Annotated in this window: 44 protein-coding genes, 9 tRNA genes and 1 riboswitch (1 of these 54 running past the window's edge); of the genes, 28 read left to right on the forward strand and 25 right to left on the reverse strand. The window is 72.4% G+C overall.

Translation table 11 applies throughout. From position 1 onward, the window contains the following. Positions 1-502 precede the first annotated feature (502 nt). Complete coding sequence (locus AB0F03_RS11495; protein WP_361989171.1) at positions 503-1,051, reverse strand: MarR family transcriptional regulator; 549 nt, start codon at positions 1,049-1,051, stop codon at positions 503-505. 97 nt (positions 1,052-1,148) lie between these two features. Here AB0F03_RS11495 and AB0F03_RS11500 point away from each other — a divergent pair, with 97 nt between their 5' ends. Continuing rightward, entirely contained in the window at positions 1,149-2,438 is a 1,290-nt protein-coding gene (locus tag AB0F03_RS11500) for an MFS transporter (RefSeq protein ID WP_361989174.1), read from the forward strand. 67 nt (positions 2,439-2,505) lie between these two features. On the opposite strand, the gene AB0F03_RS11505 is transcribed toward AB0F03_RS11500, so the two are convergent. Both AB0F03_RS11505 and AB0F03_RS11510 read right to left on the reverse strand, forming a co-directional pair. Further along, entirely contained in the window at positions 2,506-4,152 is a 1,647-nt protein-coding gene (locus AB0F03_RS11505; protein WP_361989177.1) for a SpoIIE family protein phosphatase, read from the reverse strand. A gap of 133 nt (positions 4,153-4,285) precedes the next feature. Then, positions 4,286-5,662, reverse strand: a complete 1,377-nt coding sequence (locus tag AB0F03_RS11510; protein WP_361989180.1) for an NAD(P)/FAD-dependent oxidoreductase — start codon at positions 5,660-5,662, stop codon at positions 4,286-4,288. A 379-nt stretch (positions 5,663-6,041) separates the two neighbouring features. Between AB0F03_RS11510 and AB0F03_RS11515 the strand changes: the two genes are divergently transcribed. Next, a complete protein-coding gene (locus AB0F03_RS11515) occupies positions 6,042-6,887 on the forward strand; it encodes a TetR family transcriptional regulator (protein WP_361989183.1) in 846 nt (281 codons plus the stop codon). A gap of 260 nt (positions 6,888-7,147) precedes the next feature. Next, complete coding sequence (locus AB0F03_RS11520) at positions 7,148-9,106, forward strand: sigma-70 family RNA polymerase sigma factor (protein ID WP_361989966.1); 1,959 nt, start codon at positions 7,148-7,150, stop codon at positions 9,104-9,106. A gap of 27 nt (positions 9,107-9,133) precedes the next feature. Here AB0F03_RS11520 and AB0F03_RS11525 read toward each other — a convergent pair whose 3' ends face one another. Together AB0F03_RS11525 and AB0F03_RS11530 are read right to left on the reverse strand one after the other, a co-directional pair. Further along, complete coding sequence (locus tag AB0F03_RS11525; protein ID WP_361989186.1) at positions 9,134-12,412, reverse strand: BTAD domain-containing putative transcriptional regulator; 3,279 nt, start codon at positions 12,410-12,412, stop codon at positions 9,134-9,136. A gap of 301 nt (positions 12,413-12,713) precedes the next feature. Then, on the reverse strand, positions 12,714-14,789 hold the full coding sequence (locus AB0F03_RS11530; protein WP_361989189.1) for an asparagine synthase-related protein: 2,076 nt from the start codon (positions 14,787-14,789) through the stop codon (positions 12,714-12,716). Between the two features lie 726 nt (positions 14,790-15,515). Between AB0F03_RS11530 and AB0F03_RS11535 the strand changes: the two genes are divergently transcribed. The 4 genes from AB0F03_RS11535 (at position 15,516) to AB0F03_RS11550 (ending at position 20,488) form a co-directional block, all read left to right on the forward strand. Next, a complete protein-coding gene (locus AB0F03_RS11535) occupies positions 15,516-16,940 on the forward strand; it encodes an MFS transporter (protein ID WP_361989192.1) in 1,425 nt (474 codons plus the stop codon). Positions 16,941-17,039: 99 nt separating this feature from the next. Beyond that, positions 17,040-18,251 (forward strand): L-2-hydroxyglutarate oxidase, encoded by a 1,212-nt coding sequence (gene lhgO / locus AB0F03_RS11540; RefSeq protein ID WP_361989195.1) that lies wholly within the window; start codon positions 17,040-17,042, stop codon positions 18,249-18,251. Between the two features lie 39 nt (positions 18,252-18,290). Further along, positions 18,291-19,115, forward strand: a complete 825-nt coding sequence (gene trmB / locus AB0F03_RS11545; RefSeq protein WP_361989198.1) for a tRNA (guanosine(46)-N7)-methyltransferase TrmB — start codon at positions 18,291-18,293, stop codon at positions 19,113-19,115. Positions 19,116-19,183: 68 nt separating this feature from the next. Then, positions 19,184-20,488: a PrsW family intramembrane metalloprotease gene (locus AB0F03_RS11550; protein WP_361989201.1), complete on the forward strand. Its 1,305-nt coding sequence runs from the start codon at positions 19,184-19,186 to the stop codon at positions 20,486-20,488. 43 nt (positions 20,489-20,531) lie between these two features. Here the strand turns inward: AB0F03_RS11550 and AB0F03_RS11555 are convergent, their stop codons facing one another. Together AB0F03_RS11555 and AB0F03_RS11560 are read right to left on the reverse strand one after the other, a co-directional pair. After that, entirely contained in the window at positions 20,532-21,476 is a 945-nt protein-coding gene (locus AB0F03_RS11555; protein WP_361989969.1) for an aldo/keto reductase, read from the reverse strand. Positions 21,477-21,560: 84 nt separating this feature from the next. After that, positions 21,561-22,625: a M23 family metallopeptidase gene (locus AB0F03_RS11560; protein ID WP_361989204.1), complete on the reverse strand. Its 1,065-nt coding sequence runs from the start codon at positions 22,623-22,625 to the stop codon at positions 21,561-21,563. A 9-nt stretch (positions 22,626-22,634) separates the two neighbouring features. Continuing rightward, a riboswitch (cyclic di-AMP (ydaO/yuaA leader) is annotated at positions 22,635-22,802 on the reverse strand. Between the two features lie 298 nt (positions 22,803-23,100). Here AB0F03_RS11560 and AB0F03_RS11565 point away from each other — a divergent pair. Further along, positions 23,101-23,174, forward strand: a tRNA-Met gene (locus AB0F03_RS11565). A 44-nt stretch (positions 23,175-23,218) separates the two neighbouring features. Here the strand turns inward: AB0F03_RS11565 and AB0F03_RS11570 are convergent. Beyond that, positions 23,219-24,355 (reverse strand): dihydrofolate reductase family protein, encoded by a 1,137-nt coding sequence (locus tag AB0F03_RS11570; RefSeq protein WP_361989207.1) that lies wholly within the window; start codon positions 24,353-24,355, stop codon positions 23,219-23,221. 77 nt (positions 24,356-24,432) lie between these two features. Here AB0F03_RS11570 and AB0F03_RS11575 point away from each other — a divergent pair, with 77 nt between their 5' ends. After that, on the forward strand, positions 24,433-24,954 hold the full coding sequence (locus AB0F03_RS11575) for a MarR family transcriptional regulator (RefSeq protein ID WP_361989210.1): 522 nt from the start codon (positions 24,433-24,435) through the stop codon (positions 24,952-24,954). 101 nt (positions 24,955-25,055) lie between these two features. Next, the gene (gene ribA, locus AB0F03_RS11580; protein WP_361989213.1) at positions 25,056-25,718 is read left to right on the forward strand and encodes a GTP cyclohydrolase II; all 663 of its coding nucleotides are present in this window, start codon (positions 25,056-25,058) and stop codon (positions 25,716-25,718) included. A gap of 115 nt (positions 25,719-25,833) precedes the next feature. Here ribA and AB0F03_RS11585 read toward each other — a convergent pair. The 5 genes from AB0F03_RS11585 to AB0F03_RS11605 all read right to left on the reverse strand — a co-directional run bounded on the left by AB0F03_RS11585 (position 25,834) and on the right by AB0F03_RS11605 (position 31,162). Then, positions 25,834-25,906: transfer RNA gene (locus AB0F03_RS11585), tRNA-Lys, on the reverse strand. Positions 25,907-26,005: 99 nt separating this feature from the next. After that, positions 26,006-27,619 (reverse strand): amino acid permease, encoded by a 1,614-nt coding sequence (locus AB0F03_RS11590; protein WP_361989216.1) that lies wholly within the window; start codon positions 27,617-27,619, stop codon positions 26,006-26,008. Between the two features lie 195 nt (positions 27,620-27,814). Next, complete coding sequence (locus AB0F03_RS11595) at positions 27,815-29,992, reverse strand: DEAD/DEAH box helicase (protein WP_361989219.1); 2,178 nt, start codon at positions 29,990-29,992, stop codon at positions 27,815-27,817. A gap of 212 nt (positions 29,993-30,204) precedes the next feature. After that, complete coding sequence (locus AB0F03_RS11600) at positions 30,205-30,723, reverse strand: hypothetical protein (RefSeq protein WP_361989222.1); 519 nt, start codon at positions 30,721-30,723, stop codon at positions 30,205-30,207. Positions 30,724-30,811: 88 nt separating this feature from the next. Beyond that, positions 30,812-31,162 (reverse strand): metallopeptidase family protein, encoded by a 351-nt coding sequence (locus AB0F03_RS11605; RefSeq protein ID WP_356819330.1) that lies wholly within the window; start codon positions 31,160-31,162, stop codon positions 30,812-30,814. A gap of 83 nt (positions 31,163-31,245) precedes the next feature. On the opposite strand from AB0F03_RS11605, the gene AB0F03_RS11610 reads away from it, so the two are divergent. The 5 genes from AB0F03_RS11610 (at position 31,246) to AB0F03_RS11630 (ending at position 33,632) form a co-directional block, all read left to right on the forward strand. Continuing rightward, positions 31,246-32,799 (forward strand): metallophosphoesterase, encoded by a 1,554-nt coding sequence (locus AB0F03_RS11610; RefSeq protein WP_361989225.1) that lies wholly within the window; start codon positions 31,246-31,248, stop codon positions 32,797-32,799. 80 nt (positions 32,800-32,879) lie between these two features. After that, positions 32,880-32,952 (forward strand) — tRNA-Glu (locus AB0F03_RS11615). A gap of 36 nt (positions 32,953-32,988) precedes the next feature. Next, positions 32,989-33,063: transfer RNA gene (locus AB0F03_RS11620), tRNA-Asp, on the forward strand. A gap of 24 nt (positions 33,064-33,087) precedes the next feature. Next, a tRNA-Phe gene (locus tag AB0F03_RS11625) sits at positions 33,088-33,164 on the forward strand. Positions 33,165-33,311: 147 nt separating this feature from the next. Next, a complete protein-coding gene (locus tag AB0F03_RS11630) occupies positions 33,312-33,632 on the forward strand; it encodes a hypothetical protein (RefSeq protein WP_361989228.1) in 321 nt (106 codons plus the stop codon). On the opposite strand, the gene AB0F03_RS11635 is transcribed toward AB0F03_RS11630, so the two are convergent. After that, positions 33,629-34,687: an ABC transporter permease gene (locus AB0F03_RS11635; protein ID WP_361989230.1), complete on the reverse strand. Its 1,059-nt coding sequence runs from the start codon at positions 34,685-34,687 to the stop codon at positions 33,629-33,631. The two genes, AB0F03_RS11630 and AB0F03_RS11635, sit on opposite strands and share 4 nt — an antisense overlap. Before the next feature lie 290 nt (positions 34,688-34,977). Between AB0F03_RS11635 and hrpA the strand changes: the two genes are divergently transcribed. The 3 genes from hrpA (at position 34,978) to AB0F03_RS11650 (ending at position 39,503) form a co-directional block, all read left to right on the forward strand. Then, positions 34,978-38,922, forward strand: a complete 3,945-nt coding sequence (hrpA, locus tag AB0F03_RS11640) for an ATP-dependent RNA helicase HrpA (protein ID WP_361989233.1) — start codon at positions 34,978-34,980, stop codon at positions 38,920-38,922. Positions 38,923-39,016: 94 nt separating this feature from the next. Continuing rightward, a tRNA-Asp gene (locus AB0F03_RS11645) sits at positions 39,017-39,091 on the forward strand. A 196-nt stretch (positions 39,092-39,287) separates the two neighbouring features. Continuing rightward, positions 39,288-39,503 (forward strand): DUF6274 family protein, encoded by a 216-nt coding sequence (locus AB0F03_RS11650; RefSeq protein ID WP_361989236.1) that lies wholly within the window; start codon positions 39,288-39,290, stop codon positions 39,501-39,503. A 460-nt stretch (positions 39,504-39,963) separates the two neighbouring features. On the opposite strand, the gene bldC is transcribed toward AB0F03_RS11650, so the two are convergent. Together bldC and AB0F03_RS11660 are read right to left on the reverse strand one after the other, a co-directional pair. Further along, positions 39,964-40,170, reverse strand: coding sequence for a developmental transcriptional regulator BldC (bldC, locus tag AB0F03_RS11655; protein ID WP_003949541.1), 207 nt, complete (start codon positions 40,168-40,170; stop codon positions 39,964-39,966). Positions 40,171-40,712: 542 nt separating this feature from the next. After that, positions 40,713-41,555, reverse strand: a complete 843-nt coding sequence (locus tag AB0F03_RS11660) for a hypothetical protein (RefSeq protein WP_361989239.1) — start codon at positions 41,553-41,555, stop codon at positions 40,713-40,715. 199 nt (positions 41,556-41,754) lie between these two features. On the opposite strand from AB0F03_RS11660, the gene AB0F03_RS11665 reads away from it, so the two are divergent. Both AB0F03_RS11665 and AB0F03_RS11670 read left to right on the forward strand, forming a co-directional pair. Then, positions 41,755-42,861 (forward strand): Glu/Leu/Phe/Val dehydrogenase dimerization domain-containing protein, encoded by a 1,107-nt coding sequence (locus AB0F03_RS11665; RefSeq protein WP_361989242.1) that lies wholly within the window; start codon positions 41,755-41,757, stop codon positions 42,859-42,861. 290 nt (positions 42,862-43,151) lie between these two features. After that, positions 43,152-43,400, forward strand: coding sequence for a DUF3073 domain-containing protein (locus AB0F03_RS11670; protein WP_361989245.1), 249 nt, complete (start codon positions 43,152-43,154; stop codon positions 43,398-43,400). Between the two features lie 63 nt (positions 43,401-43,463). On the opposite strand, the gene purM is transcribed toward AB0F03_RS11670, so the two are convergent. From purM to purS, 7 genes are all read right to left on the reverse strand, one after another. Further along, positions 43,464-44,573, reverse strand: coding sequence for a phosphoribosylformylglycinamidine cyclo-ligase (purM, locus tag AB0F03_RS11675; RefSeq protein ID WP_361989248.1), 1,110 nt, complete (start codon positions 44,571-44,573; stop codon positions 43,464-43,466). A gap of 42 nt (positions 44,574-44,615) precedes the next feature. Continuing rightward, the gene (purF, locus tag AB0F03_RS11680) at positions 44,616-46,145 is read right to left on the reverse strand and encodes an amidophosphoribosyltransferase (protein WP_356819309.1); all 1,530 of its coding nucleotides are present in this window, start codon (positions 46,143-46,145) and stop codon (positions 44,616-44,618) included. Between the two features lie 200 nt (positions 46,146-46,345). Further along, positions 46,346-46,780, reverse strand: coding sequence for an META domain-containing protein (locus AB0F03_RS11685; RefSeq protein ID WP_361989251.1), 435 nt, complete (start codon positions 46,778-46,780; stop codon positions 46,346-46,348). A 152-nt stretch (positions 46,781-46,932) separates the two neighbouring features. Further along, positions 46,933-47,730: a sterol carrier family protein gene (locus AB0F03_RS11690; protein WP_361989254.1), complete on the reverse strand. Its 798-nt coding sequence runs from the start codon at positions 47,728-47,730 to the stop codon at positions 46,933-46,935. A 205-nt stretch (positions 47,731-47,935) separates the two neighbouring features. Then, positions 47,936-50,194: a phosphoribosylformylglycinamidine synthase subunit PurL gene (gene purL, locus AB0F03_RS11695; protein ID WP_361989257.1), complete on the reverse strand. Its 2,259-nt coding sequence runs from the start codon at positions 50,192-50,194 to the stop codon at positions 47,936-47,938. Beyond that, positions 50,191-50,871, reverse strand: a complete 681-nt coding sequence (gene purQ / locus AB0F03_RS11700; RefSeq protein WP_356819301.1) for a phosphoribosylformylglycinamidine synthase subunit PurQ — start codon at positions 50,869-50,871, stop codon at positions 50,191-50,193. The genes purL and purQ overlap by 4 nt, the downstream gene beginning before the upstream one ends. Continuing rightward, positions 50,868-51,131 carry a phosphoribosylformylglycinamidine synthase subunit PurS gene (purS, locus tag AB0F03_RS11705; RefSeq protein ID WP_121788014.1) on the reverse strand — a complete coding sequence of 88 codons (264 nt, stop codon included), beginning with the start codon at positions 51,129-51,131 and terminating at the stop codon, positions 50,868-50,870. The genes purQ and purS overlap by 4 nt, the downstream gene beginning before the upstream one ends. A 333-nt stretch (positions 51,132-51,464) precedes the next feature. On the opposite strand from purS, the gene AB0F03_RS11710 reads away from it, so the two are divergent. From AB0F03_RS11710 to AB0F03_RS11745, 8 genes are all read left to right on the forward strand, one after another. Beyond that, positions 51,465-51,782 (forward strand): Lsr2 family protein, encoded by a 318-nt coding sequence (locus AB0F03_RS11710; protein ID WP_020940956.1) that lies wholly within the window; start codon positions 51,465-51,467, stop codon positions 51,780-51,782. 168 nt (positions 51,783-51,950) lie between these two features. Beyond that, a tRNA-Gly gene (locus tag AB0F03_RS11715) sits at positions 51,951-52,022 on the forward strand. Between the two features lie 79 nt (positions 52,023-52,101). After that, a tRNA-Gly gene (locus AB0F03_RS11720) sits at positions 52,102-52,174 on the forward strand. A gap of 170 nt (positions 52,175-52,344) precedes the next feature. Next, positions 52,345-53,280, forward strand: coding sequence for an ABC transporter ATP-binding protein (locus AB0F03_RS11725; RefSeq protein WP_361989262.1), 936 nt, complete (start codon positions 52,345-52,347; stop codon positions 53,278-53,280). Between the two features lie 77 nt (positions 53,281-53,357). Continuing rightward, the gene (locus AB0F03_RS11730; RefSeq protein ID WP_361989972.1) at positions 53,358-54,101 is read left to right on the forward strand and encodes an ABC transporter permease; all 744 of its coding nucleotides are present in this window, start codon (positions 53,358-53,360) and stop codon (positions 54,099-54,101) included. 15 nt (positions 54,102-54,116) lie between these two features. After that, on the forward strand, positions 54,117-55,364 hold the full coding sequence (locus AB0F03_RS11735; protein ID WP_361989265.1) for a histidine kinase: 1,248 nt from the start codon (positions 54,117-54,119) through the stop codon (positions 55,362-55,364). Then, the gene (locus AB0F03_RS11740; protein WP_361989268.1) at positions 55,361-55,975 is read left to right on the forward strand and encodes a response regulator transcription factor; all 615 of its coding nucleotides are present in this window, start codon (positions 55,361-55,363) and stop codon (positions 55,973-55,975) included. Before AB0F03_RS11735 ends, AB0F03_RS11740 begins: the two co-directional genes overlap by 4 nt. A 23-nt stretch (positions 55,976-55,998) precedes the next feature. Further along, positions 55,999-56,071: transfer RNA gene (locus AB0F03_RS11745), tRNA-Gly, on the forward strand. Between the two features lie 44 nt (positions 56,072-56,115). Here AB0F03_RS11745 and AB0F03_RS11750 read toward each other — a convergent pair. Next, a complete protein-coding gene (locus AB0F03_RS11750; RefSeq protein ID WP_361989271.1) occupies positions 56,116-57,015 on the reverse strand; it encodes a phosphoribosylaminoimidazolesuccinocarboxamide synthase in 900 nt (299 codons plus the stop codon). A 69-nt stretch (positions 57,016-57,084) separates the two neighbouring features. Beyond that, positions 57,085-57,671: the final stretch of a N,N-dimethylformamidase beta subunit family domain-containing protein gene (locus AB0F03_RS11755; protein WP_356819290.1), read on the reverse strand. The gene runs 913 nt beyond the window's last position; only the last 587 of its 1,500 coding nucleotides appear in the window; the start codon falls outside the window, past its right edge — the gene reads right to left on this strand; it ends in the stop codon at positions 57,085-57,087.

Below are 57,671 nucleotides of genomic sequence, written 5' to 3' on the forward strand. Positions count from 1 at the left end.
GGCACGCTGTTGAGTTCTCAAGGAACGGTCGCTTCCTTTGTACTCACCCTCTCGGGCTTTCCTCCGGGCGCTTCCCTTCGGTCTTGCGTTTCCGAGTCTATCAGATCTTTTCTCGATCCGATTTCCTCGGTGCTTTCCAGGTTCCCGCTTCCGCGTTTCCCTTTCCGGCGGTTCCGACTCTATCAGACCCTTTCGGTGTCTGACTCCCAGTCAGGGGGGCCTGTCCTCCCGGCCGTTCGGCCGTTCCGACGTCTCAAACCTTAGCGGATCCGTCCGGCGATTCCCAATCGGGCCGCCGCGTTCCTATTCGAATTGAATTCGAGCATGCCGAAATCAATCCGGTCAGGAGATCGTGCTGGTGTTTGAGGGTGCCGCTCGGGGCGGCTGAGGTGCCGTCGCAGAACCGTTACGGCTCTGCGGCAACCCGAAGAACTCTACGGATCGAGCAAGGGCGTGTCAACACCCTGCTGTCAAGATCTTTTATGTCCGCCGCGGTGACGGTTCAGTCGAGGTCGCTGAGCCGGCCGCCGGCGTCCGGCTGGGCGTGTTCCACCCTGCGCAGGAGGCGGGTGAGGACCTCACCGAGCACCACGCGCTCCACGGGGGTGAGGTCCTGGAGCAGGTCCTCCTCGAACACGGTCGCCATCCGCATCGCCTCCAGCCACTTCTCGCGCCCGTCGGGCGTCAGCTCGACGATGACCCGGACGCGGTTGGACTCGTCGCGCTCCCGGGTGACCAAGCCCTCGGCGACCATGCGGTCGATCCGGTGGGTCATCGCGGCCGGCGTGAGGCCGAGCCGCTTGGCCAGTTCGCCGGGGCCCATGCGGTACGGGGCGCCGGAGAGGACGAGCGCCTTGAGGACCTCCCACTCGGCGTTGCTGATGCCGAGGGCGGCGGTCTGGCGGCCGTACGCGACGTTCATGCGGCGGTTCAGCCGGGAGAGCGCCGACACGATCTTCTCGACCTGGGGATCGAGGTCCTGGAACTCGCGCTGGTAGGCGGCGATCTGTTCTTCGAGTGTCGGCTCGGCGACGCCGGGAGTGTCGGCCATGGACGCAGTATCGCACGCACCTGCTTTGCCTCGAAGTCCTTCGATGTGTATTTTTTAGCTTCGAAGTCTTCAGGTCTAACTAGTGGAAGAGGTGAACGTGACCAGGGCGATGGGCGCAGCGATGCGCCGGATCCACGTGGGTAACGCACTCAGCGCGTTCGGGCTCGGCTTCACCGTCCCCTACCTGTACGTCTATGTGGCGCAGGTGCGGGGACTGGGAGCCATGACAGCGGGACTGGTGCTCGCCGTCTTCGCCGTGGCCGCGCTGATCGTGCTGCCGTTCGCCGGCCGGGCGATCGTGCGGCGCGGCCCGCTGCCGGTCCTGGTCGCCGCGCTGGTGACCGCCGCCCTCGGCGCGCTGAGCCTCGGTCTCGCGGGCAGTGCCGGCACCGTACTGACGGCCGCGGCGGCCCTCGGCGCCGGACAGGCCGTGATGCAGCCGGCCCTGGCGACGATGATCGTGGACTGCTCGACGGCCGACACCCGCTCGCGGGCGTTCGCGACGCAGTTCTTCCTCCAGAACCTGGGGCTCGGCGTCGGCGGTCTCATCGGCGGCCATCTCGTCGACACCACCCGCGTGTCCTCGTTCACGCTGCTGTTCGCGATCGAGGCGGCCATGTTCCTGTTGCTGGTCGGCGTGATGGCGACCGTGCGGATGCCGCGTTCGCCGCGGATCGAGGACGCGCCCACGCGGTCGGCGAAGGGCAGCTGGAAGCAGCTGCTCGGGAACCGGACGATGGTGCAGCTGTGCGTGCTGGGCTTCGTGCTGTTCTTCGCCTGTTACGGACAGTTCGAGTCGGGGCTGAGCGCGTACGGCGTGGAGGCCGCCGGGATATCCACCTCCGCGCTGGGGACGGCGCTGGCCGCGAACACGCTGATGATCGTGGTGGCCCAGTTCGCCGTGCTGAAGTTCGTGGAGCGGCGGCGCCGGTCCCGGGTGATCGCCGGCGTCGGACTGATCTGGGCCGTGGCCTGGCTGGCCGCCGGGTACGCGGGGCTGGGGCACGGCAGCCAGGAGATGGCCACGGCCGCGTTCGTGTCGACGTACGCGCTGTTCGGTCTGGGCGAGGCGATGCTGTCGCCGACGGTCGCGCCGCTGGTCGCCGATCTGGCACCGGAGGGCATGGCCGGGCAGTACAACTCGGCGTTCGCGCTGGTCAAGCAGTTGGCGCTGGCGGTCGGCCCGGCGGTGGGCGGCCCCCTGGGTGCCTCGCTGCCCGCGCCGTACGTCGTGACCTTCCTGCTGTTCTCGCTGGGGATCACCTACCTGGCGCTGCGGCTGGGGCGGCAGCTCACCGCCGTACAGGACCGGCCGTGGCTGGCGCGGACCAGCCGGGTGGTCACCCGCGGCGGGACGCCCGCGGAGCAGGTGGCCGCGGAGGCGTGAGGCGCCCGTGCCCGTCGCCGGCCGCGCGCGGCGACGACGGCCGGGCGGGGCCGGAGCCCGGCGGTGTTCAGCGCTTGGGCAGCAGGAACTCGCACCACACCGCTTTGCCGCCGCCCGGGGTGCGGCGGGAGCCCCAGCTGGTGGCGATCGTCGCCACGATCGCGATGCCCCGGCCGGACTCGTCGCCGGGTTCGGCGCGGCGGCGCCGGGGCAGGTGGTCGTCGCCGTCGGTGACCTCCACGATGAGGCGGCGGTCGGTGCGGCGGAGTCTGAGCCGCATGGGCGGGATGCCGTGCTGGAGGCTGTTGGCGACCAGTTCGCTGGCGGCGAGGACCCCGAGGTCGTGCAGCTCGGCGGGGAAGCGCCAGCTGGTGAGGACGCCGGAGGCGAAGGCACGCGCGCGGGGGGCCGCTTCGACACCGCCGAGGAGTTCCAGGGCCGCGTTGCGGAAGAGGTCACCGTCGGGGCCCGTACGGGCGGGGTGCTGGAGGACGAGGACGGCCACGTCGTCGTCGTGGTCGGCGGTCACCCCGGCCGAGCGGACCAGGCGGTCGCAGACGACCTGCGGGGTGCCGGTGGCCCCGGCGAGGGCGCCGGCGAGCGAGGCGATGCCCTCGTCCAGGTCGGCGTCCCGGCGCTCGACCAGGCCGTCCGTGTACAGGACGGCCGTGGCGCCGGGGCCGAGGGCGATGGAGCCGGAGGAGTGCATCCAGCCGCCGGTGCCGAGGGGCGGTCCGGTGGGTTCGTCGGTGCGGGAGACGGTGCCGTTCTCGTCGCGGACCAGGATCGGCAGATGGCCCGCGGAGGCGTACACGAGGCGGCCCTCGTTTGGGTCGTGGACTGCGTAGCAGCAGGTGGCGATCTGGTGGGGGTCGATCTCGCCGGCGAGGCCGTCCAGGAGCTGGAGCACCTCGTGCGGGGGCAGGTCCAGGCGGGCGTAGGCGCGGACGGCCGTGCGGAGCTGTCCCATGACGGCGGCGGCGCGCACCCCTCGGCCCATGACGTCACCGATGACCAGGGCGGTGCGGCCGCCGCCGAGGGTGATCACGTCGTACCAGTCGCCGCCGACCGCCGCCTCGGTGCCGCCGGGCTGGTAGGTGGCGGCGATGCGCAGGTCGTCGGGCTGTTCCAGTTCCTGGGGGAGCAGGGAGCGCTGGAGGGTGACGGCGGTCTCCCGCTGGCGGCGCTCGCTGGCGCGCAGGCGTTCGGCGGCCTCGGCGTGGTCGGTGACGTCCGTGGCGAAGACCAGTACGCCCGCGCCGCGGGCGCCGTCCTCGGCGACGGGGGTGCAGGTGAAGGTGTACGAGCGGCCGTCGACGGCCTTGCGGGACTTCAGGGTGCGGGGTCTGCCGCTGCGCAGCACCTGGTCGAGTAGCGGGAGCAGGCCCAGTTCGGCGAGTTCGGGCAGGGCCTCGCGGGCGGGGGCGCAGGTGGGCCGGGTGCCGAAGGCCGCCGTGTAGGCGTCGTTGACGTAGGCGATGCGGTGGTCCGGGCCGTGGACGAGGGCCACGAGGGCCGGGACGCGGTCGAGCACTTCACGCGCGGGCAGTTCGTCGACCGCGGGCACCGGGGAGGTGCCGTCGGCGGACCGTTCGGCGCGGGCCGCGGGCACGGAGCCTTCTCCCCGCCGGTCCGGGGGGACCGCCGTCTCGGTCCGCGCGGCGGCGCGGCGCTGCGTTCCGGGGAGCCGGGCGCTCCAGCGCGTGAAGTTCACTTGGGGAAGGCCTCGTGGGTGCTGGGGCGGGCGGGTGGCCCGTCCGATGTCGTGGGGCAGTCTGGCAGGGAGCGGGCCGCGGCGGGCGACAACCGTCAGACGCCGGGCCGCGCCGTGGAGTTCCCGGGTCGGGTCAGGACGACCCCTTCGGGTCGTCGGAGGGGTCGTGAGGGAGCTTTCCACCGGCCGCCAGTTCGAATTCCGCTCGGGGATGTTCGAGTGAGCCGAGCGAGACGATCTCGCGTTTGAAGAGCCCGGCGAGGATCCATTCGGCGAGCACCCGGGCCTTGCGGTTGAAGGTGGGCACCCGGCTGAGGTGGTAGACGCGGTGCATGAACCAGGCAGGGTAGCCCTTCAGCCGGCGCCCGTAGACCTGGGCGACACCCTTGTGCAGGCCGAGGGAGGCGACCGAGCCGACGTACTTGTGCGCGTACGTCTCCAGGGGCTCGCCGCGCAGGGAGTGTGCGATGTTGTCGCCGAGGGTGCGGGCCTGGCGGACCGCGTGCTGGGCGTTGGGGGCGGTCTCGGTGCCGGGTACGGCGGCCGTGACGTCGGGCACGGCGGCGGCGTCGCCCGCGGCCCAGGCGTGTTCCGTGCCGTCGACCGTCAGCCGGGCCGTGCACCTGAGCCGGCCGCGGTCGGTGCGCGGGAGGCCGGTGGCGGCGAGCAGCGGGTGCGGTCGGACGCCGGCGGTCCACACGACCGTACGGGTCGGGAAGCGCTGGCCGTCGCTGAGGACGGCGACGCGGCCGGCGCAGGACTCCAGGCGGGTGTCGAGCAGCACCTGGATGTTGCGGCGGCGCAGCTGGGTGACGGTGTAGCGGCCCATCTCCGCGCCGACCTCGGGGAGGATGCGGTCGGTGGCCTCCACGAGGATCCACCTCATGTCCTCGGGGCGGATGTTGTGGTAGTAGCGCGCGGCGTAGCGGGCCATGTCCTCCAGCTCGCCGAGGGCCTCCACGCCCGCGTAGCCGCCGCCGACGAACACGAAGGTCAGGGCCGCGTCGCGGATGGCGGGGTCGCGGGTGGAGGAGGCGATGTCCATCTGTTCGATGACGTGGTTGCGCAGGCCGATGGCCTCCTCGACGGTCTTGAACCCGATGCCGTACTCCGCGAGGCCGGGGATGGGCAGGGCGCGGGAGACCGAGCCGGGGGCGAGCACGAGTTCGTCGTAACGGAGGAGTTCTGCGGGTCGGCCCCCCTCCGCGGTGGCGAGCGTGGTGACGGTGGCGGTGCGGGTCGCGTGGTCGACGGACGTCACCTCGCCGATGATCACGTGACAGCGGTCCAGGACGCGGCGCAGCGGGACGACGACATGCCGCGGGGAGATCGAGCCCGCGGCGGCCTCCGGAAGGAACGGCTGGTACGTCATGTACGGGTCGGGAGTGACGACCGTGATGTCGACCTCGCCCCTCCGCAGCTCGCCCTTCAGCTTCCGCTGGAGGCGCAGGGCCGTGTACATCCCGACGTAGCCGCCGCCGACAACCAGAATGCGCGCACGTTCCTTCACCGTCCCATGACGCACCCGGCGCTCTTGTTTGTCCACAGCCCCGGCAATTTGTGTGACCGGCGGCCCCGTGTGCGCGAGGTCGGCCGCGGTGTCCGTGCAGGACGAATCGGGGCAGGTCAGTGGGGGCGGGCGACAGTGCACGAAGGGGCGCAATCGGGGCGTACGTGTCCCGTACTCCGATCGGGGGGCGCTCTGTGCGGAACCTGCCCCTTCTGAATTGACTGTCTCTCAACTATGTTCGTGTGTCGACGGGGTGTAGGGACTGTGGTCGAGCGGGTCCGCGACGGGCGGGTCCGGTCGGGACCGATGCCATATCCGCGCACTTCGCATTCAGTGGCGGGGAGTCTCCGGGGGGAGACGTCATTACCGGGGGAAACACATGCATGTTCAGGACACGCATTGGACATCTACGGCCACCATCACGCCCGGTGGCCAGGCGATGACCGCGGCGAGGGGCAACGGGCGCGCCGACGGGGCACGTACGACACCGCTGCGGGTGGACGCACAGCGCAATCTGGAGCACGTGCTGCGCGCGGCGCGTGAGGTGTTCGGCGAGCTGGGCTACGGCGCGCCGATGGAGGACGTGGCGCGGCGCGCCCGGGTCGGGGTCGGCACGGTGTACCGGCGCTTCCCGAGCAAGGACGTGCTGGTCCGGCGGATCGCCCAGGAGGAGACGGCACGGCTGACCGAGCAGGCGCGGACCGCGCTCGGGCAGGAGGACGAACCGTGGTCGGCTCTGTCGCGGTTCCTGCGGACGTCCGTGGCGTCGGGGGCCGGGCGGCTGCTGCCGCCGCAGGTCCTGCGGGTCGGCTCCGGCGGTCCGGCCGAGCCGGAGACGTCGGGTGGTCCGGCCGGCCCGGTGGGGGTCGTCCCACCGGCCGGCGCGGTCGCGCCGATCCCCTCGGCCGCCTCGGTCGCTTTGGCCGAGGAGCCACGGGTGCCCCAGCAGCGGGCGCAGTCCGGGGGCGGTGAGCTGCGGCTGGTGGCGGACGAGATCTCGCTGACGGCCGACGACACCGGGGCCGGGGCGTTGCTCGACCTGGTCGGACAGCTGGTGGATCGGGCGCGGGCGGCGGGTGAGCTGCGGGCGGACGTCTCCGTGGGCGACGTGCTGCTGGTGATCGCCACGGCGGCGCCGTCCCTGCCGGACGCGGCACAGCAGGCGGCGGCGTCCGCGCGGCTGCTGGACATCCTGCTGGAGGGGCTGCGGTCCCGGCCGGCGTGACGTCCCACCGCTCGCTTCGGTCCCGCAGTCGGCGGGATGCCGTCTCCCACCCGCACCCGTACGGCTGTCACAGTCGTACGGGTGCGGGTGTCTTCCGCGAAGCGCCGTCGCCGTGGGTGCCGTGGGGGTGTTCGAGTGGGGTGGGAGGAAGTCCGCTCGGACGAGTGGATGGGCGCTGCGACGGGGTCTCCGGGCGGACGCGCTGTGGCACTGTGAGCCGGTGACGGGTTGGGCTGGGCCGGTGTCGGGGGCTGTCCGTGGTGGGCGTTGACGGGTGGGGCGGGTCGCGCGGTGACGACGGGGACCCGGAAGCACGCGGGCTGACCTCACCTCATGTACCCCATCAGGGCGGACGCCCAGCTGCCGTCGGCGGCCCGGGGGACGAGAGCGTGCCGGCCCAGCGCGAGGGAAGCGTCCTGCCGCCGCCCCGGCGGACACCCCCCGCCGACGGCGAGTTGATCGAACGGATGCGCGCCGGGGACGACTCGGCCTACGCGGAGCTGTACCGGCGGCACGCCGACGCGGTACGGCGGTACGCGCGCGGCTGCTGCCGGGACGCGCACACCGCCGACGATCTCGCCGCCGAGGTGTTCGCGCGGATGCTGCAAGCGGTGCGGGGCGGGTCGGGTCCGGAACACGCCGTACGGGCCTATCTGCTGACGTCCGTGCGGCGCGTCGCCGCGCACTGGACCCGGTCCGCCCGGCGCGAGCAGCTCGTCGACGACTTCGCCGTCTTCGCCCAGCAGGCCGCACGGGCCACGGAGGTACCCGGCGACGGCACCGTCGCGCTCGGCGCCGACGTGCGCGCCCTGCACGAGGCCGAGCAGTCCATGGCCATGCGGGCCTTCCGCTCGCTGCCCGAACGCTGGCAGGCCGTGCTGTGGCACACCGAGGTGGAGGACGAGTCCCCCAGCGAGGTCGCCGTGCTGTTCGGCCTGGACGCCAACGGCACCCGGGTGCTGGCCAGCCGCGCCCGGGAAGGGCTGAAGCAGGCCTACCTCCAGGCCCATGTGAGCGACGCCCTCGCCCAGGACGAGGAGTGCGCCCGCTACGCCGACCAGCTCGGCACGTACGCCCGCCGCAAACTGCGTGTCCGCGCCGAGCGGGGCCTGCGCACACACCTGGCGGAGTGCGCCAGGTGCAGGCTGGCGGCGGCGCAGATCGAGGAGGTGGCCGGCGGTATCCCGGGCGTCGTACCGGTCGCGGTCATCGGCTGGTTCGGGGCCGCCGGGTACGCCAAGGCCTTCGGCATCGTGGCCGGCAGCGCCGGGGCCGGGGCTGCCGGTGCCGCCGCCGCGGCCACCGGGTCGTCCGGCGGATCGGGCGTCGGGGCCGCGGCCTCGGAGGGGCTCGGCGCGCCGGTGAAGGCGGGCATCGCGGCCGGTGTCGTAGCGGTGGCCGCCGCGGCGGTGGCGCTGGCTCTGGTGAACGACGGGCATCCGGCGAAGGAGGCCGCCCGGCCACGGCCGCCCACGCCGATCGTGCGGTCGAAGGCGCCGGCGCCCCCGCCGCCGGCCCGGCCGAAGAGGCCGGCACAGCCGGCACATCCGGCACATCCGGCGCAGCTGGCACATCCGGCACATCCGGCACATCCGGCCCAGCCGGCACATCCGGTGAAGAGGAAGCCGGCGCCCGCACCCGCGGCCGTCACCCCGGAACCGACGGCGCCACCACCCCCGTCACCGGCCCCGGGCCCCTCGCCCGCACCGACGCCCACCCCTACGGCGAAGCCCGCGCCCACCCCGTCCCGGACGCCCGGCCCGGCTCCCGCACCACCGCCGGTGCCCGCCGTCTACCGGCTGAGCGAGCTGCGCTACGACCTCTACGGCGACGGCACCCGGCCGGAGATCGCCCTGGGCGGCAGCAGCTGGGTGTGGCAGCGGTACGGCATGTCGGCCGGCGGCAGCCGGTACGCGCACGGGGTGACCGTGTCCGGCCGGTCCTCCGTCACCATCGCCCTCAACCGCCGGTGCACCGCCTACGACGCGCTGGCCGGCGTCGACGACCTCACCCTCGGCCTCGGCAGGGTCTCGTTCTCCGTCTACGCCGACGGGGCACGGCTCTGGCGGTCCGCCCCGGTCGAGGGCCGCGACCGGGCCGTCCCCGTCCATGTGGACCTCACCGGCCGCCGGACCGTACGGCTCGTGGTGGAGCCGTACCGCACCGCCTTCGACCGGGCGGCGCTCGCGGACTGGGCGGAGTCCCGGTTCACCTGCTAGGCCGCGTCGGCCGGGGGTGCCCCGGCGTCAGTCGACGGCCACCGGGGCGCCCAGCTCACGCAGGACGTCCGCGACACCGAGGGCCGCGCCCCGGGCGGTCTCGGCCGCGTAGCGGCCGGCCGGGAGAGCCGCGCGGGCGCCCGCGCGCACCCGGGCGGCGTCACTGCGCTCCGGCTCGGGCCGACGGCGGCCGTCCCGCCAGTGGTCCGCGGCGGCGAACAGCCGGACGGCGCCCGGCAGATCACCGTGCCGGGCCAGCAGGCCGGCGGCGACGTCCACCAGCCCCGCCGTGATCGACTCGCCGCACCCCTGCTCCGCGGCCTCGCGCAGGGCCTCCCCCACGACCGGCAGGGCGTGCGCCGGACCCGACTCGTCGGCCGTGAGCAGCACTTCCACCGTGCGCTGGGCCGCCACGAACTGCGGGGGCGGGGTGCTGCCCCGCACGGCCGCGCACATCGCCTCGTACAGCTCGCGGGCGCGGGCGGTACTGCCGTCTTGCAGGGCGAGGTGGGCGCGCAGCAGCAGGACGAAGGCGCGTGACTCCGGCACCGTGTACCGATCGGCGGCCGTTTCTGCCGCATCCAAGGTGGTGAGCGCGGCCTTCCGGTCGCCGGAGCGGTAGGAGATCTCGGCGAGGCGGGCCAGCAGGAACGGGGACTCCGCGTACGCGCCGACCTCGTAGGCGAGCCGCAGGGCCTCCTCGTACTCGGCGCGCGCCTCGTCGAACCGGCCGCGGGCCATGGCCGCCTCGCCGGCCGCGCCGCACACCTGGGCCCGCATCCAGCGGTCACCGACGCGCCGGCTCAGCTGCCGCAGCTCGGCCAGGTCCTCGTCGACGCCTTCGAGGTTGCCCGGCGAGTCGACGGTCACGTGGGTGCGGAACATCAGGGCGACCCCGACCTCCCAGGGACCGCCGTGGCGGCGGCAGTTGGCGACGGCCTGCGTCAGGTCCGGGCGGACGTCGGCCGGGCCGCCCAGGTAGTGGGCGGTCAGCGGCCAGACCAGGCCCGGGAGCCGGGCCGCCCGCGGGCCGCCCGGTTCGTAGGCGGCGCGCACGCGCGCGATGTACCGCGGCGCCCGGCCGTCGGCCGTGAGGCTCTCCGTCCCCGAGTCGGACGTCAGGAACAGGTCGAGCATGCGCAGGTCCGTCCGCAGCTCGTGCAGCGGATGCCCGGCCTCGCCGTCCGGGGCGGCGAGGAAGGCGCCGACCGGATCGGCCGACTCGGTGAGCGCCATCAGGTCGCCCGCGGGCGCGCCGGCGGCCACGGCGTCCAGGGCGACGCCCAGGCGGAGGACCAGCCGCACCCACGCCACGGCCTCCTGGCGGTGGTTGCGCAGCCACCAGAACCAGCCGATGGCCAGGACGACGGCGCCCGCCCCGGCCTCGTCGCCCGCGCGCACCGCGCGGTCCAGGGCCGCGCGGACGTTGTCCAGCTCGGTCTCCAGCCGGGAGATCCAGGGCAGCTGGGCCGCCGACCGTAGTCGCGGCTCCGCCTCCTCCACCAGCGCCCGCACCCACGCGCGGTGGCGTCGCTCGGCCGCCGCGCGCAGGCCGGGGACCTCGGCGGCACGCTCGGTGGCGTACTCGTGGATGGTCTCCAGCATGCGGTAACGCATGCCGGAGGCGGCGCCGTCGGGGCCGTGCGGGGCGGCGACCACGAGGGACTTGTCGACCAGCGCGCCCATCAGTTCCGCCACCGGGCCGGTGCACACGGCCTCGGCCGCCGCGATGTCCCAGCCGCCGGCGAACACCGACACCTCGCGCAGGACCGTTCGTTCCCCCTCGTCCAGCAGGTCCCAGGACCAGTCGACGACCGCGCGCAGGGTCTGCTGGCGGGGCAGGACCGTGCGGCTGCCGGCGGTGAGCAGGCGGAAGCGGTCGTCCAGCCGGTCGGCGATCTGGCGTGGGGTCAGCAGCCTGAGCCGGGCCGCGGCCAGCTCGATGGCGAGCGGCAGCCCGTCCAGGCGGCGGCAGATCTCCGTCACGGCCGCGGTGTCGCCGAGCACGGCGTCGGCGTCGGGGCGGACGGCCTTCGCGCGCTCGGCGAAGAGGTGGTGCGCCTGCTCCGGGGCGAGGGGCTCGACCGGGCGCACCGACTCGCCGGGGACGCCCAGGGGTTCACGGCTGGTCGCGAGGATCGTGAGGCCGGGGCAGTGGGTGAGGAGGGTCTCGGCCAGGGCGGCCGCCGCGCCGATGACGTGCTCGCAGTTGTCGAGGACCAGGAGTTGGCTGCGCGGGGCGCAGTACTCGACCAGCAGGGCCGTGGGGTCGGCCTGCGGGGTCGCCCGTTCGTTGCCCAGCAGCACGGTCTCGCGCAGGCCGAGGGCGCTGACCACCGCGTCGGGCACCGCCTCCGGCCGGTCGAGCGGGGCCAGCTCGGCCATCCGGGCCGAGGGGAACGCGGCGGCGGCCTCCTCGGCGAGGCGGGTCTTCCCGGAGCCGCCCGGTCCGGTGAGCGTGACCAGGCGGGCCCTGTGCACATCCGAACGAATGGCCGCCAGCTCCGGTTCCCGGCCGACGAAGGACGTCAGACGGGGACGGAGATTCCCGGTGCGCTCGGGAGGCCGACCGCGGTGCGGCACCTCCGGGTGCGCACGGTCCGCCGGGTTCTCCTGTTGCAGCAACGCGGTGTGGAGGGCGCGGAGTTCCGGGCCGGGGTCGGCGCCCAGGGTGTCGGCGAGGGTGCGGCGGACGGACTCGTAGGCGGCGAGGGCGTCGGCCGGGCGGCCCGCGTCCCGCAGGGCGCGGATGAGGAGGGCGTGCAGGGGTTCGTCGTACGGGTGCGCCGTGGCCAGTTCCCTCAGCTCCGGTACGGCCTCCCGGGCGCGGCCGAGGGCGAGCGCGGCGGCGGCGCGGGCGCGGGCCGCGTCCAGACGGAGGGCGTCCGGGCGGGTGGCGGCGGTGCGGTCGGGGAGGTCGGCGAGAGCCGGGCCGTGCCAGAGGGCGAGGGCCTCGGTGAGCGTGCGGTGGGCGGTGGCCGGGTCGCCGGCGGCGAGGGCGTCGGTGCCGGCGCGGGTGAGCCGCTCGAAGACGTGGAGGTCCACGTCGTCCTCGGCCGCTTCCAGCCGGTAGCCGCCGGGCGCGGAGGTGACGGCGTCCCTGCCGAGGGTACGGCGGAGACGGCCGACGAGCGCCTGGAGGGCGGCGGGGGCGTCCTGGGGCGGGTCGTCCGCCCAGATCTCGCCGATGAGGGTGTCGGGGGTGGTGGTGCGGCCGGGACGCAGGGCGAGGGCGGCGAGGAGCGTACGGAGGCGTGGGCCGCCGATGGGCAGGGGGGCGCCCTGATTGTCCGCTGCCTGGGTCACCCCCAGGATTCTGTACCGCACCGGGTCATTGTCGCGGGGAGGCGGCAGCCGAGGCACGGGGGTTTCCGACGGGCGGGTCACCACCACCGGGCGGGGTCCGACCCGCTCAGCCCCTCCAACGGCCCCGGCGCTGTCCCTGGACGGGTCCCACCCGCTCACCCCCTCCAACGGGGACCCCGGCGCTGTCCTCGGGCGGGGGCCGGGTCACTCACCCGCGCTCGCGGGGCGCCGCCGCGCCCACCCGTGCCGCCCCAGCGGCACGACTGCCCGCGGAGACGGTGCGGATGCACGCACGCCCGGCTCACACCCCCGGTGTCAGTGCCCCCCGCCTCGGCTGGATCCCGGAGGGCACCGCCCGGGAGCGGGAGGGCGTGCCCGTCCAGCACGTGCCGCGGCGGGCGAGCAGGCGGTGGAGCCAGAGTTCGAGGGAGACGAGGCCGGCGAGCCCGTCCAGGGGCAGGGGGTCGCCCGCCGCGGCGGTGCGCAGGGCCTTGCGGACGACGCGGGCCTCGACCAGCCCGGCGTCGGCCAGGAGGGGGCTGGAGAAGAGGTCCACGAGGGAGTCGGCGGCGACGCGGAGACCCGCGCGGGCGGCTGCCGCCGAGGAGCCGTGGGAGGGGGTGCCCCAGCCGGGCGGGAGGTCGGTGACGCCGGAGCCCGCCAGGACCGTACGGAGGATGGCGGCCCGCGCGCCGGGCTGGACGCGCAGGGCTTCGGGGAGGGCGCGGCAGGCGCGGACGACCTGGTTGTCGAGGAACGGCGCGTGCAGCCGCTGGGAGCGGACCTCCGCGGCCTGCTCCAGCACGCGGAGGTCGGCGGCGTGCCGGGCGAGCGCCGCACGCGCGCGGTAGTCGCCGGGCCGCTGCGCACCGGTCCCGGAGCGGTCGGCCTCCGCCTGGAGCAGAACCGATACTTCAGCCAGCGCCTCACCCGTCAGCCAGCGGGCGGCCGGCCCCGGTCCGGCCCAGGTCAGCGCGGCGAGCGACGCGCCGACCGCGCCCTTGGGCTCGTCGAAGCGGCGCCGCATGAGCCGCTCGGCCAGCGCCTCCAGGCCCGCCCGGTAGGGGGTGCGGGCGAGCCGCCGGGCCGCGCCGTACACGCGCGCGGGGACCATCACCGAACCGTCGGCCCGGGCGAGCGCGGCGACCGGCCGGACCAGGTTGCGTCGCCGGCGGTCCATCAGGAGGTCGGCGAGACGGGCGGGGTGGGCGTCCAGGACCTGGCGGGCGCCGTGGCCGGTGAAGTGGTCGGCGCTGCCGGCGGCGAGCCGGGCGCGGTGCCGGGCGGCCAGCACCAGGGAGGAGCCGGGTTCGTCGGTCAGGGGGCCGTCGAGTCCGGCGTAGGGCAGGGTCTCCTCGCCGCCGGTGACCACGACGTGGTGCAGGCGGGGGTTGGCGGCGAGGGCGCCGGCGCGCTGGAGTTCGGCCTCGCGGCCGGCCACGGCGAGGTCGTTGAAGGTGACGGCGAGGAGCCGTTCGCCCGCGCCCGTGCCGTGGCCGAGGAGCGTGCCGGGTCTGCCGGGCAGCCCGGCCGCCAGCAGCGCGAGGGTGCCGGAGGCGGGTCCGCCGGACAGGTCGGCGCCGATGCCGGGCACCGGCATCCCGCGTGCGGCCCGGCGCTCGGCGGGTCCCATGCCGGGCACCGGCCCGGGGTCGAGGTCGGGCACGTGCCGGGGTGCGGAGAGCCGGGTGCGGACGGCCTCCACGAGGGCGTCCCGTACGGCGTCCACGGCGCGGTCGGGGTCGGCCGTGGGCGCGGCCACGGCGAGGGAGGCGACCGGCTCGTACCCGGCGATCTCCCGCGCTCCGGCGCGCAGCACCAGCGCGTGTCCCGGCGGGATGCGCCGTACGCCCTCGTACGGGGTGGTGTCGCGCAGCGCGGCCGGTACGTCGGGGGCGGCGAGCAGGGCGGCGAGGTGGGTGAAGTCGAGGTTGGCCTCGATGAGGTCGGCGAGGGGCAGCGCGGCCGTGGCGTAGGCCGTACCGCCGGCCCAGGGGGTGTGGAACACGGGCCGGGCGCCCGCGAGATCACCGCAGACGGTGATGCGGCGGCCGGCCTGGACGACGGCCGTGTAGCTGCCGGGCCAGCCGGTCAGATGGCGCAGGGCACCTCCGCGCGCGGTGACCAGGCCGCGCCGCAGTTCCTCGTCGGTGGCGCCGCAGATGCCGAGGACGGCGATGCGGTGCTGCGGGTCGGCGTGCACCACGCGGACCTCGTCCGGGCGCCAGTCGCCGACGGCCCACAGCGGGTCCGGGTCGCCCCACAGGAGCTGTGATCCGACCGGGCGCAGGGTTTCGCCGTCGTATCCGGTGGCACCCGCGGTACCGGTCCCGGCGGTGCCCGCGGCGGTGCTGCTCCACCCCACCAACCACCGCATCGACGCCTCCACACGCTGTGGACAACCAGTGCACCGTACGAACCGGATCCCCATGCTGCCATGAAGAACGCGCCGGGGTGGGGCGGCGGCGCCGCCTTGGACCGGGGGAAGTTCGTGGCACGTGCCAGGGGAGTTGGCCGGTGGCCCGGGCGGGCGAGGAGATCTTGTTCCGGGCGGTGTCCGGCGGGTGCGGCGCGAATGCGCCCCCAGTGCGCGCCCCCAAACCGCCCCACGCGCCCTCAAGTTACGTGGTGGGAGCGGAAATCCGCGGCCCGGAAAGGGGGTCGGTTTTCGGCCAATTACGCAGAGCGGCAACGGAGATGAGCACGCTCCGTACAGGCCTGCGGAGCGCGCGGCGGCGCGCGCGCGACGCACAGTCCGGGAGGCGGGCATCGCCTCCCGGACCGGTCCGCCACCCGCGGGGATGAAGGTGGCGGTGTCCCCCAGCCCACTGGATCCAGTACAGCGGGCCGACCCACGCAGAAGCCATGGAACCGTTCCCCCGGTGGCCGGAGAAGAGCGCACGGACGGGCGCACGGCCACATGCGCGGGGGCACGCGACGGCGGGCCGTGCACGGTGCGTACAGGACCGTACTGCCGTACGGACCACAATCCCGCCATCCGGAAGAATGCCCCTTAACGCTTGGGATGCGGCGAACTACGCTGGGTTTACGAATGCCGCGCGGTTATGCCATCGCGGCAGCCGTCTGTGTCGAGGGGTGGCGCATGTCCAGGGAGCAACGCGGGCCGAACGAAAAACTCGGCGCCGTTCTCGCCCTCGCGGGAATCAGCAACGCAGGACTCGCGCGGCGCGTGAACGACCTGGGCGCCCAGCGCGGGTTGACGCTTCGCTACGACAAGACGTCGGTGGCGCGCTGGGTGTCGAAGGGCATGGTGCCGCAGGGCGCGGCACCCCACCTCATCGCCGCTGCCATCGGGCAGAAACTCGGCCGCCCGGTGCCGTTGCACGAGATAGGCCTGGCGGACGCGGACCCGGCGCCCGAGGTGGGCCTCGCCTTCCCCAGGGACGTGGGACAGGCGGTGAAGTCGGCGACGGAGCTGTACCGCCTGGATCTCGCCGGCCGCCGCTCCGGCGCCGGCGGCATCTGGCAGTCGCTCGCCGGTTCGTTCGCGGTCAGCGCGTACGCGACGCCCGCCTCTCGATGGCTGATAACCCCCGCCGACAGCTCGGTCGCGCGCGAGTCGGCTTCCGCCGAGGAATCGGGCGCACCGCTCAAAGTCGGCCACAGCGATGTACAGAAGCTGCGGGAAGCCGCGGAGGACGCCAGGCGCTGGGACTCCAAATACGGAGGCGGCGACTGGCGTTCGTCCATGGTGCCGGAGTGCCTGCGGGTGGAGGCGGCGCCGCTGCTGCTCGGCTCCTACTCCGACGAGGTCGGCCGCGCCCTGTTCGGCGCCTCCGCCGAACTCACCCGGCTCGCCGGCTGGATGGCCTTCGACACCGGCCAGCAGGAGGCCGCCCAGCGGTACTACATCCAGGCGCTGCGCCTCGCGCGCGCGGCGGCCGACGTCCCCCTGGGCGGGTACGTCCTCGCCTCCATGTCGTTGCAGGCCACCTACCGGGGCTTCGGCGACGAGGGCGTGGATCTCGCGCAGGCGGCCCTGGAGCGCAACCGGGGGCTGGCGACCGCCCGCACCATGAGCTTCTTCCGGCTGATCGAGGCGCGGGCCCACGCGCGCGCGGGGGACGCGCAGGCGGCGGGCGCGGCGCTGAAGGCCGCCGAGGGGTGGCTGGAGCGGTCCAGGGAGGGCGACAACGACCCCTCCTGGCTCGGTTTCTACGGATACGACCGGTTCGCCGCCGACGCCGCCGAGTGCTACCGCGATCTGAAGGCGCCGCGGCAGGTGCGGCGGTTCACCGAGCAGGCGCTGTCGAAGCCGACGGAGGAGTTCGTACGCTCGCACGGGCTGCGGCTCGTCGTCTCGGCGGTGGCCGAACTGGAGTCGGGGAACCTCGACGCCGCCTGCGAGCAGGGGGTGCGTGCCGTGGAGGTGGCCGGACGGATCTCCTCCGCCCGCACCACCGAGTACGTGAAGGACCTGCTGCACCGCCTGGAGCCGTACGGGGACGAGCCGCGGGTGGTGGAGCTGCGGGAGCGGGCCCGGCCGCTGCTGGTGACCCCGGCGTAGCGGCACCGCCGCGTCCGCTGCCGGTGACGCCCCGGTGCGCCGGCACCGGACGGCGTTTGAGGCCACTGTCAGTGGCGCAGTGCACTATCGAGGGCGGAGGTGGTGCAGGTGCGGGCCGGGGCGTACGACTGTGATGTGCTCGTGATCGGTGGCGGGATCGTCGGGCTGTCGACGGCGTACGCGATCACGCGCGCCGCACCGGGCACGCGCGTGACGGTCCTGGAGAAGGAGCCCGGCCCGGCGCGGCACCAGACGGGGCGCAACAGCGGCGTCATCCACAGCGGGATCTACTACCGTCCGGGCTCCCTGAAGGCGCGGTACGCGGTGCGGGGCGCCGCGGAGATGGTGAAGTTCTGCGCCGAGTACGGCATCGCGCACGCCGTCACCGGCAAGCTGATCGTCGCGACCGAGCGGGAGGAGCTGCCGCGGCTGCACGCACTGGTGCAGCGGGGCCGCGAGAACGGCATCCCGGTGCGCGAGCTGGGAGCCGCGCAGATCGGCGAGTACGAGCCGGAGGTGCGCGGTCTCGCCGCCATACACGTGGGGACGACCGGGGTGTGCGACTTCGTGGGCGTCGCGCGCGAGCTGGCGCGGGCGTCCGGAGCTGAGATCCGGTACGGCGCGAGGGTCGTACGGGTGGACCGGCGGCCGGAGCGCGGCGTGGCCGTGCTCACCGCGGCCGGGGACGTCGTCCGCGCGCGCGTGCTGGTGAACTGCGCCGGGCTGCACTGCGACGAGGTGGCCCGCCTCACCGGGGACGGGCCCGGGATGCGGATCGTGCCGTTCCGCGGGGAGTACTACGAGCTGGCGCGGCCGGAGCTGGTGCGGGGACTGGTGTATCCGGTGCCGGATCCGGCGTTCCCGTTCCTCGGCGTGCATCTGACGCGCGGGATCGACGGGAGTGTGCACATCGGGCCGAACGCGGTCCCGGCGCTGGCCCGCGAGGGGTACGGCTGGGGGGTCGTACGGCCCCGGGAGCTGGCCGGGACGCTCGCGTGGCCGGGTTCGTGGACGATCGCCCGGCGGCACTGGCGGTACGGGGCGGGGGAGCTGCGGCGGTCGGTGTCCAGGAGAGCGTTCCTGGAGGCCGTGCGAAGACTGCTGCCCGGCGTGGAGGCCGGAGACCTGGTGCGGGCCCCCGCCGGGGTGCGGGCCCAGGCGGTGCTGCGGGACGGGACGCTGGTGGACGACTTCCTCATCGAGGAGGGGCCGCGGACCGTGCATGTGCTCAACGCGCCGTCCCCCGCGGCCACCGCGGCCCTGCCGATCGGCCGGGAGGTCGGACGCCGGGCGCTGGACCTGCTCGCGTAGGAGGGCGGCCTCGCCGGGCGCCGTAAAATCGGTCGTACTGTGGCTGACTCCCTGAACACCCCCGACGCCCCGCTCTCGGCACCGCACGACCCCGGTGTGTCCGTCCGGCACACCCGGACCCGGGGCGAGCCGCGGTTCCCGGACGGGCCCAGGGCCGATCCCGCCGGATCCCACTTCGAGCGGCGGATCCGGAGCTTCCAGCCGCGGCGCAGCCGGGTGACGGCCGGGCAGGCCGACGCCCTCCAGCGGCTGTGGCCCACATGGGGGCTGGACATCGACGGGCAGCGGGTGATCGACCTCGGCGAGCTGTTCGGGAACGACCGTCCCGTGGTCCTGGAGATCGGGTTCGGGATGGGCGAGGCGACCGCGCGGATGGCCGCGGCCGACCCGGGCACCAACATCCTGGCCGTGGACGTGCACACCCCCGGGCAGGGCAACCTGCTCAATCTGGCGGAGCGCGACGGGCTGTCCAACGTCCGGGTGGGCAACGGCGACGCGATCATCCTGCTCCGGGAGATGCTGCGCCCCGACGCGCTGGACGGGCTGCGCGTCTACTTCCCCGATCCCTGGCCCAAGAAGCGGCACCACAAGCGGCGCCTCATCCAGCCCGAGTTCCTCACTCTGGCCGCGGCCCGGCTGAAGTCCGGCGCGATCGTGCACTGCGCGACCGACTGGGAGCCGTACGCCGAACAGATGCTCGAGGTGCTCGGCGCGCACCCCGACTTCGAGAACACGCGGGCGGAGGGCGGTTTCGCCCCGCGCCCCGAGTTCCGGCCGCTGACCCGTTTCGAGGGACAGGGTCTGGACAAGGGTCATGTGGTGAACGACCTGCTGTTCCGGCGCGTACCGCACCGGGAGCGATGAGTCCGGCCCCGCGCCCGGACCGGTAATCCGCTCCTGCCCCTCGTCCCGTCACCGTTAGGGTCGATGCCGTGGCCACCAGTCCCCCGTTCCCGACGTATCCCCCGCGCCCCGGCGACGGTGTGCTCCGCCATCCGCACTGGTGGCAGCGCAGGTGGGTGCGGTACGGGGCGCTGAGCACGCTGCTGGCGCTGTCGGGGCTGGTCATCCTGGCGCTCGTGCGGCGCCAGACCGGCACGGAGGGCTTCGTCGTCGGGCTCGGGCTGGCCGTGCTGCCCGTGCCCTGGCTGACAGCCGCGTTCCGCTGGCTGGACCGGGTGGAACCGGGGCCGTGGCGGAACCTGGTCTTCGCCTTCGCCTGGGGAGCGTGCGCGGCGGCGCTGATAGCCATCGTCGCCAACAGCTTCGCCACGCGGTGGATCGCCACCTCGACCGCGGACCCGGCCGGCGCCGACACCCTCGGCGCCACCGTGATAGCGCCGATCGTCGAGGAGTCCGCGAAGGCCGCGGCCGTCCTGCTGGTCTTCCTCTTCCGCAGACGCCACTTCACCGGGATCGTGGACGGTGTGGTGATAGCGGGGATCACCGCCACCGGCTTCGCGTTCACCGAGAACATCCTCTACCTCGGCACGGCCTTCGGGACCGACCAGCTCACCGGTGGCCGCGGCATCGCCTCGGTCACCGCCGCGACCTTCTTCGTGCGCATCGTGATGTCGCCGTTCGCGCACCCCCTCTTCACGGTCCTGACCGGCATCGGTTTCGGCGTCGCCGCACGGTCCGGCGAGCGGCAGCACGTGCGGCGGGTCCTGTTCCCGGTCTGCGGACTGCTGCTCGCGATGAGCATGCACGCCTTGTGGAACGGCTCCTCCACGTTCGGCCGGTACGGGTTCTTCGCCGTCTACGCCGCCTTCATGCTGCCCGCGTTCGCGCTGCTGACCTGGCTCGCGATCTGGACGCGGCAGCGGGAGCTGCGGACCGTGCGAGCGGAGCTCCCCGCCTACGTACTGGCCGGATGGCTGGGCCCGGGCGAGCCGTTCGCGCTCGGATCGATGCGGGCGCGGCGGATGGCCCGGGACTACGCCCGGCACCACCTCGGCCGGCCGGCGGCGCGGGAGGTGGCGCGCTACGAGGCGTACGCGACCTCGCTGGCGTTCCTGCGCCACCGGGGGCGGCTCGGGCGGGCCGGGGGTGACTTCGTCGTACGGGAGCGGGAGCTGCTGGACGAGCTGTGGCGGCGCAGGGAACCGGCACGCCCGGCACTGGAGTACGCGGCGCGGGCCGTCACGCCGGCCCGCCCGGTGTACGCGGGCCCCGTGCCGTACTGGCACGGCGCCCCGGCGGCCGCCTACCCGGCGTACAACCCGTACCGGACGTAGACGGACGGGACGGCCGCGGAGGATCGGCCGGGGCGGGCCGGAGCTACGCGGAGGCCCGGGTCAGGGTGGCCAGCTCGTCGTCCGTGAGCGTCAGGTCCGCCACACCCAGCAGCGCCGGAAGCTGTTCCACCGTGCGTGCCGAGGCGATCGGGGCCGTGACGGTCGGCTGGGCGGCCAGCCAGGCCAGGGCGACCGTGGCGAGGGGGACCTCGTGGGCGGCGGCGACGTCGTCCAGGGCTGCCAGGACCCGCCGCCCGCCCTCGGATTCCGCGTGCTTCTGCGCCGTGCCGGCGCGGGCGCTGTCGACGGTCGTACCGGGGCGGTACTTGCCGGTGAGGAAGCCCGACGCGAGGGAGAAGTAGGGGACGGCGGCCAGGTTCTCGCGGGCGGCGAGGTCCTGGAGCGGGCCCTCGTACGTGTCGCGGGAGACCAGGTTGTAGTGGGGCTGGAGGGCTACGTAGCGGGCCAGGCCCTCGCGGTCGGAGTGGTCGAGGGAGGCCCGGAGGCGCTCGGGGCTGATGTTGGAGGCGGCGATGTGCCGGACCTTGCCGGCCTTCACCAGCTCGTCCAGCGCGCCGATGATCTCCTCGACCGGCACCTCGGGCTGGTCGAAGTGGGTGTAGTAGAGGTCGATGCGGTCGGTGTCCAGGCGGCGCAGCGAGGCGTCGGCGGCGGCCTTGATGTTCGCCGCGGACAGGCCCCGGTACTCGGGGTGCTGGCTGACCTTGGTGGCGATGACGACGTCGTCGCGGTTGCCGCGGGCCTTGACCCACTTGCCGATGATCGTCTCCGACTCGCCGCCCTGGTTGCCCTCGACCCAGGCGGAGTAGGAGTCGGCGGTGTCGATGAAGTTGCCGCCCGCCGCCGTGTAGGCGTCGAGGACGGCGAAGGAGGTCTGCTCGTCGGCGGTCCAGCCGAAGACGTTGCCGCCGAGGGCGAGCGGGAAGACCCGGAGGTCGGAGGAGCCGAGTGTGCGCGGTGATGTCAGTGAGGTCATACGTCACTACAACGCCGGCGGTGGATGATCACATTCCGCCGCCGGCGCCGAGTTCCGAGATTCCCGCACAACCCGTCAGGGGGTGAGGCCCTTGCCCCGCAGCCACGCCATCGGGTCGATGGCGGCGGCCTGGCCGCCGGGGTGGACCTCCAGGTGCAGGTGCGGGCCGGTGACGTTGCCGGTGGCGCCGACCCGGCCGATGACCTCGCCGGTGGTGACCTTCTGGCCGGCCGTGACGTTGATCGAGGACTGGTGGCAGAACCACAGCTCGGTGCCGTCGTCGAGGGTGAGGATCGTGCGGTAGCCGTAGGCACCGGCCCAGCCCGCCTCGGTGATCGTGCCGCCGTGGATGGCCTTGATGAGGGTGCCGGTGGGGGCGGCGAAGTCCAGACCGGTGTGGTGGCCGGAGGACCACATCGTGCCGGCCTGGCCGAACGTCGAGGTGATCGTGTACGAGGAGGTGGGCAGCGTGTACTGCCCGGCCAGCTTCGCCAGCTCGGCCTGCCGCTTCTCCTCGGCCGCCTTCGCCGCCTTCTGGTCTGCCTTCTTCGCGGCGGCGGCCTCCGCCTCGCCCTTGGCCTCGGCCGCCTTCGCGGCGGCCTCCTTCTCGGCCTGGGCGGCGGCGGACGCGCTCTGCTTCTCGGCGGCGGCGAGGGCGACGGCCGTGGCCTTGTTGTCGGCCTGGCCCTGCTGCTGCTCGGCCTGGGCCATGATCCGGCTGCGCAGCGCCTCACCCGCGTCGGTGCCCTGCTGGTCGTCGGCGGAGGCCACGCCGACACTGCTGAGCGCGGTCGTGGCGGTCTGCGGCGCCTCGGTGGCGGTGTCGCCGAAGAGGGAGCCGACGGAGGGCAGGTCCGGCAGGGAGATGGAGACCGGCGGCTTGCCGGTGTTGGCGCTGGCCATGCCGCCCGCGCCGACCGCGGCCATCACGCCGACGCCGAGGACGGTGGAGCTGCGGGCGAAGCCGCCGCGCTGCTTGGCGACACGGTGCCGGCCGCGGACCGGGGCGACGGAGTCCTCGGTGGGGTTCCACTCCTCCCAGGGGCCCTCGTCGGCTCGGTAGGCGTCGTAGCCGAAGGACTCGGTCTCACGCTGAGCCGGCACGAACGGGCTCTCGGGGGCAGGCCGGTTGGACGCCACGCGGGCGCGCTCCTTTCCTTCCGCCGCCTACCGGGTTAGCTGACGGGTTCGGAGCGGGAAGGTCTCCTACGCGCGTATACCGGTCGTGGACCGTGTGAGCTCCACGTCGGCGTTCGCGAGATTCACCCCAGGGTGGTGGTTCCCCGGTTCCCTTGCGGGATTCGGCGCGTGCGCGCGGAGCCGTCGCTGGTGACGGCTGGGACGACCGCGCTGCGTTATCGAACGTTAATAGACCCGCCAGTCACTTTCCAAGCTGTTCGTCATGATCCTTAACGTTCAAACCTGGGGATTTACCGGTCATGACGCCCGGAAAGCGGGCGAGTTGACCGACGTACAGGAGTCACTCGTGGCTTTGATGGTGACCCGGCCGTCATCGCACAGCGCCCGTCCGATCACACGGTGTGACAGCCACTGAGGGGCCGCGGAACCGATGTGCATCGCACCCCGTGGATGGCGTACAGTAGAGACACAACGACGCGGGGTGGAGCAGCTCGGTAGCTCGCTGGGCTCATAACCCAGAGGTCGCAGGTTCAAATCCTGTCCCCGCTACTGAAGACTCAGGGCCGGAATCCATTGGATTCCGGCCCTGAGTGTTATCCGGCGAGCAGATGCCCGTTCGGCGCCTTGGCGAGGGACTCCAGCTCCGGGAGTACGACGACCCGGGCGCCCGCGCCGGTCAGCACGCCCGAGCCGTCGGCCGCCGCGACGAACGTGTCGGGCTCCCGCCACGCCGTGACCACCCGGCGCACCCCGGCCCGCAGGATCAGCTCGGCGCAGGGGGCGGACCGGGAGGCGCGGCGGGCGCAGGGTTCCAGGCTGCTGTAGACGGTGGCGCCGGGCAGGCGCGGGTCGGCCGGATCGGTCTTCGCGAGCGCCGCCTCCTCCGCGTGGACCACCGGGTCGGCGCCTTCGCGGGAGTGGCCGCGGGCCAGCTCCGTACCGTCCGCCGCCACCACGACCGCGCCGACGCTGAACGCCGTCCGGGAGGGCGGGCACAGGGCGGCGAGTTCGCAGGCGGTGCGCAGCCAATGACGGTCGGCCGGGGTGGGGACCGGGCCGGTACCGGGGGCCGTGGGCTCGTAGCGCATGAGGACGACGTCCTCGATCCGGCGGGTCTCGGTCAGGCGCAGGCGTCCGCCCTGGTAGGCACCGGGGCCGAACAGGCGCGGGGCCGCGGGGTCGCCGACGAGGAGCGGGGCGAGGACCAGCTGGAGTTCGTCGGCGAGGTCCTGCTGGAGCAGTTGGGTGTGGACCTGCCCACCGCCCTCGACCATCAGGCGCTCGACGCCCCGCACGTCGTGCAGATGCTCCAGCAGGACCCGCCAGTCCAGGACGGGGCCGAGCGCCACGACGTCGGCGGTGCCGCCGAGGAGACGGGCGGCCCGGGCGGCACCGGCGTCGGTGGTGCAGACGAGCTTGTCGCCGCCGGTGTGCCAGAAGTGTGCGCCGGGGTCGAGGTCACCGGAGGCGGTGACGGTCACCTTCAGCGGGTACGCCGGCCGGCCCGCCGCGACCCGGGCCGCGCGCCGCTCGGCGGAGTTGACCAGCAGACGCGGGTTGTCGGCGCGGATCGTGCCGGCGCCGACCAGGATGGCGTCGGCGGAGGCCCGTACCGCGTCGACCCGGTCGAAGTCGGCCGGCCCGGAGAGCAGGAGCCGCTCGGGGCCGGTGTCGTCCAGATAGCCGTCGAGGGAGACGGCGGCGGACAGCAGTACGTACGGCAGGGGCATCGGCGTACTCCCTCGCGGCGGCCCGGTGGACCGGCCGAAGTCTTGGTTCAAATTTGGAACAAACCTACACTGGCGGCATGACGACCCGCTGGCTCACTCCGCAGGAGCAGCGCGCCTGGCGCGCCTACCTCGCCGCGTCCCGGCTGCTGGAGGACGCGATCGACCGGCAGCTCCAGCAGGAGGGGGGCATGCCCCACCTGTTCTACTCCGTGCTGGCCAACCTCTCCGAGGCCCCGGGCCGGCGACTGCGCATGACCGACCTCGCCGAGACGCTGAAGATCACGCGGAGCAGGCTGACGTACGGGGTGACCCGGCTGGAACGCGACGGCCTGGTGCGCCGGGAGACCTGCGGCCAGGACCGGCGCAGCTCGCTCGCGGTGCTGACGGACGAGGGGACGGCCGTACTGGAGCGTACGGCGCCCGGGCACGTCGAGACGGTCCGCACCGCACTGTTCGACCGGCTGACCCCGGAGCAGGTGGGGCAGTTCGAGGAGATCTGCGCGGGGATCGCGCGCGGCCTCCAGGGAGAGGACGGCGGTGGCGGGGCCGCGGCGGAGGACGTGCCGTGGCGCCGGCGGTCGTCGCCCTGTTCGGGCTAGCGCCTGGCGATCATTGCTTGAACTTTAAAGCATAGGGTAGGGTCCGGAGCCCGGCACCTGCTTCAGATTTGAAGCAGACAGCAGACACGGAGAGCCCACGCATGCCCGACATCCCCGCCGCCCTCCCGCGCGCCCGCGTCCGGGTACCGCTGCGCTTCGCCGACGGCTACGGCGCGGACGCCGAACTCGTCACCTTCCACGGTCTCACCGACGGCCAGGAGCACATCGCCGTCGTGCTCGGCGACCCCGGCCCGGTCCCGCTGGTACGCCTGCACTCCGAGTGCCTCACCGGCGACGTCTTCGGCTCGGCCCGCTGCGACTGCGGCGCCCAGCTGCGCGAGGCGGTCGAGCGCATCGCCGGCCGCGGCGGCATCCTGCTCTACCTCCGCCAGGAGGGCCGCGGCATCGGCCTCTACAACAAGCTCGACGCCTACGCCCTCCAGGACCAGGGCCTGGACACCTACGAGGCGAACGCCGCCCTCGGCCTCCCCGAGGACGCCCGGGACTACACGGCCGCCGCGCAGATGCTCACCGCCCTCGGCGTCCGCGAGCTGGACCTGCTGTCCAACAACCCCGACAAGGCCGGACAGTTGCGCGCCCTGGGCATGGTCGTACGGGACCGGGTGCCGACCGGCGTCTTCCCCACGGACCACAACGTCCGCTACCTCCGCGCGAAGGTCCTCCACACCCGGCACACCCTGCCGCTGGCCGAACTGCCGGAACTGACGGGGCTGACGGGGCTGACGGGGCTGACGACGGGGTAGCGAGCGCGCAAGGAGGGAATCCGTAGCCCAGAGAACGACGCGGCGCCCGAGTCGGCCGAAGCCGGCTCGGGCGCCGCGTAGCGGGCCGGAGGGGGTGAACCCTCCCCCGCAGCCGTAGGCCCTGTGGGACTCGAACCCACAACCAATGGATTAAAAGTCCACTGCTCTGCCAATTGAGCTAAGGGCCCAGGCGATGTTGCCTGTCCGAGCATAGCGGGAGGAGGCCGTGTCTCCGATCGGGTATCGGGGACACGGCCGTGTCGGAGGGGCGGGAGTGCGGGAGATCGTTACTTTTCGGCCGGGATGGGCGTGGGCGCCGGGGCGGAGGCGGGGGTCAGGAACCAGTGGCGGGCCGAGGCCAGCCACCAGGTGGCGGCGAAGCCGAGGACGGCCAGGACGGCGACGGGGGCGTAGTTGAAGGTCTTCCAGGTGACCGGGGAGACCTGCGGGAGCATGAAGAGGACCGTGATCGCCACCACCCAGCTCACCGCGACGATCCCGACGGGGCGTGACCAGCTGCCCAGGTGCCAGGGACCGGGGGTGAAGGCGGTGCCCTTGCGGACGCGGAGGAAGGTCGGGATGACGTACGCGATGTACAGCCCGATGACCGCGATCGACGTCACCGCGGCGTACGCGGTCGTGTTGATGAGGTAGGGCAGGCCGAGGGCCAGGGCGCCGAGCGCGGCCAGCCAGACCGCCGCCACGGGAGTGCGGGTGCGCGGGCTGACCGTGTGCCACACGCGGGAGAAGGGCAGCGCGCCGTCCCGCGAGAAGGCGTAGATCATACGGCTGTTGGCGGTGACGGACGCCATGCCGCAGAAGAGCTGGGCGCCGATGACGACCAGCAGCAGGAGCTTGCCGGCCGTGGCACCGAGGGCGTCCAGGAGGATCTGGGCGGGTGGGGCGCCCGTGGGGGAGGCAAGTTCGGCGTCGTACGACTGGATGGCGTAGGTGAAGCCCAACAGCAGGACGAACCCGGCGATCCAGGAGGTCCAGATCGAGCGGACGATGCCCCGGGGACCGGCCGTGGCCGCGTCGTGGGTCTCCTCGGTCATGTGGGCGGAGGCGTCGTAACCCGTGAAGGTGTACTGGGCCATCAGCAGACCCAGCAGCACCACGTACGGGCCACTGCTCCAGCCCGTCCGGTTGACGAACTCGGTGAAGACGAACGACGTCGACCGGTGGTGGTCGGGGACGAACGCGAGCGCGGTGACGATCAGCGCCACCCCGAGTACGTGCCACCAGACGCTCACGCTGTTCAGGAACGCGACGATCCGGACGCCGAAGGTGTTCAGCAGACCGTGCAGGACGAGGATCGCGGCGAACAGCGCCACCGTGCGGCCCGGGGTCACCCGGAAGCCGAACTGGAGGTTCAGGTAGGCGCCGAGGAAGGAGGCCGCGCCGAAGTCGACGCCCGCGGTCACCGCCACCTGGCCCAGCACGTTGAACCAGCCGGTGAACCACGCCCAGGCGGCCGCCGAGCGCGGGGGCGCCAGGCGGTGGGCCCAGAAGTACAGGCCCGCCGAGGTCGGGTACGCCGAGCAGATCTCGGCCATCGCCAGGCCCACGGACAGCGTCATCAGGCCGACCACCACCCAGCCCCAGGTGATCACGGCGGGGCCGCCGGTGGTCATCCCGAAGAGGTAGAGGGTCAGGCAGCCGGAGAGGACGGAGATGATCGTGAAGGAGACGGCGTAGTTCGAGAACGCCGACATCCGGCGGGCGAGGACCTGGGTGTACCCCAGCTGGGCCAGCCGTTCCTCGTCGGACGGCCCGGACGGGTCGGGTACGCCGGACGTGCCGGGCAGGCCGGGCGGATCGGGGGCCTCGGACAGGCCGGGACCACCGGACGGCGTCCGCGGTTCGCTCGTGCTGTCGCCCGCCCTCGCGTCATCTGTCATGCCCCCAGCAATTCCCTGCGCGCGGGCGTGACATGCCTCATGGCGCGGTCGGCGGGTACGGGGGCGTGGCCTCGCCGCTGCGGGATGCCGAGGGTGCGCGTCGCGTCGCCGGCCCGGGACCGGCGGGCACCCCCGGAAATGCCGGAAGGGCCCGTACGACCGGAGTCGTACGGGCCCTTCCTCGCTCACTCAGCGTCAGCCGTTGCGCTTCCAGCGCGGCTTGTCCTCGCGGCGGCCGAAGGAGCCGGTGCCGCGGTGGTCGTCACGACGGCCGTTGGGGCGCTCGTGGCCACCGGAGCGGAAGCCCGGACGGTCGTCGCGGCGGTCGCGGTTGAACGGACGGTCGCTGCCCCGGTGTCCGGTGCGCTCGTCCCGGCGGAAGCCCGGGCGGTCGTCACGGCGCTCGAAGCCGCCCCGCTCGCCACGGTCACGGTCGAACGGACGGCGCTCGTCACGACGCTCGAACGAACGGCCACCCCGGTCGTCACGGCGCTCGAAGCCACGGCCACCACGGTCGTCACGGCGGTCGTCGCGGCGCTCGAAGGTACGGCCACCCCGGTCACCGCGGTCGTCACGGCGCTCGAAGCCGCCCCGCTCGCCACGGTCACGGTCGAACGGGCGACGCTCGTCACGACGCTCGAACGAACGGCCACCCCGGTCGTCACGGCGCTCGAAGCCACGGCCACCACGGTCGTCACGGCGGTCGTCGCGGCGCTCGAAGCCACGGCCACCCCGGTCACCGCGGTCGTCACGGCGCTCGAAGCCGCCCCGCTCGCCACGGTCACGGTCGGAGGTGCGGCGCTCCCGGCGCTCGTAAGGCGCCGCGGCGGCCGGGCGCTCCTCGCGCTCGGTCTCCCGCTCCGCCGGCTCCGCGGCCACGGCGGACTCCTGGGCCGCCGTCGCCTGCGCCTGTGCCTCGGCCACCGCGGTCTCCGGGCCCTCGCCGCGTTCGCGGGCGGCCCGGACGACCAGCCGGTCGGCCTCCTCGCGCAGCTCGGTCGCGCGGCGCTGGGCGCGCTCCAGCTCCTTGGTGAGCTGGGCGACCTCGCGCTCGGCCTGCTGGGCGGCGTTGGCCGCGGACTCGGCCTGGACCTCGGTCATGGAGCGGGCGCCGGTGATCTCGGCGACCTCCGGGTCGAAGGCGCCGGCGCCCTGGATGATGTGGCGCGCGGCGTCGACGCCGGCGTCCTCCATGAGGCGGAAGATCTGGCGCCGCTGGTGCGGCAGCGACAGGGAGACGACGGTGCCGGTGCGGCCGGCGCGGGCGGTGCGGCCGGCGCGGTGCAGGTAGTCCTTGTGGTCACCGGCCGGGTCCACGTTCAGGACCAGGTCGATGCCGTCGACGTGGATACCGCGGGCGGCGACGTCCGTGGCGACGAGGACGTGGACGTAACCGTCCTTGAAGTCGGCCAGGGTGCGGGTACGCGCGCCCTGGGTCATGCCGCCGTGCAGCGCGTCGGCCTTCACGCCGGACTCGCGCAGCTGCTCGGCGACGCGGTCGGCGCCCAGCTGGGTGCGGACGAAGATGATCGTGCGGCCCTTGCGGGAGGCGATCGCGGCGGTGACCGGCGCCTTGTCCTTGGGCTTCACGATGAGGATGTGGTGCGACATGGTCGTCACCGCGCCCTGGGCCGCGTCCACCTCGTGCAGGACGGGCTCGTTCAGGTAGCGGTCGACGAGGGTCTTGATCTCGTTCTCCATGGTGGCGGAGAAGAGCATCCGCTGGCCGCCGGCCGGTACCTGGTCGAGCAGCTCGGTGACCTCGGGCAGGAAGCCCAGGTCGGACATCTGGTCGGCCTCGTCGAGGACCGTGATCTGCACGTCGTCCAGGGAGCAGGCGCCGCGGTTGATGATGTCGCGCAGCCGGCCCGGGGTGGCGACGAGGACGTCGACGCCGCGCTCCAGGGCGTAGATCTGGTTGCCCATCGAGGTGCCGCCGCAGACGACCTTCATCTTCAGGCCGAGGACGTCGCCGTACGGCTGGAGGGCGTCGGCGACCTGCATCGCCAGCTCACGGGTGGGCGTGAGGATGATGGCGCGCGGCTTGTGCTTCTGGGTGCGCCCGCCGGCCAGCGTGGCCAGGGTCGGCAGACCGAAGGAGAGGGTCTTGCCGGAGCCGGTGCGGCCCCGGCCGAGGATGTCCTTGCCGGTCAGGGCGTCCGGGATGGTCGCGGCCTGGATCGGGAAGGGGCTGGTGACGCCGTTCTGTGCGAGCTTGCGCACGATGCCCTCGGGGAGACCGAGGTCGGCAAAGGTGGTCTGGGGGGTGTCAGCGGCCTCGGGGGCCTCGGTGACCTCGGTCGTCACGTCGACGAGTTCGTTCTCGTTCTCGTTCTCGGACACGACGATCTGGTCAGTACTGGACACGGACATGCGAATGCGAAACCTTCCGGAGTCTCTTCGGCACGCGCCCGTCAACTCCGTGTTTCGCTCACGACCGCCTCAATGCGGTCCGCCACGGCAAGGGAGAGAGTACGCGCCACACGGCGCTCTCTGATGGCGCCGGGCAAATGGGATCAAACGATCTACTACCATACGCACCCACTGCCCCTGAAGGCAAACCGAGCGCATAAGTCCAGCTCACATCATACCGCGACGCCCGCCGCGGGCGCCGGCTCCCGCTGCACCAGCTGCGGTCCCGTCTCCTCGTGCGCCGAGGACGACGGCTCCGCCGACGGCGGCTCCGAGACCGGCGGAGGCGGCGTGGAGGCGGGCGGCTCGGGCGGCGCGGTGCTGGCCGGCGGTGTCGGCGGCACCATGCTCGGCACCGGTTCCCCGGGCCCGGCACTCTTCCCCGGCTCCACCGGGACGGCGGAGGCGCTGCGCGCCCCGGTCGGACCGGCCGACGCCGACCGTGACCCGCCCGGCTTCTTCTTGCCGCCGTGCCCGTGCTTGCCGTCCGCCGCCGGCTCCTCGCGGCCCGGGCCGCCGACACCGCCCACGCCGCCCGCCGGACCGCCGCCGGGCGCGTCGCCCCCGTGGCGTCCCGCGGAGTGGGCGGGGCGGGCCCGGCCCGCGTCGTCACCCACGTTCATACAGCCCGCGGCGGCGGTGACGGCCAGCACCGTGACGGCGAGACGGACGGGTACGTTCAAGGGGCGCACGGCGGCCACCTCCGGGGGCGGGGAAAGAAGTCAACCTCCCCAACTCCCGCCGCCCGCAAGAGGACACGCGTCCCGCTCGCATCACCGCTCAGCCGTAACCGAGGGCGTGCAGCCGGGCGTCGTCGATGCCGAAGTGGTGGGCGATCTCGTGCACCACCGTGACCTCGGTCTCCGCGACGACGTCCTCGCGGCTCTCGCACATCCTGAGCGTGGGCCCGCGGTAGACGGTGATCCGGTCCGGCAGCACACCGGCGTACCACTCGCCCCGGTCGGTCAGCGGGGTGCCCTCGTACAGCCCGAGCAGGCCGGGGTCACCGGCGGGCGGCTCGTCCTCCACGAACACCGCCACGTTGTCCATGAGCCGCGTCAGCTCCGGCGGGATCCGGTCGAGCGCCTCGGCCACCAGTTCCTCGAACTCCTCGCGCGTCATCTCCAGCACACCGTCATTGTCCGGTACGCGGGGCCCGTACGTACGTTCCGGACCGTCGCATATCCGCGTCGGCACCTGGGCATACGGGACCAATGGCCCGCGTCCCCCTCGCAGTGCTGCGCACCATGCCGAACCGGACCCCGAACCGCACCCGCACCGCCCGCCCCCTCCGCTCCCTCGACCCCGCCGCACGGCCCCGCCCCTGGCCGCGCGCTATCGGGCTGGCCGGGGTCGTCCTGCTCGGCGCCTGGCTGGGCCTGCTGGTCGTCGGCAACGTCCGGGCCCCGGTCGGCCCGATGGACACGACCATGGCGCTGCGCCCCTCCCTCACCGGCGGCACGAAGATCAACGTGTCGCCGCTGGGCGCGCTCACCCTGGACAGCCATGTGGCGCCGGTCCGCCTGGACGTCAACGTCGACCAGTTGGACCCGCTGCGCTCCCAGGCCCTGGTCGACCACCCGGAGCGGCTCTCCGGGCTCCAGGACGAGGTGGCCCGCGACGTCGAGCACGGCACGCTCGACCTGGCCGTGCGCTCCTGTGTGGCGGTGGTCTCCGGGGCCACGGCCCTCGGGCTCGCCGTCTACCGCCGCCCGCGCCCGGCCCTGGCCGCCGGCGGCCTCGCGCTGGTCCTGCTGGCCGCGTCGGGCGCGTCGGCGTACGCCACCTGGAACCCGAAGTCCGTTCTGGAGCCGCGGTTCTCCGGGCTGCTCAGCTCGGCGCCGTCCGTGGTCGGCAACGCGCGCAGCATCGTCACGGAGTTCGACGTCTACCAGAAGGAACTGGCCCGGCTGGTGGCGAACGTGACGAAGCTCTACGACGTCACGTCCACGCTCCCCGCCTACCGCCCCGACCCCTCCACCATCCGGGTCCTGCACGTGTCGGACATCCACCTCAACCCGGCGAGCTGGAAGATCATCGCCTCGCTGGTGGACCAGTACGAGGTGGACGTGATCGTCGACTCCGGCGACACGATGGACCACGGCACGGCGGCGGAGAACGGCTTCCTGGACCCGGTCCGGGACCTGGGCGTGCCGTACGTGTGGGTACGCGGCAACCACGACTCCCGGGCCACCCAGCAGTACCTGGCGCGCATGCGGAACGTGCACGTCCTGGACGACGGCCGGACGGAGACGGTCGCGGGCCTGCGGTTCGCGGGCATCGGTGATCCGCAGTTCACCCCCGACCGCTCGGCGGTGATCGGCCGGGACGCGTCCGAGGAACTGGCGGGCGACCGGCTGGCCAGTGCCCTGCGCGACCAGCGGACGGCCGGCACGCCGGCGGACGTGGCCGTCGCGCACGAGCCGTCCGCCGCCCGGGAGACGGACGGCGAGGTGCCGCTGGTGCTCTGCGGTCACCTGCACCACGAGGGCACGGAGATGCTGCCGTACGGCACCCGGCTGCGGATGGAGGGCTCCACGGGCGGCAGCGGGCTGCGTGCGGTGGAGCACGGGGAGCCCGCGCCGATCGAGGCCTCGATCCTGTACTTCGACCGGGACAGCCGCAGGCTCCAGGCCTGGGACGCGATCAAGCTGGGGGGCCTGGGGCTGACGACGGCGGAGGTCAGCCGCCACCTGGCGGACGAGAACCGGCCGGGCGCCGGTGCCTCGCACACGCCCTCCCCGACCGGTTCCGCCACCTCGCCGTAAACCGTTTTGGCGATACCCCGCGCCATCCCATATGCTTCTCACGTCCCCGACGCGCTGAGAAGCGCCCAGGCGGGCCGATAGCCCTCATCGTCTAGCGGCCTAGGACGCCGCCCTTTCAAGGCGGTAGCACGGGTTCGAATCCCGTTGGGGGCACGCTTTACCGTGTGCGACACTGTTGCACACACGCTTGGTCCTGTGGAGCAGCTTGGAGTGCTCGCCACCCTGTCAAGGTGGAGGCCGCGGGTTCAAATCCCGTCAGGACCGCTGGTGTTTCACGTGAAACACCGTGGCTGGGTAGCTCAGTTGGTACGAGCGTCCGCCTGAAAAGCGGAAGGTCGCCGGTTCGACCCCGGCCCCAGCCACCAGCGCGAAAGCCCCCTCCCGACGCGGTCGGAGGGGGCTTTCGTCATGTCCGCCGAGGGACTGCGCCGGCGGCGGACAACCTTGGCACCGCGCCCGCCCGGCGCTACGTTCAGGCGGAGCGGACGTGGTGCGCAGGGGGCGGGGGAGACATGAGCAGGAACGGGACCGGAGCCATCGGGGACGCCGACCTGGAGAAGATCCGGGCGCGGTACGGGCTGCTGGCGGTCGTCATCAGCAATCTGGCGATCGCCGCGGTCGCGATCTTCGGTGTCTGGCGGCTCGACGGCGACAAGGCGGTGATCGTCGGCATCCTCACGGCCGCCTTCACCGCCGTCAGCGGTATGACCACCGCCTACCTGGGCATCAAGGCCGTCTCCAACACCGCGCGGTCCATCGCCCTCGGGAACGGCGCCTACCCCCGGCACACCGAAGCGGCCCCACCGGCCCCACCCGCCCAGCGCGTCCCCTAGGCCGCGTGCGCCGGGCCGACCGGCCGGCCGCCCGGGTGCCGGTGCCGCCAGATCAGGAGGACCGCGCAGGAGACCACCGCCCACCCCGTCAGCACCAGGAACGGGAACGCGTGCTGGTGCCCCCGGAAGTACACCGCGGTGTGCTGGGCGTTCACCGACGCGCCGGGCGGCAGCCAGCGGCCGATCGTGCCGAGCGGGGACGGCAGCAGCGGCCAGGAGACGGCACCGCCGGACGACGGGTTGCCCAGCAGCACCATCAGCCCCCAGGTCGGCAGCATCGCCCAGCGCCCGACGAGGGTGTTGAACATCGTGAACACCATGCCCGTGGTGAACATCGTCAGGGCGAGGATCCCCCAGGACTCGAGGAACGGCAGCTTCACCGCGCCCAGCAGCCAGTCCACCACCGCGACGATCACGAACCCGCCGAGCAGCGCGTAGGCCACGGTGAAGGCGACCCGCTCCAGCGGGTTCAGGGCCCGCGCGTGCACGCTCAGCTGGATGGCACCGACGAAGCCGATGATCACGGCGGCCAGGGAGATGTAGAAGATCGCCAGCCCGCGCGGGTCGCCCCGCTGCGACGGCTTCAGGTCATGGACCGTCACGGTGGTGCCCGTGGCCCTGCCCACCTTCACCGCGGCCTCCCCGAGCACCTGGGCGACCGTCGCCCCGGACGCCCCCGACACGTCCAGCCTGATCGACCGGCCGTCGGCGGCCGCCTCCACCACCGCGAACTCCTTCTGCTCGTCCACCGCCCGCACCGCGGCCTCCCGGCTGCCGTACGGATGCAGCTTCAGCGAGGCGCCCAGGGCCTGTTCCATGCCGTCGAGGAACCGCCGGGCGGCCGGCCCGCCGTAGGAGCCGGTCACCGCCGTGGGGATGTTGTGGGGGGTCGGGTCGGCCATGGCGTACGTGTAGGAACCGGCGAAGAGACCGGCGGCCGCAGCGATGATCAACAGCAGGACCGAGGCGGGCAGGAAGGGCGACTCCCGGAACGCCGACCAGCGTTCCGCGCGGGTAGGGGGGCGGCCGTGGCTTCCGTGGGGGGAATCGGGCATACCGACCACGCTAGGTCATGTCCCGACGGGCCGCCGTGATGACGTCGGCTGTCAGCAGGGGTGCGGTTACCGACAGGGCCGGGCCCTGGGCCGGCCGTCCGCAGGGCCGGACCCTGGACCGGCTGTCCGCGAGGCCAACTGTCGGCGGAGTCCGGACCCCGAGGCGACTGTTCACGGGGCGGCTGTCGGCGGAGCCCGGGCCCCCGGACGGCCGTTCGCGCGGCCCGCCATCCGCGCCCAGGTCAATTCGTTCGCGTGTTTTTCGGGCGAGGTGAGATCCTGGAGGCCGTATGTCTACGCATCCCGCCCCCGCCCTCGGCACCCTCGCCCCTCGTCTGTCCGAGCTGTCGCTGCGCGACGCGCACCGGATCGGCAGGCGGCTGGAGGGCGCGCGCAAGATCCGCAAGCCGGAGGCCCGTGACGCCGTCCTCGCCGAGATCGACACCGAGATCCGCCGCGCCGAGGACCGGATGGCCGAGCGGCGCTCCCGCGTGCCGACCGTCACCTATCCCGAACAGCTGCCCGTCAGCCAGAAGAAGGACGTGATCGCGGACGCCATCCGCGACCACCAGGTCGTCATCGTGGCCGGTGAGACCGGGTCCGGCAAGACGACCCAGATCCCGAAGATCTGTCTGGAACTGGGCCGGGGCGTGCGCGGCATGATCGGGCACACGCAGCCGCGGCGGATCGCCGCCCGGACCGTCGCCGAGCGGGTCGCCGACGAGCTGAAGTCGCCGCTGGGCGAGACCGTCGGCTGGAAGGTCCGCTTCACCGACCAGGTGAACCCGGAGGCCACCTTCGTCAAGCTGATGACGGACGGCATCCTGCTCGCCGAGATCCAGACCGACCGTGAGCTGCGCGCCTACGACACGATCATCATCGACGAGGCCCACGAGCGGTCCCTCAACATCGACTTCCTGCTGGGCTACCTCGCGCAACTGCTGCCCAAGCGTCCCGACCTGAAGGTCGTCATCACCTCGGCGACCATCGATCCGGAGCGTTTCTCCCGGCACTTCGGCGACGCGCCGATCGTCGAGGTCAGCGGGCGGACGTACCCGGTGGAGGTGCGTTACCGGCCGCTCCTGGAGGACGACTCCGAGGACGCCGACCGGGACCAGATCACCGCGATCACCGATGCCGTCGAGGAGTTGATGGCGGAGGGCAAGGGCGACATCCTCGTGTTCCTCTCCGGTGAGCGGGAGATCCGGGACACCGCGGACGCGCTGGAGAAGAAGAGATACCGGTTCACCGAGGTACTGCCGCTGTACGCCCGGCTCTCCCACGCCGAGCAGCACCGCGTGTTCCAGCAGCACACCGGACGCAGGATCGTCCTGGCGACGAACGTCGCGGAGACGTCCCTCACCGTGCCCGGCATCAAGTACGTCATCGACCCCGGCTTCGCCCGGATCAGCCGCTACAGCCACCGCACCAAGGTCCAGCGGCTGCCCATCGAGGCCATCTCCCAGGCCAGCGCCAACCAGCGCAAGGGCCGCTGCGGCCGTACGTCCGACGGCATCTGCATCCGGCTCTACTCCGAGGACGACTTCCTCGCCCGCCCGGAGTTCACCGACGCGGAGATCCTCCGTACCAACCTGGCGAGCGTCATCCTCCAGATGACCGCGGCCGGACTCGGCGACATCGAGAAGTTCCCCTTCATCGACCCGCCGGACCACCGCAACATCCGTGACGGCGTGCAGCTGCTCCAGGAGCTGGGCGCGCTGGACCCGGCCGAGAAGGACGCCCGCAAACGGCTCACGGACACCGGCCGCAAGCTGGCCCAGCTGCCCGTCGACCCCCGTCTGGCCCGGATGGTGCTGGAGGCCGACAAGAACGGCTGTGTCCGCGAGGTCCTGGTCATCGCCGCCGCGCTGTCCATCCAGGACCCGCGCGAGCGCCCGGCCGACAAGCAGGCCCAGGCCGACCAGCAGCACGCCCGGTTCAAGGACGAGACCAGTGACTTCCTCGCCTATCTGAACCTGTGGCGGTACGTCCGCGAGCAGCAGAAGGAGCGCGGTTCGTCGTCCTTCCGGCGGATGTGCAAGCAGGAGTACCTGAACTTCCTGCGCATCCGCGAATGGCAGGACATCTACAGCCAGCTGCGCACGGTCGCCAAGCAGATGGGCATCCACCCCAACGAGGACGACGCCCCCGGCGACCGCGTCCACCTCTCCCTCCTCGCCGGCCTCCTGTCCCACATCGGGATGAAGGACGTGAAGGACGGCAACAAGAACGAGTACCTGGGCGCCCGCAGCGCCAAGTTCGCGATCTTCCCGGGTTCGGCGCTGTTCCGGAAGCAGCCCAAGTTCGTGATGTCGGCCGAGCTGGTGGAGACGAGCCGCCTCTGGGCGCGGGTCAACGCCAAGATCGAACCCGAGTGGGTCGAGCCGCTCGCCGGGCACCTGCTGAAGCGGACGTACAGCGAACCGCACTGGGAGAAGGACCAGGCGGCCGTCATGGCGTACGAGAAGGTGACGCTGTACGGCGTCCCGATCGTCGCCCAGCGGAAGGTGAACTACGGGCGCATCGACCCCGAGGTCTCCCGCGAACTCTTCATCCGCAACGCGCTGGTGGAGGGCGACTGGCGCACGCACCACAAGTTCTTCGCCGACAACCGCCGGCTGCTCAGCGAGGTCGAGGAGCTGGAGCACCGCGCCCGGCGCCGGGACATCGTCGTGGACGACGAGACGCTGTTCGACTTCTACGACGAGCGGGTGCCCCCGCACGCCGTGTCGGGCGCCCACTTCGACTCCTGGTGGAAGCGCAAGCGGCAGGAGCAGCCGGACTTCCTCGACTTCGAGCGCGAGATGCTGATCCGGGAGTCGGCGGAGGCGGTCACCAAGGCCGACTACCCGGACACCTGGCGGCAGGGGCAGCTCTCCTTCCGCGTGACGTACCAGTTCGAGCCCGGCGCGGACGCCGACGGCGTGACCGTGCACATCCCGCTCCAGGTCCTCAACCAGGTCACCGGCGAGGGATTCGACTGGCAGATCCCAGGGCTGCGCGAGGAGGTGGTGACGGAGCTGATCCGCTCGCTGCCCAAGCCGGTCCGCCGCCACTACGTGCCGGCGCCGAACTACGCGAAGGCGTTCCTGGAGAAGGCGGTGCCCCTCCAGGAACCGCTGACGGTGACCATGGCCCGCGAGCTGAAGCGCATGGTCGGCGTGCCCTTCGAGGCGGACGACTTCGACTGGGCGAAGGTCCCCGACCACCTGAGGATCACCTTCCGGATCGTCGACGAGCGGCGCCGGAAGCTGGCCGAGGACAAGGACCTGGAGGCGCTGAAGCTCCGGTTGAAGCCGAAGGCGAGGAAGGCGCTGTCCCAGGCCGCCGCCGCGACCGCCTCCCGCGAGGGCGGGGAGTCCCTGGAGCGCACCGGCCTGACCGACTGGACGATCGGCACGCTCACCCGCGTCTTCGAGACCCGCCGGGCCGGACAGCCGGTCAAGGCGTACCCCGCGCTGGTGGACGACGGCGACACCGTCTCGGTCCGTCTCTACGACACCGAGGACGAGCAGGCGGAGGCCATGTGGAAGGGCACCCGCCGCCTGATCCTCCGCAACATCCCGGTGAACCCGGCGAAGTTCGCCTCCGACCGGCTGACGAACCAGCAGAAGCTGGCCCTGTCCGCGAATCCGCACGGTTCCGTGCAGGCCCTGTTCGAGGACTGCGCGACGGCCGCGGCGGACAAGCTCGTCGCGGACTTCGGCGGGCCGGCCTGGGACGAGGAGTCGTACCGCAAGCTGTACGACAAGGTGCGCGCGGAGATCGTGGACACGACGGTCCGTACGGTCGCCCAGGTGCAGCAGGTCCTGGCCGCCTGGCAGGCCTGTGAACGCCGCCTGAAGGCCGTCTCCAGCCCGGCGTTGCTCGCCAACCTCACGGACGTGCGCAAGCAGCTGGACGCCCTGGTGAAGCCCGGCTTCGTGACGTGGGCGGGCATACGCCGGCTGCCCGACCTGCTGCGCTATCTCGTGGCCGTCGACCGGCGTCTCCAGCAGATGCCGACGGGCGTCCAGCGGGACACCACGCGCATGGAGAAGGTCCACGAGATGCAGGACGAGTACGCCTGGCTCCTGGAACAGCTCCCGAAGGGCCGCCCGGTGCCGTCCTCCGTCCTGGACATCCGCTGGATGCTGGAGGAACTCCGGGTCAGCTACTTCGCCCACGCGCTGGGCACGGCGTACCCGGTCTCCGACAAGCGGATCCTGAAGGCGATCGACGCCGCCGCACCGTGACGGGGACCGTACGGAGGGTGAGTTCGACCAGGACCCTCGCCCTCCTGTACAGTCCTTCTCGCAGCGCAACACAGCAACAAGCGCCGCGAAACCTGGTCCTGTGGAGCAGCTTGGAGTGCTCGCCACCCTGTCAAGGTGGAGGCCGCGGGTTCAAATCCCGTCAGGACCGCATGAAGAACTGAGGCCCGCATCCCGCAAGGGACGCGGGCCTCAGTCGTATCCGTCTCCCTGGGGGACGTGGGCCTCAGTCGTACCGCCCCCTCAACACCCCCGCGCACCAAAGGCGCGCGGTCTTGACGGCGCCGCTTTCCCTCGGTACCCAAGGAGCAGGGCTCCGTCCTCCTGTGCGGCCCCGGAGGTGGCGTATGGCGGCTTCGGTCAGGCATGAGACGCGGGCGCTGCTCAGGGCGCATCTGTCGGCCGCCTCCCCGTACGGGCATCTCACCCGCCACTGCCCCATCTGCCACCGCCTGCTGCGGCTGGCGATGGACACCGGCCCCTGGAGCCAGGAGGACGAGGGGGAGGGCGAGGACCAGGAGGGGTGGCAGGCCGCCGAGGACGAGGACCCCCGGCCCTCCTGACGCCCGCCGGCCCAACCCCCGTACAGGGGCGGGATTCTGGAACGCGCGCTTTCCCTAGCGCACGTACGCGGGGGGCAACAAGCGCCCCGGCGTGTGACGGGAGTCACCGCATGAGTTTTTGAAACGGCGGTATTTACCCCCTTCATACAACGGGTCGATTTAATATGTGCAATTGCACCGACCTCAGGCGCCGCCCCCGGTCGTTCCGACAGGCCTCCCCAGACTCCGACAAGGACGCTCACGGCGCCGCCTCCCGGCCCCGGTCCGCGCACAAAAAAGATCGCGCTGGACTCGGCGGAGTCCAGCGCGATCGACGACGCACCCTGTACGGCTTGCCTGCAACGCTCTCTTCGGCTGGGGTGTGGGCCCTGTTGGGGCAGGTCCCGCGTCGCTTGTAGCTAGGGTTTCGGGCGCCTCGGCCGGTTGGGGGACCGACCGTCTTGCCCGGTTATGAAGTTGTTCAGGCCTCGCTGCGCTGCTGCGGGATGCCCGCGAGCAGAGCGCGGACCTCGGCCTCGCGGTAGCGGCGGTGCCCGCCGAGCGTGCGGATGGAAGTGAGCTTGCCGGCCTTCGCCCACCGCGTGACCGTCTTGGGGTCGACACGGAACATGGTGGCGACCTCAGCCGGGGTCAGCAGCGGCTCGGCATCAGGGGTGCGAGCGGTCATGAGCGGCCTCCTCGGGAGAACCGAACCTTCTCGGTTCTTTCCTCTAAATTCTGCACCTTGACCCGCGTTGCCCGAAATGGCGGACGCGAGTCGAGTCGGTTATAGGACGAACGGCTTGTCCTCGGCACTACAACTACACCATCTGTCCAGCCGCGTCGGCCAAACCGATGGAATTGCCCTCCCAGGTGTTCATCAGCGACGGATGCCGATGGACCGTGCCATAGCGGACAGTCACGCCACTGTGACGATCAGTCACAGCGGCGATCAGAGGTCACCAGACCCCCCAAAGCTTACAAAGCGGAGAATCCGCCCAGGATCGAGCATAGTTGGACGGAAGGAGCCCTCCCCGGACTCCTTGTCCTATTTTGGCATGAGGGGTGGCAAGAGGCGCAAGAGCCGGGTAAGTGCCGTCCATCACCCTTGGGACGAAAGTCCAGATCTGAACCAACGTCCCGTCAGATGGACCAAGTGCGTAGACCGTACGTCGTGCGCGGCGGTTTGGGCCGTGACGTACGTCACTTTGTTCGAATCGTGTCCCGCGCTCAGTTCGCGGAACGCCGGTCCCGCACCGCCCGCCAGCGCTCCACCAGCCGCCCGTACGCCTCCCCGGCGGCCATCCCGTCGCCCCGGCGCAGCGCCTCGATCCCGGCCGCCACGTCCGCCGCCGACCGGTCGTCCTCCAGCTCGCCGGCCGGCACCACGTGCACCAGGCCGCCGTAGTCCAGCTCGACCAGTGAGCGCGGGTGGAACTCCTCCAGCCAGCGGCCGACGTCCATCAGGCCGTCGAGCAGCGGGCCCTCCTCCACGGTGTCCCTGAGCGTGCGCAGCGCCCGCGCGACCCGGCGCCTGGCCTGCACCATCGGTGTGCGGTAGCGCAGCACCGGAGGCACCTCGGCGGTCCCCTTGTCGTACCGGCGCTCCTCGTCGGAGACCAGCACGAACCAGTTCAGCGGCACCTGCCAGGTCGCCGTCCGGATCCACGGACGGGCGTCGGGGTTGCGGGCGAGCCAGCGCTCGTGGTCCTGGGCGGCCTGGCGGCGCACCAGCGGCGGCAGCGCCGCGTCCAGCACCGTCGGCGGCAGTTCGCCGGGCAGCTCGTCCAGGACCTGCCAGCCGCGCAGCCGGGTCCGCCACGGGCACACGCAGACGACCCCGTCGACCTCCAGGACGAACGCGTCGGCGCTCTCCTGCACCGGGACCGCCACCGGCGGGGTGGGCAGCAGGGCGGCCAGACAGCGGCGCAGCTCGTCCTGGTAGGAGGGGCGGTCGGAGCGGCGGGCGTAGCGCTCCCAGTGGGCCCGTTCCGCGTCCGGGAAGGCGCCCAGCGGCTCGTACACACGCAGGTACGTGGCGTAGGGGACGACCACCGAGTACTCCTTGGCCACGCCTGCTCCCTCCCCAGCGGGTCCGGCTCGAAACCACTCGCATCGTGCCACGCCCATGCGTGCGCGCAGGACGCGGGAGAGTGATCCTGAACACTGCGCGGATGGTGCTCGGGCGGAGGCTCTACGCTCATGCCACGGCACCCCGCCACCCGTACGGGGTCCGACCCCACTCGCCGCTCTTTACACAGGAGTCACCACAGTGACCGACGTAACCGGCGCGTCTGCTGATGTCCTGCACACCCTGTTCCACTCGGACCAGGGCGGCCATGAGCAGGTCGTGCTCTGCCAGGACCGCGCCAGCGGTCTCAAGGCCGTGATCGCCATCCACAACACCGCCCTGGGCCCCGCCCTCGGCGGCACGCGCTTCTACCCGTACGCGTCCGAGGCCGAGGCCGTCGCCGACGCCCTCAACCTCGCGCGCGGCATGTCGTACAAGAACGCCATGGCCGGTCTCGGTCACGGCGGCGGCAAGGCCGTGATCATCGGTGACCCGGAGCGCGACAAGACCGAGGAGCTGCTCCTCGCCTACGGCCGCATGGTCGCCTCGCTCGGCGGGCGTTACGTCACCGCGTGCGACGTCGGCACGTACGTCGCCGACATGGACGTGGTGGCCCGCGAGTGCCGCTGGACGACCGGCCGCTCCCCCGAGAACGGCGGCGCCGGCGACTCCTCCGTGCTCACCGCCTTCGGTGTCTACCAGGGCATGCGCGCCTCCGCCCAGCACCTGTGGGGCGACCCGTCGCTGCGGGGCCGGAAGGTCGGCGTCGCCGGGGTCGGCAAGGTCGGCCACCACCTGGTCAGGCACCTGCGGGACGAGGGTGCCGAGGTCGTCGTCACGGACGTGCGCGCGGACGCCGTCCAGCGGATCCTCGACCAGCACCCCGAGGGCGTGACGGCCGTCGCCGACACCGAGGCGCTGATCCGGACCGAGGGCCTGGACATCTACGCCCCCTGCGCCCTCGGCGGGGCCCTGAACGACGACTCCGTGGCCGTGCTGACGGCCGGGGTGGTCTGTGGGGCCGCCAACAACCAGCTCGCCCACCCCGGGGTGGAGAAGGACCTCGCCGACCGCGGAATCCTCTACGCGCCGGACTACGTGGTGAACGCCGGCGGGGTCATCCAGGTCGCCGACGAACTGCACGGATTCGACTTCGACCGGTGCAGGGCGAAGGCGGCCAGGATCTTCGACACCACGCTGGCCATATTCGCGCGAGCGAAGGACGACGGCATTCCGCCGGCCGCCGCGGCCGACCGGATCGCCGAGCAGCGCATGGCCGAGGCCCGCGCGGGCGGCATCGCACGCTGATGCGATCGAACGGATGAGCGGTACCCGTCGGCGGCAAGTTGGAGAGAACTCTCACTTCCACCGGCGGGTCGTTCCTTCAGAACTGGTTAAAATCATCACTGACCAGCGAGGACAGGGCGCCTCGAGGGTTCTGGGCAGACGCGCGTACCGTGGGCGACGTACCGTAGGGGCGCGGGCTCAGGTACCGTGGAAGCCCTACGGACCGGCCTCTCCGCGGAGAGTCCGTTCCAGACCATGAACGCGTGTCAGACTCTGGGGCCGTCGAGCCCCGTCGTTGAGGGGGTCGAGCCATGGGGCGCGGCCGGGCCAAGGCCAAACAGGCAAAGGTTGCCCGTCAGCTGAAGTACAACAGCGGCGGGACTGACCTCTCACGCCTGGCCGAGGAGCTGGGCGCATCGACGTCGAACCAGTCGCGGAACGGCGACCGTTTCACGGACGATGAGCACGACGACGACCTGTATGCACGGTACGCCGACCTCTATGAGGACGACGACGAGGACGAGGACGACGAGTCCCCGTCGCATCGTAGAGGCGCTTGACCTTGCACGGATCGGTCCGGTCGGTGGCGCAGCCACCGACCGGATTTCGTGCTGTCCGCACGGTCAGACGGCGTAGTCCCCGACCAGCTCCGCGCCGGTCGTCTTCCCGTCCCGCTCGGTGATCTCGCCGGCCACCCACGCCTCGACGCCGCGGTCGGCCAGGGTCGCCAGAGCCACCTCGGTGGACTCCTGCGGGACGATCGCCATCATGCCGACGCCCATGTTCAGGGTCTTCTCCAGCTCCAGGCGCTCGACGTTGCCGGCCGTCCCGACCAGACCGAAGATCGCGCCCGGGGTCCAGGTCGAGCGGTCGACCACGGCGTGCATGCCGTCCGGGATCACCCGGGCCAGGTTGGCGGCGAGACCGCCGCCGGTGATGTGGCTGAAGGCGTGCACATCGGTGGTGCGGGTGAGCGCCAGGCAGTCCAGCGAGTAGATCTTCGTGGGCTCCAGGAGCTCCTCGCCGAGGCTCCGGCCCAGCTCCGCGACCTCCGTCTCCAGGGCCATCCCGGCGCGGTCCAGCAGGACGTGCCGGACCAGGGAGTACCCGTTCGAGTGAAGCCCGGAGGACGCCATGGCGATCACGGCGTCACCCGTACGGATACGATCCGCGCCGAGCAGCCGGTCCGCCTCCACGACGCCCGTACCGGCGCCGGCGACGTCGAAGTCGTCCTCGCCCAGCAGACCCGGGTGTTCGGCCGTCTCGCCGCCCACCAGGGCGCAGCCGGCCAGCACACAGCCCTCGGCGATGCCCTTGACGATCGCGGCGACCCGCTCGGGGTGGACCTTGCCGACGCAGATGTAGTCGGTCATGAACAGCGGCTCGGCGCCGCACACCACGATGTCGTCCATGACCATGGCGACCAGGTCGTGGCCGATGGTGTCGTAGACGCCCATGCGGCGCGCGATGTCGACCTTGGTGCCGACGCCGTCCGTGGCGGAGGCGAGCAGCGGGCGCTCGTAGCGCTTGAGGGCGGAGGCGTCGAAGAGCCCGGCGAAACCGCCGAGGCCGCCCAGCACCTCGGGGCGCCGGGTCTTCTTCACCCACTCCTTCATCAGCTCCACCGCGCGGTCGCCCGCCTCGATGTCGACGCCGGCGCTCGCGTAGCTGGCGCCGTCCGCGGCGGACGGGCCGGCATGCGGGGCACGCTGATGAAAACCATCAGAAGACATGACCTTGAGAACTTTCGTGTCGTACCGCGTGAACAGCGGGGATTACGGGCGGCGGATCGCGTCGGTCGCGGCCGTGGCGGCCGGGCCCGCGGCCAGCTCCGTCTCCAGCAGCTGCTTGCCGAGCAGCTCCGGGTCCGGCAGGTCCATCGGGTACTCGCCGTCGAAGCAGGCGCGGCACAGGTTCGGCTTGGCGATCGTGGTCGCCTCGATCATGCCGTCGATGGAGATGTAGGCCAGGGAGTCGGCGCCCAGGCTGGTGCCGATCTCCTCGATGGTCATGCCGTTGGCGATCAGCTCCGCGCGCGTGGCGAAGTCGATGCCGAAGAAGCAGGGCCACTTCACGGGCGGGGAGGAGATCCGGATGTGGACCTCGGCGGCGCCCGCCTCGCGGAGCATGCGGACCAGGGCCCGCTGGGTGTTGCCGCGCACGATCGAGTCGTCGACGACGACCAGGCGCTTGCCCTTGATGACTTCCTTCAGCGGGTTCAGCTTCAGACGGATGCCCAGCTGGCGGATGGTCTGGGAGGGCTGGATGAACGTACGCCCGACGTAGGCGTTCTTCACCAGGCCCGCGCCGAAGGGGATGCCGGAGGCCTCCGCGTAACCGATGGCGGCCGGGGTGCCGGATTCCGGGGTCGCTATGACCAGGTCGGCCTCGGCGGGCGCTTCCTTGGCCAGGCGGCGGCCCATCTCCACGCGGGAGAGGTACACGTTCCGGCCGGCGATGTCGGTGTCCGGGCGGGCCAGGTACACGTACTCGAAGACACAGCCCTTGGGCTTCGCTTCCGCGAACCGGGAGCTGCGCAGGCCGTTCTCGTCGATGGCGACGAACTCGCCCGGCTCGATCTCGCGCACATAGCTGGCGCCGCAGATGTCGAGGGCGGCGGACTCGGAGGCGACCACCCAGCCGCGCTCCAGACGGCCGAGGACCAGCGGACGGATGCCCTGCGGGTCGCGGCCGGCGTAGAGGGTGTGCTCGTCCATGAAGACGAGGGAGAAGGCGCCCTGCACCTTCGGGAGGACCGCGTGGGCGGCCTCCTCGATGGTCAGCGGCTTGCCGTCCTCGTCGACCTGGGCGGCCAGAAGGGCCGTCAGCAGGTCGGTGTCGTTGGTGGCCGCGACCCGGGTGGAGCGGCTGTTGTTGTCGTTGGGCAGCGCGGCGACCATCTCGGCGAGCTGCGCCGTGTTGACCAGGTTGCCGTTGTGCCCGAGCGCGATCGAGCCGTGCGCGGTGGCACGGAACGTCGGCTGGGCGTTCTCCCACACGGAGGCACCGGTGGTCGAGTAGCGGGCGTGTCCGACCGCGATGTGGCCCTGGAGCGAGCCGAGAGAGGTCTCGTCGAAGACCTGGGAGACCAGGCCCATGTCCTTGAAGACGAGGATCTGGGAGCCGTTGCTGACCGCGATTCCCGCGGATTCCTGGCCCCGGTGCTGGAGGGCGTAGAGCCCGAAGTACGTGAGCTTTGCGACCTCTTCACCCGGCGCCCAGACACCGAAGACGCCGCAAGCGTCCTGGGGGCCCTTTTCGCCGGGAAGCAGATCGTGATTGAGTCGACCGTCACCACGTGGCACGCCACCGAGTGTAGGCGAGATCGACCACTGGTCCGAATTGGGGATCGTGTCGGTTGCCGAGAACGCGGATGCGATCACTTTGGGTGTTTTCGCGTTCCCGCTGGTCAAGGCCGTGCGTCACGGACGGCCGGGGGTGCGGCCCGCGCCGTGCGGGCTGGCCACAAGGCTTTTCGCCGGGTGCGTGAGTGAGGTGTCGCACATCATGCCGGCGCGCGGCGGCTGAGGTGGACGCGGTCGCCGTCGCCGTCGGTGAGGGTGGCCTTCGCCCCGTCGGCCCGCGCGGTGAGCGTGCCGGTGGTGAGGGTGCGGGCGAGGGCGCGCTCGAAGTCCATCCGGGCCGGGGCGCAGGCCATCCGGGTCGTGCGCAGGTCGCCGATGGTGATCCGGTCGCCGTGCACGGTGGCCCGGGCGCTGAAGCGGTTGCAGCCGAGATTGCCGGCGGCCCTGCCGTCCTCGTCGATGCGCAGGCGCGCGGTGGCGGGCGCGTGGCGGGTCGCGCCGCCGACGGTGATGCCGTCGACCCGCCAGTCGATCCCGGTCACCGGCTGCTGGGCGCTCACCGCTCCACTGTCCCCCGCCGCGCTGCCGCAGGCCACCGTGAGCGGCAGGAACACGCCGGCCACTGCCAGGAACATGTGCTGCTTGTACCGGTTCATACGGATTCGACGGACGAGCGGTGCGACCGGTTCCGCGGCGGGGACGCGGACGCGACGGACCGGCGGACAGGGCACGACCGGCGGCCAGGGCATGACCGGCGAACGGCGCCGTGGCAGGACGGCGGGCGGGGCTACGACATGACCGGCAGGAGTCCGCCGATGTCCGCCCGTTCCCCGCTGGCGCCGACCTTCGCCCCGGCCAGCGCGTCGGCCCAGGACAGGCGCCCGGTGGCGAGCCGGATCCAGGTCAGCGGGTCGGTCTCCACGACGTTGGGCGGGGTGCCGCGGGTGTGCCGGGGCCCCTCGACGCACTGCACGACGGCGTACGGCGGCACCCGCACCTCGGTGGAGCCGCCGGGCGCCTTCACCGCGAGGGCGTCGGCGAGGAGCCGGGTGGCGGCGGCCAGGGCCTGCCGGTCGTACGGCACCTCCAGGCCGGGGACGGCGGCGTTGAGGTCGTCGGTGTGGACGACGAGTTCGACGGCGCGGGTGACGAGGTAGTCGTCCAGCGGCATGGCACCCGCGTCGGTCTCCAGGAGCCGGCTGCCGGCGTGTGCGGCGAGCAGGGCGCGCAGGCCGTCCTCGGCCTCGGTGAGGTAGGCGTCGAGGTCGGGGCGGTCCGCGGCGAGGTTCCGGGCGGAATCGGCGATCGCGCCCGCGGCGGCGGCGGTGGCGAAGGGCCATTCGGCCACCCGGACGTCCTGCTTCGGCGGGGCCGGCCGGTCCAGGGCGCGGTGCACGGCCGTGACGGCCACGCCGATGTGGGCGATCAGGTCCCGCACGGTCCAGTCGCCGAGCCGGGTGGGCAGGGCGAGCTGTCCGGGGTCGAGCCCGCGGACGGCCTCCCGTACGGTGCCGAGCTGGGTGAAGACCGCGGCGCGGGTCTTGGCGGGGTCATAACTGCGGGCGCGCTTCCTGGCCGGTGGCATGGAAGCGACCTTAAGCCCGCGGGCGCAGGGGCTTCAGCGGCCTTTCCCGGGGCCACCGCCTGACGCTCAACCAGGCCGTCGGGGCGCGTCCGGTGACGGTGCGAGAGCACCCGGGAGACAGCGGTAGGGGCGCGGGAAGGACCCCGGCGGTACGCGCGAAAGCCCCGCCCGGGACCGGGCAGGGCTTTCGGCGGGGCCGCGGGTACTACGCCAGCAGCGCCGGGATCGTGCTCTCGTGGACCTCGCGGAGTTCGGTGAGGGTGAGGGTGAACTCGCCCTGCACCTCGACCGTGTCACCGTCCACGACACCGATGCGGGTGACCGGCAGGCCGCGCGCACCGCACATGTCGTTGAAGCGGACCTCCTCCGAGCGCGGCACGGCGACGATCGCACGGCCGGCCGACTCGGAGAACAGGAAGGTGAAGGCGTCCAGGCCGTCCGGGACGACCAGGCGGGCGCCCTTGCCGCCGAGCAGCGCGGACTCGACCACGGCCTGGACCAGGCCGCCGTCGGACAGGTCGTGCGCGGAGTCGATCATGCCGTCACGGGAGGCGGAGATCAGGATCTCGGCCAGCAGCCGCTCCCGCTCCAGGTCCACCTTGGGCGGCAGCCCGCCGAGGTGGTCGTGGATCACCTGGGACCAGGCCGAGCCGCCGAACTCCTCGCGGGTGTCGCCGAGGAGGTAGAGCAGCTGGCCCTCCTCCTGGAAGGCGACCGGGGTGCGGCGGGCGACGTCGTCGATGACGCCGAGGACGGCCACGACCGGGGTCGGGTGGATGGCGGCCTCGCCGGTCTGGTTGTACAGCGAGACGTTGCCGCCGGTCACGGGCGTGCCCAGCTGGCGGCAGCCGTCGGCGAGACCGCGCACGGCCTCCGCGAACTGCCACATGACCGCCGGGTCCTCGGGCGAACCGAAGTTCAGGCAGTCGGAGACGGCGAGCGGCTTGGCGCCGGTGGTCGCCACGTTCCGGTAGGCCTCGGCCAGGGCCAGCTGGGCGCCGGTGTACGGGTCCAGCTTGGCGTAGCGGCCGTTGCCGTCCGTCGCGATCGCGACGCCGAGCCCGGTCTCCTCGTCCACGCGGATCATGCCGGAGTCCTCCGGCTGGGCGAGGACGGTGTTGCCCTGCACGAAGTGGTCGTACTGGGACGTGATCCACTTCTTGGAGGCCTGGTTGGGGGAGCCGACCAGCTTCAGGACCTGGGCCCTCAGCTCCTCGGAGGTCTCCGGACGAGGCAGCTTGTTCGCGTCGTCCGCCTGGAGCGCGTCCTGCCAGTCGGGGCGCGCGTAGGGGCGCTCGTAGACCGGGCCCTCGTGCGCGACGGTGCGCGGGTCGACGTCGACGATCTTCTCGCCGTGCCAGAAGATCTCCAGCCGGTCACCGTCGGTCACCTCACCGATGACGGTGGCGATGACGTCCCACTTCTCGCAGATCTCCAGGAACCGGCCGACCTTCTCCGGCTCCACGACCGCGCACATGCGCTCCTGCGACTCGCTCATGAGGATCTCCTCGGGCGAGAGCGTCGAGTCGCGCAGCGGGACGTCGTCCAGCGTCACACGCATACCGCCGGAGCCGTTGGAGGCCAGCTCGGAGGTGGCGCAGGACAGGCCGGCGGCACCGAGGTCCTGGATGCCGACGACCAGCTTCTCGCTGAACGCCTCCAGGGTGCACTCGATGAGGAGCTTCTCCTGGAAGGGGTCGCCGACCTGCACCGCGGGCCGCTTGGACGGCTTGGCGTCGTCGAAGGTCTCGGAGGCGAGGATCGAGGCGCCGCCGATGCCGTCGCCGCCGGTCCGGGCGCCGTACAGGATGACCTTGTTGCCCGTGCCGGAGGCCTTGGCGAGGTGGATGTCCTCGTGCCGCATCACACCGATGGCACCGGCGTTGACCAGCGGATTACCCTGGTAGCAGGCGTCGAAGACGACCTCGCCGCCGATGTTGGGCAGGCCCAGGCAGTTGCCGTAGCCGCCGATGCCCGCGACCACGCCCGGCAGGACGCGCTTGGTGTCGGGGTGGTCGGCGGCGCCGAAGCGCAGCGGGTCCACGACCGCCACCGGGCGGGCGCCCATGGCGATGATGTCGCGGACGATGCCGCCGACGCCCGTGGCCGCGCCCTGGTAGGGCTCGACGTAGGAGGGGTGGTTGTGCGACTCGACCTTGAAGGTGACCGCGTAGCCCTGGCCGACGTCCACGACGCCGGCGTTCTCGCCGATGCCGACGAGCAGGGCGTCCGACTCGGGCGCCTTCTCGCCGAACTGGCGCAGGTGGACCTTGGAGGACTTGTACGAGCAGTGCTCGGACCACATGACCGAGTACATGGCGAGTTCGGCGCCGGTGGGGCGGCGGCCGAGAATCTCCACCACCCGCTCGTACTCGTCCTTCTTCAGACCGAGTTCGGCCCAGGGCAGCTCGACGTCGGGGGTCCCGGCCGCGTGCTCGACCGTGTCCAGAGGCGTCCGGCTCATGCGTTGACCAGCTTCTTGAGGATCGAGGTGAAGAAGGGGAGGCCGTCGGTGCGGCCGGTGCCGACGAGCGGCTCCACGGCGTGCTCCGGGTGCGGCATCAGCCCCACGACGTTCCCGGCCTCGTTGGTGATGCCGGCGATGTCGCGGAGCGAGCCGTTCGGGTTGAAGTCCACGTACCGGAAGGCGACCCGGCCCTCCGCCTCCAGCTCGTCCAGCGTGTACGCGTCGGCGACGTACCGGCCGTCCATGTTCTTCAGCGGGATGTGGATCTCCTGGCCGGCGCGGTAGTCGCCGGTCCAGGCCGTCTCCGCGTTCTCCACCCGCAGCTTCTGGTCGCGGCAGATGAAGTGGAGGTGGTCGTTGCCGAGCATCGCGCCCGGGAGGAGGTGGGCCTCGGTGAGGATCTGGAAGCCGTTGCAGATGCCGAGGACCGGGAGGCCGGCCTTCGCCTGTTCGATCAGGGACTCCATGACCGGCGAGAAACGGGCGATGGCGCCGGCCCGCAGATAGTCGCCGTAGGAGAAACCGCCGCACAGGACGACGGCGTCGACCTGCTTGAGGTCCTTGTCCTTGTGCCACAGGGCGACCGGCTCGGCACCCGCCAGACGGACCGCGCGCCGGGTGTCCTGGTCGTCCAGGCTGCCCGGGAAAGTGACGACGCCAATACGAGCGGTCACTTGGCCGCCTCCGCGACTTCGTCGACCCGGACGGTGAAGTCCTCGATCACGGTGTTGGCGAGGAAGGATTCCGCAAGATCGCGGATGCGGGTGAGCGCGGCCTCGTCGACCGGCCCGTCAACTTCCAGTTCGAAACGCTTTCCCTGACGTACGTCCGAGATCCCCTCGAAACCCAGGCGCGGCAGCGCACGCTGGACCGCCTGGCCCTGGGGGTCGAGGATCTCCGGCTTGAGCATGACGTCGACTACGACGCGTGCCACTGGCACTCCCGGTGTGTGGTGCTGAGCAGGTTCCTTCAGACTACCCGTACAAAATTTCTACGCGAGTAGAGTTGGAGGAAACTACGTGAGGAGCATCACGATCGGGTGTCGGACCTGCCTGCCCGTGAAAAATTCTGGGAAAGTTCGACCATCCTCCCGATCCACCTATTGCGCTCGGACACGCGGGTGGATTTAGTCGGGCTTCACTTTGCATTGCCGCGCACGGTACATTTGCATTGCCGGGCACCATACAAATGAATTGGCAATAGCCGATACCCGGCACGTCATCGGCGTTGAGCTGTATCGACGTGCCGCACGAAGGGACCGATATTCGTGGCGCAAAAGGTCGTGGTCACTCTCTTCGACGACATCGACGGCTCGGAAGCGGCGGAGACGATCGCCTTCGGACTCGACGGCCGGTCGTACGAGATCGACCTGAACGAAACCAACGCCAGGAAACTGCGCAAGGCGCTCGCGCCCTACGTCGAGGCCGGCCGCAAGCGGTCGCGGTCGGGCAAGGCGTACAAGCAGACGGAGGTCGCCCCCGACCCGGCGGCCGTCCGCGCCTGGGCCCAGGCCAACAAGATGGACGTGCCCGCACGCGGGCGCATCCCGAAGAAGGTCTACGAGGCGTTCAGCGCCGCGCAGTGAGCCCGCGAAGGGGGCACGTCCTCAGGGTCCGTCAGCGGGCCCTGGGGAGTGCACACTTGGGGGCGAACCGGGTCACAGGGGGAGCCGACTTGCGTTACCCCCCTGCCGATCGGCTAATGTCTGGGACACGCCGAGGGGCGAGGCCGGAAGGCCGGATCCCGAGGACACGCGGGTGTAGTTCAGTAGTAGAACATCCCCCTTCCAGGGGGAAGGCGCAGTGTGCAATTCCTGTCACCCGCTCTGCACCGCCGACATGACCACCCTGGTGGATCAGGTAGGCTGGTGCCGCACCGATCGGTGGGAGCCGGTCGGGGGCAGTGCGGACGTAGCTCAGTTGGTAGAGCGCAACCTTGCCAAGGTTGAGGTCGCGAGTTCGAGCCTCGTCGTCCGCTCAGGAAGAAGACCCCGGTCCAGTGGACCGGGGTCTTCTCGTTGTCCGTCTCCTCGTTGCCCGTCCTCGTTGTCCGTCTTCACCGTGTCCGGGGCCCGCACTGACATGTGTCATGCCGGCTGATGACACCGCGCACTGCCCGCCGGGCCGCGCCGCCGGGACGCTTGCTCCATGGACATCGACGGACACGAGCACGTGATCGAGGCCACCGGCCTCAGGCGTGTCTACGGAGGCGGGTTCGAGGCCGTACGCGGCATCACCTTCTCCGTGCGGCGCGGGGAGATCTTCGCCCTGCTGGGCACCAACGGTGCCGGGAAGACCTCCACGGTCGAACTGCTGGAAGGGCTCGCGGCACCCGCCGCCGGCCGGGTCCGGGTCCTCGGCCACGACCCCCACCGCGAACGGGCCGCCGTGCGCCCCCGCACCGGCGTGATGCTCCAGGAGGGCGGCTTCCCCGCCGAGCTGACCGTCGCCGAGACCGCCCGGATGTGGGCGGGCTGCACCAGCGGGGCCCGGCCGGAGCACGAGGTCCTCGCGCGCGTCGGGCTGGCGGACAAGCGGCGGGTGCGGGTCAAGCAGCTGTCCGGCGGGGAACGCCGGCGCCTCGACCTGGCACTCGCCCTGCTCGGCGATCCCGAGGTCCTCTTCCTCGACGAGCCGACGACCGGGCTCGACGCGGAGGGGCGCCGGGACACCTGGGCGCTGGTGCGGGAGCTGCGGGACGCGGGCACGACCGTGCTGCTCACCACGCACTACCTGGAGGAGGCCGAGGATCTCGCCGACCGGCTCGCCATCCTGCACGAGGGGCGCATCGCCGCCTGCGGCACCCCGGCCGAGGTCACCGCCGGCCGGCCGTCCCGGATGTCCTTCGAACTGCCCGCCGGTTACTTCCCCGGCGACCTGCCGCCCCTCGCCGCACTCGGCGTCTGCGGACACGAGAACGACGGCCGAGTCGTGCGGCTGCGCACCCGCGAACTCCAGCGGACCGCCACCGCCGTCCTCACCTGGGCCGAGCGGACCGGTGTCGAACTGCGCGGCCTCGACCTGCGCTCGGCCTCCCTGGAGGAGGCGTTCCTCGGGATCGCGCGGGACGAGGTGGCGGCGTGAACGGCGTGTTCCCCGGCGCCGGAGCCGGTCGCGCGCACCGTGCCGCCCCCGGTGCCCCGGCCCCCGCGACCCGGCGGCTGCGGGCGCTCGCCCTGGCCGAGCTGGTCCTGCTCGGCCGCAACCGCGGCGTCCTGTTCACCGCGCTCGTGGTGCCGCTCGCGCTGCCGTTCAGCGTGCGGCCGGCCCTGGACCAGCTGGACCTGGAGAAGCACGGCGTGAGCGCCGGCGCGGCCCTGCTCACGGCCGCCGTCGGCTTCTCCCTGCTCTTCACCGTCTACACCGCGCTGGTCAACGTCTTCGTCGCCCGCCGCGAGGAGCTCGTCCTCAAACGGCTGCGCACCGGCGAACCGACCGACGCCGAGATCCTCACCGGCACCGCCCTGCCCGCCATGGCCGTGGGGCTCGCCCAGGCGCTGCTGCTGTGTGCCGGGGGCGCGGTACTGCTGCACACCGGGGCCCCCAGGGCGCCGTACCTGAGTCTGCTGGGGCTCGCGACCGGGCTGGTGCTGAGCGCCGCGCTCGCCGCGCTGACCGCCACCTTCACCCGGTCCGTGGAGAGCGGCCAGATCACCTCGCTGCCCCTGGTGCTGGTGACGATGATCGGCTCGGAGATCATGTTCCCCGCCGAGGTCATGCCGGACAGACTGGCCTCCGTCTGCGCACTGCTTCCGCTGTCCCCGGCGATACGGCTGGTCCGGGCGGGCTGGACCGGGCAGTCGGGCGCCTACGAGATCCTGGGCGCCCTCGCGACCGCCCTGGCCTGGACGCTCGTGGCGGTGTTTGCTGTACGGCGGTGGTTCCGGTGGGAGCCACGGCGCTGAGGAGCGGGGGCGCGCATGACGGGGCGGGTACGGCGCTGGCAGCAGCGGCAGTGGCGGGAGCGCAGCAAGGCCGAACGGGTCGAGCTGTACACCGTCGTCTCCTGGTACGTGTCGGTCTGGGTGTTCTCCCTCGGCTGGCTGCTGCTGCCCCTGGTCGCCGGGCTCGGCCACCGGCCCGTCGCGGTCGCCCTCGGCGCCCTGCTCGTCCTCGTGTCGGCCCTCCAGTGCGCGGCCTCCAGCCGGCTGACCCGGCCCGCGCTCGACCACTACCTGGGCCGCGCCCGGCTGCCGGCCGGCGCGCACCGCGTCCCGGCCGTCCTGCTCGGGGCGGCCCTGGCGCTGGTTCTCACCCTCTCCGCGCTGGGCGCGGCGGACCCGGTGACCGTCCGGTGGGCGGTCACCGCCGTCCTGCTGCCGTTCGGGCTGCTCTACGGACTCACCGTCCCCGTACGGGTGTTCCTGGGCCGGTCGGCGGTGCTCGCGATGCTGGTGTCGGGTGCCGTCTGGCTCACCGACCGCGACGGGGTCGGGCTCCTCGTGACCGCCCTGATGGCAGCCTTCCAGGCGGTGTTCGCGCTGTTCGCCTACCGTGCCGGCGCCTGGACACTGGCCGTGCTCTGGGAGGCGGAACGGGCCCGCGAGGCCGAGGCCCGGCTCGCGGTCGCCGAGGAACGGCTGCGGTTCGGGCGGGACCTGCACGACGTGCTGGGCCGGAACCTGTCCGTGATCTCCCTCAAGAGCGAACTGGCCGTCCAACTCGCCCGCCGGGGAAGGCCGGAGGCCGTGGAGCAGATGATCGAGGTGCAGCGCGTCGCGCAGGAGTCCCAGCGGGAGGTACGGGCCGTCGTACGGGGCTACCGCGAGGCCGACCTCGGTGCCGAACTCGCCGGGGCGCAGGGGGTGCTGGCAGCGGCCGGGATCGACTGCGCGGTGCGTGCGGAGGTCCCCGGACTGCCCGCCGAGGTGCAGTCCGCGCTCGGCTGGGTCGTGCGCGAGGCGACCACCAACGTGCTGCGGCACGGGGACGCGGGCCGGTGCGACGTGGGACTGACCGTGCGGGAGGGACATGTGGTGCTGACGGTGGAGAACGACGGGGTCCCGGACGGGCCGGGCGGCGGTGGCGGCACGGGGCTCGCCGGGCTGCGGGAGCGGCTGGCCGCCGTCGACGGAACCCTTCGGGCGGGCGTGGTCGGGACCGGACGCGACCGGTTCCGGCTGGTCGCGGACGTGCCCCTGACCCAGGTGGGAGGAGTCACCTCATGAACGCTCCGGTACGGCTGCTGCTCGCGGACGACGAGCATCTGATCCGGGGGGCGCTGACCGCGCTGCTCTCGCTGGAGGACGATCTGCTGGTCGTCGCCGAGGCGGCCACCGGCCCCGAGGCACTGGCCATGGCCCGGGCGCACACCCCCGACGTGGCCGTGCTCGACCTTCAGATGCCGGGCGCCGACGGTGTGAAGGTCGCCACATCCCTGCGCACGGAGCTGCCCGGCTGCCGGGTGCTGATCGTCACCGGGCACGGGCGGCCCGGGCATCTGAAACGGGCGCTCGCGGCCGGTGTGCGCGGGTTCGTCCCGAAGACCGTCAGCGCCCAGCGCCTCGCCGAGATCATCCGGACCGTGCACGCGGGAAACCGTTACGTGGATCCGGAGTTGGCCGCTGACGCGATCTCCGCGGGAGACTCGCCGCTGACCGCGCGGGAGGCCGAGGTGCTGGAGCTGGCCGCCGACGGCGCGCCCGTCACGGAGATCGCCGAGCGGGCCGCGCTGTCACCGGGGACCGTGCGCAACTACCTGTCCTCGGCCGTCACGAAGCTCGGCGCCGAGAACCGGCACACGGCGGTGCGTCTCGCCCGCGAGCGCGGTTGGGTATAGTTGCTCTCGCGCCACGGCGCCACGCGGACGTAGCTCAGTTGGTAGAGCGCAACCTTGCCAAGGTTGAGGTCGCGAGTTCGAGCCTCGTCGTCCGCTCCGCATCAGCCCCCCGGTTTCCACCGGGGGGCTTCTTCGTTCCCCTACGACCAGCTGGTGCCCGTCAGCCGCTCGTACGCCTCCACGTACTTCTGGCGCGTCGCCGCCACGACCTTCTCCGGCAGCGGCGGCGGGGGCTGCTCGCTCTTGCGGTCCCAGCCGGACTCCGGCGAGGTCAGCCAGTCACGCACGAACTGCTTGTCGTACGACGGCTGCGCCCGGCCCGGCTGCCACTGGTCGGCCGGCCAGAAGCGGGACGAGTCCGGGGTGAGGATCTCGTCGGCGAGGACGAGCCTGTCACCGTCGAAGCCGAACTCGAACTTGGTGTCCGCCAGGATGATGCCCCGGTCCCGGGCGATGTCCCGGGCGCGCGCGTACACGGCGAGCGTGGCCTGGCGCAGCTGGGCGGCGGTGTCCGCGCCGACCTCGCGGGCCACCTCCTCGTAGGAGACGTTCTCGTCGTGCTCGCCGACCTCGGCCTTGGCGGCCGGGGTGAAGATCGCGGCGGGGAGTTCCGAGCCGTCCACCAGTCCTTCGGGGAGGGCGAGCCCGCAGACCGTGCGGGACTCCTGGTACTCCAGCAGGCCGGAGCCGGTGAGGTAGCCGCGCGCCACGCACTCCACCGGGACCATCCGCAGCGACTTGCAGACCAGGGTGCGGCCCTCCCAGTCGGCGGGGGCGCCCTCGGGGACGTCCGTGCTGATGACGTGGTGGTCGGCCAGGTCGCGCAGCTGGTCGAACCACCACAGGGAGAGCCGGGTCAGGACGCGGCCCTTGTCGGGGATCTGGGTGGGCAGCACCCAGTCGAAGGCGGACACACGGTCACTGGCGACCATCACGAGGTCGCCCGCCTCGTTGCGGTACAGCTCGCGCACCTTTCCGGTGTGCAGGTGCACCAGGCCCGGAACCTCGATCGGCTCGGGCTTTTCTACGAATCCGGACACGGTTCCTCCCCGTGGGTCTGTCCAATCGCCTCGATTCTCCCGTATGAAGTGATCGGCCGCGCCCGGGGGTCAGTCGCGCTTGCAGATACGGTCCAGCAGGTTCGCCGTGGCGCGCTGGACCCGGGGGTCCAGGTGCTCGGGGCGGTCCAGGGCCGGGGACCAGGCGAAGGTGCCGGAGGCGAACACCCAGGCGCCGGAGGGGGCGCGGTAGAGGGAGGTCTCCTGGTGGCGCAGGACGCCGTCGTTGTCCGTGTAGGGGGAGTGCGCGAGCAGGATCCGTTCGTCGTGCTCCGGCAGCGGGGTGCGCGGGAAGTAACGGTCCGCCTCGCCGGCGACCAGACCCTCGATCGGGTCGCCCTCGTGGGCGCCGGTCGCCTCCCACAGCCAGTGGCCGGCGTTGCGGACGATCAGCGGGTGCGGCTCGGGGACGCGGCCCGCGTACTGGATGCCGGCCAGCTGCTGCTCGGGCCGGTCGACCTCCCGCCACAGCACCGGCCGGCCGGGGCCCTTGCGTTTGCGGCAGGTCAGCAGCCGGTCCGGGACGCCGGACGGGGACGGTCCCAGCTCCACCTGCCAGTACATGGTGTTGGCGGAGAGGAACACCAGTGAGGTGCCGCGGTCGCGGGCGTCCTCGACGGCGCGGCGCATCGGCACCG

Source organism: Streptomyces sp. NPDC028722, from assembly GCF_040637655.1.
Taxonomy (GTDB): Bacteria; Actinomycetota; Actinomycetes; order Streptomycetales; family Streptomycetaceae; genus Streptomyces.

Excerpts from the sequence above, each read along its gene's own strand:
- AB0F03_RS11650 (WP_361989236.1), top strand. The coding sequence starts at position 39,288 with ATGGCGGCTTCGGTCAGGCATGAGACGCGGGCGCTGCTCAGGGCGCAT.
- AB0F03_RS11535 (WP_361989192.1), top strand. The coding sequence starts at position 15,516 with ATGTCCAGGGAGCAACGCGGGCCGAACGAAAAACTCGGCGCCGTTCTC.
- AB0F03_RS11570 (WP_361989207.1), bottom strand. The coding sequence starts at position 24,355 with ATGCCCCTGCCGTACGTACTGCTGTCCGCCGCCGTCTCCCTCGACGGC.
- AB0F03_RS11590 (WP_361989216.1), bottom strand. The coding sequence starts at position 27,619 with ATGACAGATGACGCGAGGGCGGGCGACAGCACGAGCGAACCGCGGACG.
- AB0F03_RS11690 (WP_361989254.1), bottom strand. The coding sequence starts at position 47,730 with ATGCCACCGGCCAGGAAGCGCGCCCGCAGTTATGACCCCGCCAAGACC.
- AB0F03_RS11670 (WP_361989245.1), top strand. The coding sequence starts at position 43,152 with ATGGGGCGCGGCCGGGCCAAGGCCAAACAGGCAAAGGTTGCCCGTCAG.
- AB0F03_RS11595 (WP_361989219.1), bottom strand. The coding sequence starts at position 29,992 with ATGTCCGTGTCCAGTACTGACCAGATCGTCGTGTCCGAGAACGAGAAC.
- AB0F03_RS11575 (WP_361989210.1), top strand. The coding sequence starts at position 24,433 with ATGACGACCCGCTGGCTCACTCCGCAGGAGCAGCGCGCCTGGCGCGCC.
- AB0F03_RS11740 (WP_361989268.1), top strand. The coding sequence starts at position 55,361 with ATGAACGCTCCGGTACGGCTGCTGCTCGCGGACGACGAGCATCTGATC.
- AB0F03_RS11725 (WP_361989262.1), top strand. The coding sequence starts at position 52,345 with ATGGACATCGACGGACACGAGCACGTGATCGAGGCCACCGGCCTCAGG.
- AB0F03_RS11610 (WP_361989225.1), top strand. The coding sequence starts at position 31,246 with ATGGCCCGCGTCCCCCTCGCAGTGCTGCGCACCATGCCGAACCGGACC.
- hrpA (WP_361989233.1), top strand. The coding sequence starts at position 34,978 with ATGTCTACGCATCCCGCCCCCGCCCTCGGCACCCTCGCCCCTCGTCTG.
- bldC (WP_003949541.1), bottom strand. The coding sequence starts at position 40,170 with ATGACCGCTCGCACCCCTGATGCCGAGCCGCTGCTGACCCCGGCTGAG.
- AB0F03_RS11630 (WP_361989228.1), top strand. The coding sequence starts at position 33,312 with ATGAGCAGGAACGGGACCGGAGCCATCGGGGACGCCGACCTGGAGAAG.
- AB0F03_RS11735 (WP_361989265.1), top strand. The coding sequence starts at position 54,117 with ATGACGGGGCGGGTACGGCGCTGGCAGCAGCGGCAGTGGCGGGAGCGC.
- purL (WP_361989257.1), bottom strand. The coding sequence starts at position 50,194 with ATGAGCCGGACGCCTCTGGACACGGTCGAGCACGCGGCCGGGACCCCC.
- AB0F03_RS11515 (WP_361989183.1), top strand. The coding sequence starts at position 6,042 with ATGCATGTTCAGGACACGCATTGGACATCTACGGCCACCATCACGCCC.
- AB0F03_RS11495 (WP_361989171.1), bottom strand. The coding sequence starts at position 1,051 with ATGGCCGACACTCCCGGCGTCGCCGAGCCGACACTCGAAGAACAGATC.
- AB0F03_RS11635 (WP_361989230.1), bottom strand. The coding sequence starts at position 34,687 with ATGCCCGATTCCCCCCACGGAAGCCACGGCCGCCCCCCTACCCGCGCG.
- AB0F03_RS11685 (WP_361989251.1), bottom strand. The coding sequence starts at position 46,780 with ATGTTCCTGGCAGTGGCCGGCGTGTTCCTGCCGCTCACGGTGGCCTGC.
- ribA (WP_361989213.1), top strand. The coding sequence starts at position 25,056 with ATGCCCGACATCCCCGCCGCCCTCCCGCGCGCCCGCGTCCGGGTACCG.
- AB0F03_RS11530 (WP_361989189.1), bottom strand. The coding sequence starts at position 14,789 with ATGCGGTGGTTGGTGGGGTGGAGCAGCACCGCCGCGGGCACCGCCGGG.
- purM (WP_361989248.1), bottom strand. The coding sequence starts at position 44,573 with ATGTCTTCTGATGGTTTTCATCAGCGTGCCCCGCATGCCGGCCCGTCC.